This window comes from Paenibacillus sp. FSL M8-0142, assembly GCF_038597315.1.
GTDB classification, from domain to species: domain Bacteria; phylum Bacillota; class Bacilli; order Paenibacillales; family Paenibacillaceae; genus Paenibacillus_AQ; species Paenibacillus_AQ lactis.
In genome coordinates this window covers 864,673-922,343 of the sequence record NZ_CP152008.1, presented here as the reverse complement: position 1 = coordinate 922,343, position 57,671 = coordinate 864,673, and the positions used below count along the sequence as shown (strand labels likewise).

50 protein-coding genes, 1 pseudogene and 1 riboswitch (2 of these 52 only partly in view) are annotated in these 57,671 nt (G+C 53.6%); of the genes and pseudogenes, 11 read left to right on the top strand and 40 right to left on the bottom strand.

Annotated features, from left to right (window positions below; translation table 11 throughout):
• The 7 genes from NSQ46_RS04045 to NSQ46_RS04015 all read right to left on the bottom strand — a co-directional run.
• Positions 1 to 1,134, bottom strand: the 5' portion of a protein-coding gene (locus tag NSQ46_RS04045; protein WP_007131675.1) for a response regulator. Its footprint begins 549 nt before the window's first position; the window shows 1,134 of its 1,683 coding nt (coding positions 1–1,134); the start codon lies at positions 1,132 to 1,134; its stop codon lies beyond the left edge, outside the window.
• A gap of 21 nt (positions 1,135 to 1,155) precedes the next feature.
• Positions 1,156 to 2,022 carry a protein-glutamate O-methyltransferase CheR gene (locus NSQ46_RS04040; protein WP_028405770.1) on the bottom strand — a complete coding sequence of 289 codons (867 nt, stop codon included), beginning with the start codon at positions 2,020 to 2,022 and terminating at the stop codon, positions 1,156 to 1,158.
• 111 nt (positions 2,023 to 2,133) lie between these two features.
• Complete coding sequence (locus tag NSQ46_RS04035) at positions 2,134 to 5,793, bottom strand: response regulator (RefSeq protein WP_007131677.1); 3,660 nt, start codon at positions 5,791 to 5,793, stop codon at positions 2,134 to 2,136.
• The gene (locus NSQ46_RS04030; protein WP_007131678.1) at positions 5,790 to 6,965 is read right to left on the bottom strand and encodes a SpoIIE family protein phosphatase; all 1,176 of its coding nucleotides are present in this window, start codon (positions 6,963 to 6,965) and stop codon (positions 5,790 to 5,792) included. The genes NSQ46_RS04035 and NSQ46_RS04030 overlap by 4 nt, the downstream gene beginning before the upstream one ends.
• 259 nt (positions 6,966 to 7,224) lie before the next feature.
• Positions 7,225 to 7,569 carry a general stress protein gene (locus tag NSQ46_RS04025; RefSeq protein WP_007131679.1) on the bottom strand — a complete coding sequence of 115 codons (345 nt, stop codon included), beginning with the start codon at positions 7,567 to 7,569 and terminating at the stop codon, positions 7,225 to 7,227.
• A 91-nt stretch (positions 7,570 to 7,660) separates the two neighbouring features.
• The gene (locus NSQ46_RS04020) at positions 7,661 to 8,182 is read right to left on the bottom strand and encodes a hypothetical protein (RefSeq protein ID WP_144870059.1); all 522 of its coding nucleotides are present in this window, start codon (positions 8,180 to 8,182) and stop codon (positions 7,661 to 7,663) included.
• A gap of 65 nt (positions 8,183 to 8,247) precedes the next feature.
• Positions 8,248 to 8,775: a DUF948 domain-containing protein gene (locus NSQ46_RS04015; protein ID WP_342576358.1), complete on the bottom strand. Its 528-nt coding sequence runs from the start codon at positions 8,773 to 8,775 to the stop codon at positions 8,248 to 8,250.
• Between the two features lie 299 nt (positions 8,776 to 9,074).
• Between NSQ46_RS04015 and NSQ46_RS04010 the strand changes: the two genes are divergently transcribed.
• Positions 9,075 to 9,239 (top strand): DUF1328 domain-containing protein, encoded by a 165-nt coding sequence (locus NSQ46_RS04010; RefSeq protein ID WP_007131682.1) that lies wholly within the window; start codon positions 9,075 to 9,077, stop codon positions 9,237 to 9,239.
• Between the two features lie 144 nt (positions 9,240 to 9,383).
• Here NSQ46_RS04010 and NSQ46_RS04005 read toward each other — a convergent pair whose 3' ends face one another.
• The 3 genes from NSQ46_RS04005 to NSQ46_RS03995 form a co-directional block, all read right to left on the bottom strand.
• A complete protein-coding gene (locus tag NSQ46_RS04005; protein WP_144870100.1) occupies positions 9,384 to 10,886 on the bottom strand; it encodes a DHA2 family efflux MFS transporter permease subunit in 1,503 nt (500 codons plus the stop codon).
• A 49-nt stretch (positions 10,887 to 10,935) separates the two neighbouring features.
• Positions 10,936 to 11,385: a MarR family transcriptional regulator gene (locus NSQ46_RS04000; RefSeq protein ID WP_007131684.1), complete on the bottom strand. Its 450-nt coding sequence runs from the start codon at positions 11,383 to 11,385 to the stop codon at positions 10,936 to 10,938.
• 249 nt (positions 11,386 to 11,634) lie between these two features.
• Complete coding sequence (locus NSQ46_RS03995; RefSeq protein WP_144870055.1) at positions 11,635 to 12,213, bottom strand: hypothetical protein; 579 nt, start codon at positions 12,211 to 12,213, stop codon at positions 11,635 to 11,637.
• 190 nt (positions 12,214 to 12,403) lie between these two features.
• Here NSQ46_RS03995 and NSQ46_RS03990 point away from each other — a divergent pair, with 190 nt between their 5' ends.
• Positions 12,404 to 12,739, top strand: coding sequence for a hypothetical protein (locus NSQ46_RS03990; protein ID WP_028405767.1), 336 nt, complete (start codon positions 12,404 to 12,406; stop codon positions 12,737 to 12,739).
• 186 nt (positions 12,740 to 12,925) lie between these two features.
• Here the strand turns inward: NSQ46_RS03990 and NSQ46_RS03985 are convergent, their stop codons facing one another.
• Entirely contained in the window at positions 12,926 to 13,801 is an 876-nt protein-coding gene (locus tag NSQ46_RS03985; RefSeq protein ID WP_040739873.1) for a cation diffusion facilitator family transporter, read from the bottom strand.
• A gap of 241 nt (positions 13,802 to 14,042) precedes the next feature.
• Here NSQ46_RS03985 and NSQ46_RS03980 point away from each other — a divergent pair, with 241 nt between their 5' ends.
• Positions 14,043 to 14,231, top strand: coding sequence for a hypothetical protein (locus tag NSQ46_RS03980; protein WP_007131688.1), 189 nt, complete (start codon positions 14,043 to 14,045; stop codon positions 14,229 to 14,231).
• 124 nt (positions 14,232 to 14,355) lie between these two features.
• Here the strand turns inward: NSQ46_RS03980 and NSQ46_RS03975 are convergent, their stop codons facing one another.
• The 4 genes from NSQ46_RS03975 to NSQ46_RS03960 all read right to left on the bottom strand — a co-directional run bounded on the left by NSQ46_RS03975 (position 14,356) and on the right by NSQ46_RS03960 (position 19,831).
• On the bottom strand, positions 14,356 to 15,987 hold the full coding sequence (locus tag NSQ46_RS03975; RefSeq protein ID WP_007131689.1) for an ATP-binding cassette domain-containing protein: 1,632 nt from the start codon (positions 15,985 to 15,987) through the stop codon (positions 14,356 to 14,358).
• Between the two features lie 185 nt (positions 15,988 to 16,172).
• Positions 16,173 to 17,201: an MBL fold metallo-hydrolase gene (locus NSQ46_RS03970; protein WP_007131690.1), complete on the bottom strand. Its 1,029-nt coding sequence runs from the start codon at positions 17,199 to 17,201 to the stop codon at positions 16,173 to 16,175.
• A gap of 243 nt (positions 17,202 to 17,444) precedes the next feature.
• On the bottom strand, positions 17,445 to 18,482 hold the full coding sequence (locus NSQ46_RS03965) for a cytochrome d ubiquinol oxidase subunit II (protein ID WP_007131692.1): 1,038 nt from the start codon (positions 18,480 to 18,482) through the stop codon (positions 17,445 to 17,447).
• Positions 18,479 to 19,831 (bottom strand): cytochrome ubiquinol oxidase subunit I, encoded by a 1,353-nt coding sequence (locus tag NSQ46_RS03960; RefSeq protein ID WP_341034921.1) that lies wholly within the window; start codon positions 19,829 to 19,831, stop codon positions 18,479 to 18,481. Before NSQ46_RS03960 ends, NSQ46_RS03965 begins: the two co-directional genes overlap by 4 nt.
• A 486-nt stretch (positions 19,832 to 20,317) precedes the next feature.
• On the opposite strand from NSQ46_RS03960, the gene NSQ46_RS03955 reads away from it, so the two are divergent.
• Positions 20,318 to 21,448 (top strand): virulence factor, encoded by a 1,131-nt coding sequence (locus NSQ46_RS03955; protein WP_028405763.1) that lies wholly within the window; start codon positions 20,318 to 20,320, stop codon positions 21,446 to 21,448.
• Positions 21,449 to 21,607: 159 nt separating this feature from the next.
• Positions 21,608 to 21,800, top strand: a riboswitch (Lysine riboswitch).
• Between the two features lie 175 nt (positions 21,801 to 21,975).
• Positions 21,976 to 23,367 carry an amino acid permease gene (locus NSQ46_RS03950; protein ID WP_232239355.1) on the top strand — a complete coding sequence of 464 codons (1,392 nt, stop codon included), beginning with the start codon at positions 21,976 to 21,978 and terminating at the stop codon, positions 23,365 to 23,367.
• Between the two features lie 199 nt (positions 23,368 to 23,566).
• On the opposite strand, the gene NSQ46_RS03945 is transcribed toward NSQ46_RS03950, so the two are convergent.
• The 5 genes from NSQ46_RS03945 to xylA all read right to left on the bottom strand — a co-directional run bounded on the left by NSQ46_RS03945 (position 23,567) and on the right by xylA (position 31,279).
• Positions 23,567 to 24,709 (bottom strand): transglutaminase domain-containing protein, encoded by a 1,143-nt coding sequence (locus NSQ46_RS03945; protein ID WP_007131697.1) that lies wholly within the window; start codon positions 24,707 to 24,709, stop codon positions 23,567 to 23,569.
• A gap of 106 nt (positions 24,710 to 24,815) precedes the next feature.
• On the bottom strand, positions 24,816 to 27,158 hold the full coding sequence (locus NSQ46_RS03940; RefSeq protein ID WP_341034920.1) for a YcdB/YcdC domain-containing protein: 2,343 nt from the start codon (positions 27,156 to 27,158) through the stop codon (positions 24,816 to 24,818).
• Between the two features lie 339 nt (positions 27,159 to 27,497).
• Positions 27,498 to 28,127, bottom strand: coding sequence for a bifunctional 4-hydroxy-2-oxoglutarate aldolase/2-dehydro-3-deoxy-phosphogluconate aldolase (locus NSQ46_RS03935; protein WP_007131699.1), 630 nt, complete (start codon positions 28,125 to 28,127; stop codon positions 27,498 to 27,500).
• Positions 28,128 to 28,296: 169 nt separating this feature from the next.
• Entirely contained in the window at positions 28,297 to 29,793 is a 1,497-nt protein-coding gene (gene xylB, locus NSQ46_RS03930) for a xylulokinase (RefSeq protein ID WP_251537541.1), read from the bottom strand.
• Positions 29,794 to 29,962: 169 nt separating this feature from the next.
• Positions 29,963 to 31,279, bottom strand: a complete 1,317-nt coding sequence (xylA, locus tag NSQ46_RS03925; protein WP_007131701.1) for a xylose isomerase — start codon at positions 31,277 to 31,279, stop codon at positions 29,963 to 29,965.
• A 287-nt stretch (positions 31,280 to 31,566) separates the two neighbouring features.
• On the opposite strand from xylA, the gene NSQ46_RS03920 reads away from it, so the two are divergent.
• Together NSQ46_RS03920 and NSQ46_RS03915 are read left to right on the top strand one after the other, a co-directional pair.
• Entirely contained in the window at positions 31,567 to 32,739 is a 1,173-nt protein-coding gene (locus NSQ46_RS03920; RefSeq protein ID WP_144878976.1) for an ROK family protein, read from the top strand.
• 148 nt (positions 32,740 to 32,887) lie between these two features.
• Positions 32,888 to 33,091, top strand: coding sequence for a hypothetical protein (locus tag NSQ46_RS03915; RefSeq protein WP_007131703.1), 204 nt, complete (start codon positions 32,888 to 32,890; stop codon positions 33,089 to 33,091).
• A gap of 117 nt (positions 33,092 to 33,208) precedes the next feature.
• Here NSQ46_RS03915 and NSQ46_RS03910 read toward each other — a convergent pair whose 3' ends face one another.
• From NSQ46_RS03910 to NSQ46_RS03885, 6 genes are all read right to left on the bottom strand, one after another.
• Positions 33,209 to 33,445, bottom strand: coding sequence for a glutaredoxin family protein (locus NSQ46_RS03910; RefSeq protein WP_007131704.1), 237 nt, complete (start codon positions 33,443 to 33,445; stop codon positions 33,209 to 33,211).
• A 54-nt stretch (positions 33,446 to 33,499) separates the two neighbouring features.
• Positions 33,500 to 34,441 carry a thioredoxin-disulfide reductase gene (trxB, locus tag NSQ46_RS03905; protein ID WP_028405756.1) on the bottom strand — a complete coding sequence of 314 codons (942 nt, stop codon included), beginning with the start codon at positions 34,439 to 34,441 and terminating at the stop codon, positions 33,500 to 33,502.
• 133 nt (positions 34,442 to 34,574) lie between these two features.
• Entirely contained in the window at positions 34,575 to 35,549 is a 975-nt protein-coding gene (locus NSQ46_RS03900) for a leucine-rich repeat domain-containing protein (RefSeq protein ID WP_232239353.1), read from the bottom strand.
• A gap of 9 nt (positions 35,550 to 35,558) precedes the next feature.
• Entirely contained in the window at positions 35,559 to 35,681 is a 123-nt protein-coding gene (locus NSQ46_RS03895) for a hypothetical protein (RefSeq protein ID WP_260842869.1), read from the bottom strand.
• A gap of 145 nt (positions 35,682 to 35,826) precedes the next feature.
• Positions 35,827 to 37,866 carry a heavy metal translocating P-type ATPase gene (locus tag NSQ46_RS03890; RefSeq protein ID WP_342576357.1) on the bottom strand — a complete coding sequence of 680 codons (2,040 nt, stop codon included), beginning with the start codon at positions 37,864 to 37,866 and terminating at the stop codon, positions 35,827 to 35,829.
• A gap of 362 nt (positions 37,867 to 38,228) precedes the next feature.
• Positions 38,229 to 39,365 carry a PEP-utilizing enzyme, TIM barrel domain protein gene (locus NSQ46_RS03885; RefSeq protein ID WP_342576356.1) on the bottom strand — a complete coding sequence of 379 codons (1,137 nt, stop codon included), beginning with the start codon at positions 39,363 to 39,365 and terminating at the stop codon, positions 38,229 to 38,231.
• A 279-nt stretch (positions 39,366 to 39,644) separates the two neighbouring features.
• On the opposite strand from NSQ46_RS03885, the gene NSQ46_RS03880 reads away from it, so the two are divergent.
• Positions 39,645 to 40,259 carry a hypothetical protein gene (locus tag NSQ46_RS03880; protein ID WP_144873178.1) on the top strand — a complete coding sequence of 205 codons (615 nt, stop codon included), beginning with the start codon at positions 39,645 to 39,647 and terminating at the stop codon, positions 40,257 to 40,259.
• A gap of 85 nt (positions 40,260 to 40,344) precedes the next feature.
• Here NSQ46_RS03880 and NSQ46_RS03875 read toward each other — a convergent pair whose 3' ends face one another.
• Together NSQ46_RS03875 and NSQ46_RS03870 are read right to left on the bottom strand one after the other, a co-directional pair.
• Entirely contained in the window at positions 40,345 to 41,637 is a 1,293-nt protein-coding gene (locus NSQ46_RS03875) for a homocysteine synthase (protein WP_007131710.1), read from the bottom strand.
• A 135-nt stretch (positions 41,638 to 41,772) separates the two neighbouring features.
• The gene (locus tag NSQ46_RS03870; RefSeq protein WP_144878266.1) at positions 41,773 to 42,609 is read right to left on the bottom strand and encodes an SDR family oxidoreductase; all 837 of its coding nucleotides are present in this window, start codon (positions 42,607 to 42,609) and stop codon (positions 41,773 to 41,775) included.
• Between the two features lie 180 nt (positions 42,610 to 42,789).
• Here NSQ46_RS03870 and NSQ46_RS03865 point away from each other — a divergent pair, with 180 nt between their 5' ends.
• Positions 42,790 to 43,044, top strand: coding sequence for a DUF3949 domain-containing protein (locus NSQ46_RS03865; RefSeq protein WP_144878267.1), 255 nt, complete (start codon positions 42,790 to 42,792; stop codon positions 43,042 to 43,044).
• 131 nt (positions 43,045 to 43,175) lie between these two features.
• Here NSQ46_RS03865 and NSQ46_RS03860 read toward each other — a convergent pair whose 3' ends face one another.
• From NSQ46_RS03860 to NSQ46_RS03830, 7 genes are all read right to left on the bottom strand, one after another.
• Complete coding sequence (locus NSQ46_RS03860; RefSeq protein ID WP_007131713.1) at positions 43,176 to 44,033, bottom strand: ABC transporter ATP-binding protein; 858 nt, start codon at positions 44,031 to 44,033, stop codon at positions 43,176 to 43,178.
• Entirely contained in the window at positions 44,030 to 44,872 is an 843-nt protein-coding gene (locus tag NSQ46_RS03855; protein WP_342576355.1) for a hypothetical protein, read from the bottom strand. Before NSQ46_RS03855 ends, NSQ46_RS03860 begins: the two co-directional genes overlap by 4 nt.
• Positions 44,850 to 45,548 (bottom strand): RNA polymerase sigma factor, encoded by a 699-nt coding sequence (locus NSQ46_RS03850; RefSeq protein ID WP_144872281.1) that lies wholly within the window; start codon positions 45,546 to 45,548, stop codon positions 44,850 to 44,852. The genes NSQ46_RS03855 and NSQ46_RS03850 overlap by 23 nt, the downstream gene beginning before the upstream one ends.
• 113 nt (positions 45,549 to 45,661) lie before the next feature.
• Positions 45,662 to 47,845 carry an ABC transporter permease gene (locus NSQ46_RS03845; protein ID WP_144881268.1) on the bottom strand — a complete coding sequence of 728 codons (2,184 nt, stop codon included), beginning with the start codon at positions 47,843 to 47,845 and terminating at the stop codon, positions 45,662 to 45,664.
• The gene (locus NSQ46_RS03840; RefSeq protein WP_144878269.1) at positions 47,838 to 48,704 is read right to left on the bottom strand and encodes an ABC transporter ATP-binding protein; all 867 of its coding nucleotides are present in this window, start codon (positions 48,702 to 48,704) and stop codon (positions 47,838 to 47,840) included. The genes NSQ46_RS03845 and NSQ46_RS03840 overlap by 8 nt, the downstream gene beginning before the upstream one ends.
• Positions 48,705 to 49,124: 420 nt before the next feature.
• Positions 49,125 to 50,030, bottom strand: a complete 906-nt coding sequence (locus NSQ46_RS03835; RefSeq protein WP_144878270.1) for an aldo/keto reductase — start codon at positions 50,028 to 50,030, stop codon at positions 49,125 to 49,127.
• Between the two features lie 51 nt (positions 50,031 to 50,081).
• Positions 50,082 to 50,876 (bottom strand): sulfite exporter TauE/SafE family protein, encoded by a 795-nt coding sequence (locus tag NSQ46_RS03830; protein ID WP_144872289.1) that lies wholly within the window; start codon positions 50,874 to 50,876, stop codon positions 50,082 to 50,084.
• Positions 50,877 to 51,067: 191 nt separating this feature from the next.
• On the opposite strand from NSQ46_RS03830, the gene NSQ46_RS03825 reads away from it, so the two are divergent.
• Positions 51,068 to 51,259, top strand: coding sequence for a hypothetical protein (locus NSQ46_RS03825; RefSeq protein ID WP_007131720.1), 192 nt, complete (start codon positions 51,068 to 51,070; stop codon positions 51,257 to 51,259).
• 11 nt (positions 51,260 to 51,270) lie between these two features.
• Here NSQ46_RS03825 and NSQ46_RS03820 read toward each other — a convergent pair whose 3' ends face one another.
• Both NSQ46_RS03820 and NSQ46_RS03815 read right to left on the bottom strand, forming a co-directional pair.
• Positions 51,271 to 51,843 (bottom strand): hypothetical protein, encoded by a 573-nt coding sequence (locus NSQ46_RS03820; RefSeq protein ID WP_007131721.1) that lies wholly within the window; start codon positions 51,841 to 51,843, stop codon positions 51,271 to 51,273.
• Complete coding sequence (locus tag NSQ46_RS03815; RefSeq protein WP_007131722.1) at positions 51,840 to 52,745, bottom strand: hypothetical protein; 906 nt, start codon at positions 52,743 to 52,745, stop codon at positions 51,840 to 51,842. Before NSQ46_RS03815 ends, NSQ46_RS03820 begins: the two co-directional genes overlap by 4 nt.
• Before the next feature lie 140 nt (positions 52,746 to 52,885).
• Here NSQ46_RS03815 and NSQ46_RS03810 point away from each other — a divergent pair, with 140 nt between their 5' ends.
• Positions 52,886 to 53,296 carry a hypothetical protein gene (locus tag NSQ46_RS03810; RefSeq protein WP_244152765.1) on the top strand — a complete coding sequence of 137 codons (411 nt, stop codon included), beginning with the start codon at positions 52,886 to 52,888 and terminating at the stop codon, positions 53,294 to 53,296.
• A gap of 190 nt (positions 53,297 to 53,486) precedes the next feature.
• Here the strand turns inward: NSQ46_RS03810 and NSQ46_RS03805 are convergent, their stop codons facing one another.
• The 3 genes and pseudogenes from NSQ46_RS03805 to NSQ46_RS03795 all read right to left on the bottom strand — a co-directional run.
• Positions 53,487 to 55,676: an alpha-galactosidase gene (locus NSQ46_RS03805; RefSeq protein ID WP_007131724.1), complete on the bottom strand. Its 2,190-nt coding sequence runs from the start codon at positions 55,674 to 55,676 to the stop codon at positions 53,487 to 53,489.
• A gap of 43 nt (positions 55,677 to 55,719) precedes the next feature.
• Positions 55,720 to 55,872, bottom strand: a complete 153-nt coding sequence (locus tag NSQ46_RS03800) for a Beta-galactosidase C-terminal domain (protein WP_342576971.1) — start codon at positions 55,870 to 55,872, stop codon at positions 55,720 to 55,722.
• Between the two features lie 135 nt (positions 55,873 to 56,007).
• Positions 56,008 to 57,671, bottom strand: a pseudogene (locus NSQ46_RS03795) (beta-galactosidase) (its annotated part continues 6 nt past the right edge of the window); the annotation flags it as partial.

Sequence of the window (57,671 nt, the reverse complement as noted above, 5' to 3'; positions counted from 1 at the left end):
CACGACGATTTGGCCGCCCATCATTTGAACCAGCGATTTGCAGATGGCCAGACCCAATCCGGTGCCGCCGTATCTGCGGGTCATCGAGGAATCCAGCTGGGAGAACGGTTGGAATAAGCGGTCCATCTTCTCGGCGGAAATTCCGATTCCCGTATCCTTCAAAGTAAACTGAAGCGTCAACTGGTCCCCCTCAGCCTGGGTGAGCGACACGACCAGATAGACGCCGCCTTCATTCGTAAATTTCACGGCATTGGAGACGAGATTGATCAGGACCTGACGCAGACGTCCCATATCGCCGAAAACCATCGATGGAATGGAATCTTCAATGTAATAGGAAAGCTCCAGACTTTTCTTGGCCGCTTCACCGGAGAACAGGCCGAACACTTCCTGTACGCAGGAATGAAGATCAAACGGATATTCCTCCAGCTCCATCTTGCCGGATTCCATTTTGGAGAAGTCGAGAATATCGTTAATGATGGCAACCAGCGAGTCCGCGCTTTTCCGGATAATCGTTGCATACTCCCGCTGCTCCTCCTCCAGATCGGTATCCATCAGCAAATCGATCATGCCAATGACGCCGTTCATCGGCGTGCGGATCTCATGGCTCATCATGGCCAGAAATTCCGTCTTGGCTTTGGCGGCGATCTCGGCCTCTTCTTTGGCCTTGATCAGCTCTTGATTGATTTTTTCAAGCTCCTGCGTCTTCTGATGCAGCTGCATCGACTGAATCTTCAGCCGCTTATTCGTCTGATACATATCGACAAAGCCCTCGATCTTCGATTTCAAGATTTGAGGGATAAACGGCTTCACCATATAATCGATGGCGCCGGCGGAATAACCGGCAAACAAATGCTCCGCTTCCTTGCTGTTAGCGGAAATGAATATGATCGGGATATCCTTCGTCTTGTCTCTCGCCTTAATCAGTCTTGCGGTTTCGATCCCGTCCATGCCCGGCATTTGGACATCGAGTACAATAACGGCAAAATCATACTTCAACAAGTACCTCAAAGCCTCTTCCCCCGAGGTTGCTTTAACCAGCGTATACTGTTCGCTGTCCAGAACAGCCTCAAGGGCAAGCAGGTTTTCAGGACGATCATCAACCAGCAATATATGAATCGGTTCGTGAAACCCCATGGAATCCTCCTAGAAAGCTTTCTAATTAATCTTCCGGTAAATTTTTTCGACTCGATCCAGCGCCTCGTACGAATCGCTATAATCCGTGAAATGAATGGACTCCTTCGCTCCGAGAACCAGAATCCCGAAGTGGCTCAGGCTTTCATGGAAGAGTCCGTGTACATGATTCCGAAGCTCGTCGTTGAAGTAGATCATGACATTGCGGCAAAAGATCACATTGAATTCATTAAAGGAGCGATCCGTTGCCAGGTTATGTTCTGCAAAAATCATGTTCTTCTTCAGGAAAGGTTGAAAAATAACCGAATTGTATTTCGCTGTATAGTATTCGGAGAACGAACGGGTACCGCCCGCCTCCATATAATTCTTCGTATACTGCTTCATCCGTCTAATGTCGAACACGCCTTCTTTGGCCTGCTGAAGGGAACGGGAATTCATGTCCGTCGCATAGATCCGGGACTTCTCGAACAGCCCTTCTTCGTGAAGAAGAATCGCCATCGAATAAACTTCCTCGCCCGTCGAGCAGCCCGCATGCCATATCCGAATGTACGGATACGTGCGAAGCAGCGGGACGACCTTTTGCCTGAACGTCAGGAACAAATTCGGGTCCCGGAACATCTCCGTTACCGGGATCGACAGATTATATACCAACCGCTGGAAGCATTCGCGGTCATGAAGCACTTTATTCTGGAGCGCCGATATGGTCTGTACGCCCTCCGCATGGACATGATGCCAAATTCTCCGGCGGAGGGAGGGGATGGCATAGTTGCGGAAGTCATAGCCGTAAAAGCGATGGATGCCTTCCAGCAGCAGCTCGATCTCGATCTGCTCCAGCTCCTTGCCGTTATCTTCTCTCCATATTTCTGATTCAGTATGGTCCTTAGATGACATTACCCTCTGCACCGCTTTCCAAATGTTTATAGAGGTTGTTCAAAGTGCTGAAAAAACCGGCTCTTTGAACGCAGACTTCTATGCTATTTGTTCATTACCCATAAAAGCCGTTTACGAATACAGCCAAACCCGCATCAACGACAGAAGCTGCTCGGTTTGAATCGGCTTCTTCATATAATCGGACGCTCCCGCCTCAATGCATTTCGCCCGATCCTCCTTCATCGCCTTAGCTGTCAGGGCAATAATCGGGAGCTTCTCGAACTCAGGCATTTCCCGCAGACGGCGCATCGCTTCGTAGCCATCCATCTCCGGCATCATCATATCCATCAAGACCAGATCGTAATCCGGATTCTCCTGAAGCAGCTCGATCGCTTCGCGGCCGTTCTCGGCAAACGTCACATCCATGTTGTATCCTTCAAGCACGCTGGAGAGGGCAAAAACATTCCGGATATCATCATCTACGAGCAAAATCTTCTTGCCTTCAAACAGCTCTTCCTTATTATGAAGCTTCTGCAATATTTTCCGTTTGTCCTCCGGCAGATCAGCCTCTACCCGGTGCAGGAACAGCGTTGTTTCGTCCAGAAGCCGTTCAGGCGACTTCACATCCTTGATAATAATCGATTCTGCGTATTTCCGGAGCTGCAATTCTTCCTTCGAATCCAGATCCTTACCGGTGTATATAATGATCGGGAGATCCGTCAGATCCTCGTCGTCACGAATTTGATCCAGCAGTTCAAAGCCCGTCATATCCGTCAGCATCAAATCCAGCACCATGCAATCATATCGCTTCTTCCGCAGCTCGCTGAGCGCCTCGGCCCCTGTGGATACAGCCGTTATGGACACGTCATCGTGGCCGATCAGCTCGATGATCGAATTGCGCTGAACGTCGTTATCCTCGACGATGAGCAGATGCTTCATCGATTTCTCCGTATACGATTCGATATGCGTAAATGCGTTCTCGAGCGCTTCACGGGACGATGGCTTCTTCAGATAAGCGATGGCGCCCATCATAAGCCCCTGCTTGACTTCATCCACGACAGAAATGACATGCACCGGGATATGGCGGGTCTCAGCCGAGCTCTTCAGTTCGCCAAGGACAGACCACCCGTCGATGACCGGAAGCTGGATATCTAGGATGATGGCATCCGGCTTATACGACTTGGCCATCTGCAGGCCGATGTCGCCCTGTAAGGCAACCAAGCCTTTGAAGCCGCGGCCTCTGGCCATATCCAGCAAAATATTCGCAAACTTGATATCATCCTCAATAATAAGGAGCACCTTGTCGGTCGGTCCTAAATTCGTTCGGTCGTCGTCAACCTGGACTGCTGGCCTAACCTCTTTGGCTACAAGCTTCGCTTTCGGCATTACCAATTCGGTCGTTGGCGCCTCGATCGATGCCGCTGCCTCCCCCTTACTCCGAGAGATTGCTTCAGGCAGGCGGGTCGGCAGGAACAGCGTAAAGCAGCTTCCTTGTCCCTCAGCCGATTCCAACACAATGCCGCCTCCAAGAAGCCGTGAGAGCTCCCGGCTAATCGACAGCCCCAGGCCGGTACCGCCATATTTGCGGCTTGTCGTGCCATCGACCTGCTGGAACGCTTCGAAGATCAAGTCCTGCTTGTCGGCCGGGATGCCGATTCCGGTGTCCTGCACGGAGAAAGCAATATAGTCGGCATCCGCAATCAGATTTGGCGGCAGCTGGTCTTTCTCCGCCAGCTCCACCTTCAACTCCACGGAACCGCTCGTCGTAAACTTAAATGCATTCGACAACAGATTGCGTAGAATCTGCTTCAGCCTGTGTCCGTCGGTTACGATGGATTCCGGGATTCGTTCCCCGAAGCGTACACGAAGATCGATTTGCTTACGGGCCGCAACCGCTGCAAAGTTCTGCTCCACGAAGGTTTCGATCTCCGGCAGCTGAACCTCCTCGTAATTGATCTCCATCTTGCCGGCGTCGACTTTGGACAGGTCCAAAATTTCATCGATCATCTTAAGCAGATCGGAACCGGACATATAGATCGTCTGGGCATATTCGATCTGTTTCTCGCTTAAATTTCCTTCCTTATTCTCGGTCAGAAGCTGAGAGAGAATCAGCAAGCTGTTCAGCGGCGTTCGAAGCTCATGGGACATATTCGCCATGAACTCGGATTTGTATTTCGTTGTCGTTGCGAGCTGCTGCGCCTGTTTCTCCAGCTGCTCGCGCGCCTTCTCGATTTCGTAGTTCTTCTCTTCGACCTGCTGCACTTGCTCTTCAAGCGCACGCGTCTTCGCTACAAGCTCGGTATTGTAGTGCTCCAGCTCTTCCTGCTGACGCTGCAGCAAATCCTCCGAGCGCTTAAGGGCCTGCGTCTGCTCCTCCAGATTTTCGTTGGTGCGGCGAAGCTCTTCCTGCTGGGTCTGAAGCTCCTCGGATTGCACCTGCAGCTCCTCCGTCATCGCCTGGGATTCCCGAAGCAGCTGTTCAACCCGCAGACGCCCCATAATATTATTCAGAATGATGCCGAGGGACTCGCTAAGCTGGGACATCAGCTGCTCCTGCAGCACCGTTCTCTCTTCAAAGGATGCCAGCTCCACAACCCCCAGCACCTCACCCTCGAACAGCAGCGGGTAAATCATAATGGAGCTTGGTTTAGCGGCGCCCCAGGCCGATTGAATATTTATATAGCTTTCAGGCGGGCTATTCAGCAAAATCGGCTTCTTATCCAGCGCCGCCTGCCCGACAAGCCCTTCTCCAACCATGAAGGCATCCTTGGGCTCCCCATCTCCCTCGTACGCGTAGGATCCTTTCATTTCCAACCGGTTGGGATGCTTGTCCTCCTGGCGGATATAAATCGCGCCGTAATGCGCGCCAAGCACCGGCGTAAATTCACTAATGAAACGCTGCCCGACTTCTTCGAGCGAATGGATGCCCTGCAGCAGCTCCGTCATTTTGGCCATGTTCGAGTTAATCCAGGATTGATCCTGCTGGGCCTGCAAATAGGATTGCTCAATTTGCTGTTTCTCCAAAATGTCATCGGACAGTTCCTTGAATACGCGCGCCACATCGCCAAACTCATCCTTCGACGTTACCTTGATGCGGCGGATCGCCTTCAGGCGGCCTTCCCCAAAGCTCTTCAGCATCATGGATACCACATTAATGCCTCGGGTAATGCTTGGGAGGATCCAGGCTATAACCAGAAGCCCGATCAGCAGCCCGCCTGCCATAATATAGATGAAGATTTGGACCGAACGGTTATAGGCAGCCCGGGCGGCGGCAATATCGTCGGAGATTTTCATATTTTGATAGGCACTCAGCTCATTCAGGCTCGACAGAGCCTCCTCCTGGACGGTCTGCCCCGTGGTGTTGCGGAGTGTGTTCGCCTCCGCCGAGCTGCCTTTCGAGAGCAGATCCAGCGTTTTATTCTGATACACGATATAGTCATTGAGCGCCTTATCAATCCGGGTAAGGAGCTGCTGCTCCTCGGCGGTATTGACGGTTCCACTAATTGACTTGAAATATTCGAATGCTTCCTCCGTCATCGTCTCAATCTGCTGCCTTGATACGGAGAAGGTGCCTTGATCATTGCTTATGACCGCATTTGTAAGTAAACGCGCCATGTCATTGACTTCACCTCGAAGAGCGCTTGAAGTCCGAACCTTGTCATAGCGCTCATCATATATCGTATCCATCTGGCTTTTCATATAACTGACCCGGTCGTATCCGATCAATGTAAGAACGAGCATAAGGGCAAGCAAGGTCGAAAAACCGATAATTAACTTGCTTCTAAGTTTCATGAATCTGTTCTCTCCCTCTCTCTAAGCGTGATCCAGACCAAACATTTATCATCCTCACGTTCCTGGGACGGATCGTCGACGAAATAGCGCTCCATGACTTCGTTCTCTCTCCAGTGATGAGGGCCGCTCAAATGCTGCTTCAGATCTTCCAGCTTCTCGTCATGCCCCCCCGGAACCTGTTCCAATATCCCGTCCGTGTACAACACCAAATGGCCGTCGCCCTCGTAATGAAGGCTTCTTGGCTCCATCTCGTCAATCCGGTCGAACAGACCGACCGGGCAGCAGCCTTGATCCAGAGTCTGGACGCTTCCATCTTCCCCAAAGAAAAGTGCGGGCGGATGACCGGCGTTTACATAGTCCACCCGCTTCAGGCGGGTATCCACCACCAGATAGATGGCCGTGAAGTAGTACTGGATCAATTGATCCTCGATATGCAGCTGGTTGAACCTGCGGTTTAATTCCTGAATGACCTTCTCCGGCTCAACATAGGTGGTCACCGTGTCCTTGAGGACCGAAGCGATGAACATGCAAAAGAGGGACGAAGTGATCCCATGCCCCATCATATCCAGCAGGATGACGCCATAGCGTCCATCTCCCAGCGGATACCACGCGTATAAATCACCGGCGAGCTCTGCCGAAGGCTGGTATAGCGCGTGAATTTCAAGCAATTCATCTTCAATCGGAGAGCTTAACACCGCGTTCTGCACCTTTGCCGCCAGCCTCAGTTCCTCCTGGACCCGCTGCTCTCTCTCAATATGCCAATCCTTCTCATGCTTCAGCCGAAGCGCGAGGCGAATACGCGCCATGAGCTCTACCTTATTGATCGGCTTGGTCACGTAATCCACGGCCCCGGCATCCAATGCCTCTGCAAGCTTCTTCGAATCGCCGACGGCGGTGACCATAATAATGGGTATATCTTTCAAATGATCGTATTGCTGGACAATACGGCAAGCTTCGATTCCGTCCATCTCCGGCATCATCATGTCTAACAGAATCAGGTCAATCCCGGCTCTTCGGGGACACTTCGCCCTTCCGTGATCTTCCAGGCCAAGATGCTCGAACATTTCAAGCGCTGAAGATGCAGATAGCGTGTCCCGATACTTCTCTTTCTTCAAGATCTCTCGAATAATAATGACGTTAGTCGGATTGTCGTCCACGATTAATATTCTCATTGTCCTCTCCTTCAACGCTCTCTGATACGAAAGAAATCTATTTTTCCTACTAGTATACTATACGAATAATCCTAATCTCTCATCTAAGAAAAAGGCTCTTCTCCATGATATTTCCATCGTCTAGCGGATGGCCATAACGTATTCTTGCAAAACACAGATAAGGAATGAGACCTCTCAAAGTCCCATTCCTTATCTATGCTTTGACCCGCTATACTTGTGCCTTCCCTCAATATCAACACAGACACCGCTTCTGCTTAGGTCAATCGTCTCTTTTGGCAACAACAAGCACTTTGCCAAGATCCAGTTGCTTCTCATAGAAAGCCGCCTCCGCCTCCGTAAATCCTAGGGATACGATTTTGGCACGCAGTTCATCGCCGCGCGAGCGGAAGAAATTCGCCACCGCATCGATTACCCCTTCCTCCTTCAAACCTACCGTGCTGGCATCCGATACGTCAGCAATCCGGTCCGTATGATTCGCATCATGAGCCAGTACATATATGCGGTCGTTATCATAACCGGACTGCCTCAGATTTTGAACCTCCTGAACGGCCAGCGTCCCGTTCTCCACCACTTTCGCATAAGACTTCGTATTTGTTGATGCCATAACGAAAACCTCCCCTATTTGATGATTTACTCGATATAATAGGTTATAGTCCAATGGTTATTAACCATAACGCTCTGCTTTGAAACACCTTTTACTCCAGGTAATCGAAAAATAAATCAACGCCGGTTATTTGTCCGGTTTCACGATTCTTAAATACCTTCAGCGCACGGCCGTTGTTCAAATATACATCGCCGTCCTCCGCTTTAAAGTACGGCTTGCCCAGCGCCGTCCGGATCTGTGCCGAAGTCATTCCAACCGACCGGTCCTCAACCCGGAAGCTTTTGGCCGATGGCTTCACATGAACATACTCGGTCAAGCCACGTCGAATCCCGACTTCCATATCTTTATAATGAAACTCTGTCACTCCGCTTATAGCATCACGCTTGACCTGGTCTGGCATTCCCAGCTTGCGTATAACGTCCTGCTTGCGATCCGTCAAGGTTATGCCGTTTAACGATCCGTAGCTCTGCGGAGAGTTGTCGCTGCTGTGTGCTTGCCCGGCTTCTGCGGCATGAACGATCCCCGGGGACATGCCTGCCGTGTTCGCAGGATTCCCCGCTTCACCCCCCAAGTACATCAAAAGTCCCGCTGCTAAGACGATGACCTTCCACATGCGACCTCCTCCTTTCTTCCGCTTAACTGCTTACGTAAAAATGGCATCCTGACATCAGCGTCAGCTTATCTTGCTTTTTGGCGGCGGAAGCTGTTCCACAGCCCGATCGCAGTATCTACGTAAGCGAGCCAATTCCGGCTCTTTGACGGCTTGCTTTGCTCCTGCTGATGGTATACCGCGTCATAGGATTGCAACGTACATTCTTCGGCCGTCAGAGGCAGATGTTTCGGCTGCTCGGCTTCCACCGGCTGCTTCTTCTCAAGCCGGGCCTGCTTGAAACGGCTGACCATGCCGGCGGATATCTGTTTAACCGCATAGGTTACCTCGCTCAGCGCTTCTCCCAGATTACGAACGGTGTCCATGACCGGGTCGATCTGCTTCATTTTGTGCTGAACATCGACCGTTATATCATTGGTGTTGCGGATCGTCTGTTTAACTTCATAGCTCAATTCGTCAATCGTGGTTCGAACCTCCTGAAGGGTTTGGGTTACTTTTTCGAGCGATTGGGTCGCTGCCTTCAACGTCTTGATCAGATAAACGACCAGGACCGCGAAAGCAACAGCAATGATCGCAACACTGATTTGGGTTAGCATGATGTACGACCTCTCCTTCCCGTATGTTGGTTTTGGTTACGCAATAGTTACCCTATCCCTCAGCCCGCGAAACAAGCTCCGGCCAGCTGCACCTTTATTCACGGGATACGGCCAAGCAGCCTTGTTTCAGCTCGGATCGCCGCGGTTAAAGAACACTACGAAGGCGGGGTGCCGCATAGAGACGATCCACGTCAGATTCCAGCCGGTCCGGATATTCGGCTTGCCGGCACCCTAAAGGAACCATATCCGACTGCTTCAAACTGTTCCAAAAATCAATTCAGAAAGCAGGGTGAATCCTTATGTTGAAATGGTCCGTAATCTTTCTGATTATTGCGCTGATCGCAGGAATCTTCGGCTTCTTCGGCATCGTAGAAGCTGCCGCCAGCATCGCGAAGGTGCTGTTCTTCATCTTCGTCGTCCTGTTTATCATTACTCTATTTACCGGACGCAGACGAAGCATGTAGTGATATCAGAAGCTCTTTGCTTACAGCTTAGACATAAAGAGGAACGGCAACCTCCTCCTCTGCACAAAAAGAAACGGGTGTCCCCCCTGCGGCCATGCTGCAGGGGGGACACCCGTTTTTAGTTCGTTATCTGGTAATGTTCCATTACACCGTCGTTGCCGCTTCCTTGGTTCCCGAAGGGGCAGGCTCTTTCGCCGGCTTCGTCTTCTTAATGAAGAAGGCCAGAATAAGCGAGGCGACAGCGATCCAAGTCGCAATGACGAAGGCGTAGTTAATGCCATATATCGTAGACTCATGGCTCAGGCGAAGAAGATCCGCCTGGTTATTCGGATCGAACGTACCGGTCTTCATCAAAGCCTCGCCATGGCTTTGAGCTTGCGTAGACATGACCGTTACGAGAATGGCTGTACCGATCGAGCCGGAAATCATACGGAGCGTGTTGGACATGGCCGTTCCGTGCGCGTTCAGGCTGCGTGGCAGCTGGTTCAGTCCGGCGGTCTGGATTGGCATCATCAGCATCGACATGCCGAACATACGGGCCGTATAGATGATCATGATCATACCGTAGGACATCGTTTCGCTTAGATTGCTGAACTCCCAAGTCGTTATGACCGTGATGGCAAGGCCGATTACGGCAAGCCACTTCGCTCCGACCCGGTCGAAGATCGCGCCGGTAATCGGGGACATAATGCCCATCAGGATCGCTCCCGGAAGCATGAGCAATCCGGATTCAACCGGAGTGAAGCCGCGGATTTGCTGCAAATAAATCGGCAGCAGAATCATACCGGCGTACATGGCCATCGTAACAATGACGTTAATGAGAGTGGTCAGCGTGAACATATTGTATCTGAAGATTCGGAACTCGAGCATCGGATCCTTGACCTTAAGCTCGCGCCACACGAACAGGATTAGCGCAACCGTACCGACGGCAAGCGTCGAAATGACCGGCGTGCTTGACCATCCGTCATTGCCAGCATCACTGAAGCCGTACAACAGGCCGCCGAACCCGAGCGTCGACAGAATGACGGCAAGCATATCCAGCTTTGGCCGGCTGACTTCCGTGACATTTTTCAGGAAGAAAATACCGATCAGCGTAGCGATCACCGAGAACGGAAGGATCATATAGAACAGAACGCGCCAATCGTAATGCTCCACGATGTAGCCGGAGAGCGTCGGACCGATTGCAGGCGCAAAGATCATCGCGATACCCATCATGCCCATCGCTTTGCCCCGGTTCTCCACCGGGAAGATGTTCAGGAACACAACTGTCATCAGCGGCATAAGAATGCCTGCACCTGCAGCCTGGACAAGACGTCCGGTCAACAGGGATGCGAAATTCGGACTGATAGCACAGACCAATGTCCCAATCGTAAACAGAAGCATCGCGCTTATAAATAATTGCCTCGTCGAAAAACGCGCGATCAAATAAGCCGTTACAGGAATAAGAACGCCGTTTACGAGCATAAAGCCGGTTGTCAGCCACTGGGCAACCGTCGGCTTAATGGCCAGATTCTCCATGATGCTGGGCAGAGCAACGTTCATCAGGGTCTGATTCAGGATGGCGACGAAAGCGCCGATCATCAGGGCTGCTATAATTGGCCCTTTCTTAACAGGTTCGCCGGGGCGAACCGCAGTATGGGTACTCATCATCGCTTCACTCTCTTTCTTAAGTAAGTTTGCACAACTACGGATTTTTCTATGTGGACAGCTTACCTTGGATATGCTCAATGTTCGCTGTTATCTTTCGGTACAAGCAGCCGAGCTGCTTAATTTCTTCATCCGTCAAAAAACCGTACAACATCTCGCTCAATTCATTCCGCTTCTTGGATAGCTGGGTAATCAGCTCACTGCCCTGCTCGGTAATTTCAAGATGCACGACTCTGCGATCCACCTGATCCCGAACACGGCGGGCAAATCCGCCATCAATCAATTTGTCCGAGATACCGGTCACGGCCCCGCAAGTAACATGAATCGAATCGGCCAAATCCGACAACCGAAGGGGGCCCTGCTCATGAAGTTTTTCCAAAGCCGTATATTGCGTCCTGCCTAGTTTAGGGAAGCCTTCCTTCTGCCATTCATTCTGAATCGTCCGAAGCATCTTCTTGAATAACATCTCCAACTCCAGGATTTCATTCCGAATCGGCATCGTCCCGCCCGCTCCTTTACCATCCAGCACCGATTGATTTAGAGCCCGGGGTCTCTCGAAACACGGCTCTCTAAATACTTTAGTACTAAAAGATTTTTTGTTAAACAATTAATGATTATAGTAGGCGAAAATACTCGTGTCAATCTTTACATATTAAATTTTCTTGGTTTTTCTGAAAAATTCCTGACATCAAAAAAGACCCAGAAGAATCGAATATGGATTCGATTTCTGGGTCTTTCGCCTATCCGCTTACTTAAACAGCGACGGTATGGACATCCAATCGAGCGAAAAATTCAGCTCCAGTCCGTCAGATAAAAACTTAACATCCTTAACGGTTACCAAATCCGGCAGATAATCCTTGATCGAGATTTCAATCGGTTCCAGCATGAACACCTTTTGAGGCACCTCGACGCCCCGGATTGTCGTGGATTGGTGATTCAGGATGAGATGGCTTCCTCTTGCCGACATTTGAAATTTCAAAACAGCACCAAAGGGCAGCACGCCATACCGGCCGTTCATTTGTGCTGTCATCACGGTGCCGTTCATTTGAAAATCGGCCCCTGTAATTTCAACGCCCAAGTCATGGGTATTCATATATTTGACCAAATTCTTTTTGCTAAGCTGCGATACTTCCTCAATACTCAGCTTCATGCGGGTGTCCCGGTCCGAAACCATCGTCATCAGCTTTTCCTTGAAATCTACGGTGCGGTACTTTAAATCAAGAGTCTGGGTAGGATATACAAACCAGACGGCAGCACCGGCTACGACAAGCAAAAGGATCAGGATGACCAGGAAAAATCGACCGGCTCTTTTTTTTCGGCGCGCCATCGCAGTCCCCCCTTTACGAAGTAAAAATATCGCTGTATAATAGGCTTCTTTCGTCTCAAAGTATATATGAAGAAGACAGGCTTGTCACTTTTTGAGCGAAAAGATCCACAATTTAGTGATTCAAGTTATCCAGATTGTGGTATTACGTTTTTGTCAAATCATTCTACGGTCCCAAGGAGGAAGTTTATTGATGAAAAAAACTTTAGGCATTACCGCAGCACTTGCTCTGGCCCTGTCCCTTACAGCCGTTGCCAGCGCAGATCCGATCACCGGAACGGTTACAAACGCAACGTACAACAATACGGAAGAGCCGATCATTAAGCCTGACGAAGTGGTCCTGAACCCAACGCCAATGCATGAGCTGACCAAGGTTACCTACTTCTATAACGCGCCTAACGGCAAAAAAGTCGGCGCTTTGGCACCGCAAAAAGTCGATACAACCGGCAATCGCTTTGAAGACGCTCGCGGTGGAGAATGGGTTGAAATTTATACCTGGCTCGGTACCGCTTGGATTTACGTCGATTAATCTAAAGCCGCTGAGCTGCTCTATTAAACACATAATTTTTAGTAAGTCTGTTTTTGCTTGCTAAGCAATAAAGTATTAAGCGCATAAAAGAAACCGTTCATTCGTCAATGGCTGGGTCCTTTACCCGCATTACATAACAGAACGGTTTCTTTGCGTTTTATGCTTATGATTCGCTTCAGGACACGGTCATCCAGTTCCCTTGGGCTCCACATGGATGTGCACGCTCATGATGTCATGGACTTTCTCCATTCTTTCCTCGATCCGGTCGCTGATCCGATGCCCCTCGAGAACGCTGATATGAGGATCTACCTCAATAACGATATCCACCAGGACCCGGTTGCCATGGATTCTCGCCTTCATATCCTTGATCCCTTCCACGCCGGGGGTGCTAGCAATCGTAGCCCGCAGATCGGACAGGCGGCTTTCGTCGAAGCCATCGGTCAAATTGTGGGTCGACTCTTTAAATATCCCCCAGGCTGTCCGGCATATGAGCAAACCTACCGCAATTGCAGCGGCCGTGTCAAGCCAAGGGAGACCGAACTGTGAGCCGATGATGCCTACCGCCGCCCCCACGCTGACCAATGCATCCGATAAATTATCCTTGGCCGCAGCCATTAAGGCCTGATTGTTTATGCGCCGGGCGAGATTCCGGTTATACCGGTACACACCCAGCATCACGATCGCGGAAATGCAAGCCACGCCCGCAGACCATACATTCGGGATTTGCTTGACCCCTTCAAAAAAAGACCGCCCCGCCTCAACCAGCACCTGAATTCCGACAAACGCCATGATAAATGATGCGATCAGTGCAGCGACCGTTTCGGCTCTTAAATGCCCGTAAGCATGGTCGGAATCGGGCGGCTTTCGGGAGATGCGCAGGCCGATTAATACGGCTGCCGAAGCTACAATGTCCGTCATATTGTTAAAGCCGTCGGCAAGCAAAGCGCTGGAGGCAAATACGCTGCCGCCTACAACTTTAAATGCCGAGAGCGCCAGGTATGCCCCGATGCTGACCCATGCCCCGCGCTCCCCCTTTTTTATATTCTCATAGACATCCACGATGCGCGTCTCTCCTTTAACTCAGCTTAACAAGGCAGCATGAAGCGAACCTCTTGATCCTATCCATATTCACACCGGCTATGGCTATTCTTGTCGCGTCGATGTTAATAAGCGCCTTCACCGGATGTACCGCATCGAGCCCGGGTCATTCGTAAAAAACAGTATTAATTATTGTTACCCTTGCGGGGGGTTTTAAAAACGAATAAAATGAGAACAGCTAAACCACGAAGGAGAGGGTGATCCCATGCCCGAGAATCAGGAATCGCGAAAAATCAATTTGGCGGATGCCATCCGTCAAAAGCTGGAGCAGAAGAAGCAGCAGAACTCGGCTGCCGGCAAACCGGGGCAGTTCCAGCCTGGCCAAACCCCTAAACTGAAAAGCCAAAATAACAAAAAACCAAACAATCAGCGTCGCCGCACCGGCGGCTCCTAAAAGAGCCTGCCATCGCTGCTATCCGAAAACGCGAAAAAAAATGCTGCGTCTCTTTCATGAAGAGATGCAGCATTTTTTAATCGTACCTCACGTTCCCTTGCCGGGAGGACCCGGCGCGGCGTTATTACGAGGTAGCTTCTACAGCATACATGCGTTCACGAAGAGCTTTGATCTCTTCGCTCTCCAGATACTCGTCATAGCTCATGACGCGGTCGATGATGCCGCTTGGCGTAATCTCGATAATCCGGTTCGCAATCGTCTGAATGAACTGATGGTCATGCGAAGTGAACAGAATCGTTCCGTCGAAATCAATCAGCCCGTTGTTGAGGGCCGTGATCGATTCCAAATCCAAGTGGTTCGTCGGCTCATCGAACACAAGCACGTTCGCGCCGTTCAGCATCATCTTGGCAAGCATGCAGCGGACCTTCTCGCCCCCGGACAATACGCTGGCCTTCTTCAAAGCCTCTTCGCCGGAGAAGAGCATGCGTCCGAGGAATCCGCGCAGGAATGTCTCGTCCTGGTCTTTGGAATACTGGCGCAGCCACTCGACCAAGTTCAGATCCACGCCGTCGAAATACGCCGAGTTGTCCTTCGGGAAATAGGCTTGGGTTGTCGTAACCCCCCAGCTGTATTCGCCGGATTCGGCTTCAGTCTCGCCCATGATGACCTGGAACAGCGTCGTCTTAGGCAAGCTGTTCGGCCCGACAAATGCGATTTTATCCCCTTTGTTCACCACGAAGCTGACATTATCCAGCACCTTCTCGCCTTCGACGCTCTTGGTGATTCCGTCAACGGTCAGCAGCTGCTTGCCTGCTTCGCGCTCCGGCTTGAAGTTAAGGAACGGATATTTCCGGTTGGAAGGACGGATATCCTCCAGCGTGATTTTTTCCAGCTGCTTCTTCCGCGACGTCGCCTGCTTCGATTTCGAAGCGTTGGCGGAGAACCGCTGGATAAAGGCTTGAAGCTCCTTGATCTTCTCTTCCTTCTTCTTGTTGGATTCACGCTGCAGCTGGAGCGCCAGCTGGCTGGACTCGTACCAGAAGTCGTAGTTGCCGACATAGAGCTGGATTTTGCCGAAATCGATATCCGCAATATGCGTACATACCTTATTCAGGAAGTGACGGTCATGGGATACGACGATAACGGTGCCTTCGTAATCCATCAGGAAGTTCTCCAGCCATTGAATCGACTCGAGGTCCAAGTGGTTGGTAGGCTCGTCAAGCAGCAGGTTGTGCGGACGTCCGAACAACGCCTGGGCGAGGAGAACCCGCACCTTCTCGTTACCGGAAAGCTCTGCCATCTTCTTGTCATGCAGCTCGCGCGGAATGCCGAGACCGATCAGGAGTGCAGCCGCATCCGGCTCGGCGTCCCAGCCGTTCAATTCGGCGAATTCGCCTTCCAGCTCACCTGCGCGCATACCGTCTTCTTCCGAAAAATCGGCCTTCGCATACAGCGCATCCTTCTCCTTCATGATCTGGTACAGACGCGCATGTCCCATAATGACGGTCTCCAGAACCGGATATTGGTCATATTCATAATGGTTCTGCTTCAGAACGGCCAAGCGTTCGTTCGGGGTCATATGAACCTCGCCTTGGTTCGGTTCGATCTCGCCGGACAAAATTTTCAGAAATGTCGATTTGCCCGCCCCGTTGGCGCCGATCAGGCCATAACAGTTGCCTGCCGTGAATTTTATATTTACATCTTCAAATAGTGCTCGTTTGCCATAGCGGAGCGTTACGCCGCTTGTACTGATCATTATCGCATTACCATCCTTTTTCACTGTGGTTACAGCACATTATAGCATAAGTCCGGCAGTTATCGAAGCGTATCGGCGGATTAAAAACAGTTTAAACAAAAAACTCCCACCACCCGCTCTGACAATCAGCGAATAGTGAGAGGTCCAATTCAATTCACGCGTCCCCCCGCATCATCGACAGGGAACTATGACTCTGCATTCCGGCATTCCGGCTGGATCTTGAACGTCTCTCCGTATTTCAATACCCGGATGCGTTCCTTTGCGATCCCAAGGCGCTGGCGTTCCGCCTCCATGCGGTCGAGCGCCTCCTTGGCCGTATCATCGGCCAGCTTGAAGGTTCCGTAGTGCATCGGGATCATCGTCTCGGCCTTTACGTCCTGGAACGCCTGCAGCGCTTCCTCCGGATTGACATGCTGGGAGGTCATGAACCATTCCGGCTCATACGCTCCGATCGGCATTAAGGCGATATGGATGTTGAACCGTTCGCCAATGAGTTTAAAGCCCTGAAAATAGCCGCTGTCCCCGGCAAAATACAGATTCGGCGGGAGCAGGCGTGCTCCTTCCCCGCCCTGTGCCACGTCGCAGCTGTCCTGGTCCGCGCCGTCGTCTTGCGTCCGCCCTTCCTGCTGCGCCGGCTCCAGCACATAGCCTCCCCAATGCGACGTATTGGTGTCGAACGGCGTGCGCCGCGTCCAGTGCTGGGTCGGGACAAACGATATTTTCACGCTGCCGATCGTGGCCGATTCCCACCATTGCAGCTCGATCACGCGGCGAAAGCCCTTTCTGACCATCTTGCGCCGCAGTCCGACCGGGACGATAATCGTTGTCTCGGACCGGTACAATTTCCGAATGGACGCAAAATGCATATGATCGTAATGCGAATGCGAGATCAGAATGACGTCGACCGGCGGAATGTCTTGAATCGGAATTCCGGGCTCACCGAGCCTTTTTGTAAATCCCATTCTCCGCGCCCATACCGGATCGGTAACGATATTCATACCTTCATATTGAATGAAAAAGGTCGCATGCCCGACCCATGTAACGGAGGTTTCGTGCCGGTTGCTGTGCAAATACGGCAAATCCGGCGTCAGGTTCGGAATGACATACGAATAGTCCTTCTTCTTCTGACGGCGCTCGTCACGCCACTGCTTAAACTGCTTTAACGTTTTGTCCGTGCTGACATTATCGATATTGTTATAGCGGACTTTTGGCATGCAGCCTCCTCCTTCCATATCCAGTATTGTACCCTGTACCGGCCTATCCGCTCAACTTTTGCGCTTTGTTGTTTCTTATAACGCAAATGAAATGCAGCGAATCAGCAAATCGACGGCACGAATAATACTCCCCCTGATTAATCTGAAGGGTCCTTATATTTGACGACATAGACGGCCAGGAACACCACGGCTGCCGCTACGGTCAGAAACGGGGCGACAAAGATACCGAAATCCTCCATCGTCTCACCCTCTCTTCGCGGATTTGCCGCGAATGTAATTCGCATCGAACAGGAACAGGCGCATCAGCAGGATCAGCGATGGGATCAGCACGCACAGCCCCAGCACAAATGCGGTGATGAGCGCGACTGCCATCGTATCGTTGGTGATGCTCTCATGGACGTGAATATAATCGTATAGAATGTACGGCAAATGCGACCTGCCGTATCCATACCAGGCAAACGCAAATTGAAGCATCACCATGACAAAGGCCAGGCCCAGCTTGATTTTTTTCCAAACGAGATAAACGGCGATGCAGAAGCATAAGAAGGAAGCAATAAACATCCAGGCCATATGCAGCATGTTCTGAAAATGCACCGGATTCTGATGGTTGATCTGGAAGAAGGCGAATAAGGATGCGAGAATCGTCGGCCCGCTCCATGCCAGCGCATACCCCCGAACGATCCCGAAGGCAACCTCATCCCCTGCCCGCTGGGCATAGTAGGTCAGAAACATCGCCGAGATATACAGCACGCTCACCAGCGCCAAAATAATGACGGACCAGGTGTACGGATTCGTAAAGAAGCTGTACCAATGAAGCACAACCTTCCCGTTATCCTTATCAATGATTCCCCCCTCGGAGATCGCGAGGATCGTGGACAGCGCAGCCGGAATGAGGAGTCCTGTCGCCCCGTACAGGGCCATATAGACTTTATTGGTCCGGGTCTCGGTCTGGCTCCCGTACGTATGGTACGCGTAATACGCTCCGCGGATGGCAAGCAGGACAAGCGCCAAACTGCCGGGCACGAGCAGCGCCGTTCCGTAATAGAAGGCCGCGTCCGGGAAGAAGCCGACCAGCCCGACGACGAAGAAGATCAGAAAGACGTTGGTCACTTCCCATACGGGGGACAAATACCGCTGAATAATGTTGTGGATCTTGTTCCGATGTCCGGTGAGCACGCTGTAAAAGCTGAAGAAGCCCGCGCCGAAATCAATCGAAGCAACGACCAAATAACCGAACAGAAATGTCCATAATATCGTAATGGCTACCATTGCATAGCTCATGCGCGGTCCTCTCCTTCGATTTCAAGTCCCAGCGCCCGGATTTCCTCTTCGGCGCTCTTGTTCCGGAACAGCTGGCTGAGCACGCGAATCGCAGACACCGACAGCACAAGATACAATACGATAAACAGGAGCAGCATCCAGCCGACGCTGGTGGAGGTTGTCGCCGCGTCCGCCACCTTCATGTAGCCGCGCACGATCCACGGCTGCCTTCCGATCTCCGCCAAAAACCACCCCAGCCAAATCGCCGACATCGCTAAAGGCCCTAATGCCACTATACTGAGCAGCAGCCATTTTGGATAAGGCTTTTTGCCCGGAAGCTTGCGGCGAAACAAATATAACAGCGGAATCAGCACGAGAAGCGCCCCGATCGTCACCTTGAGATCAAAGTAATAATGGACCGAGAGCGGCGGCCGTTCATCCTCGGGGAACTCGTTCAGCCCGATGACCTTCGTTGCGGGGTTGTTGCCTGCCAAAATGCTGAGCGCGTACGGTATTTTCAAAGCGTATTTGACCTCATGATTCTCATCGAGGATGCCGCCGTAAATGAGCGGCGCCCTCGTCATCGTCTCGAAATGCCACTCCGCCGCCGCCAGCTTCTCCGGCTGGTATTTGGCCAAAAATTTGCCCGAGAAGTCCCCGATGGCCACCGTGGCAACTGCAAATACGAAGGCGGAGACGACGGTCAGCTTCAGCGCCTTTTTAAAATATACATGCGTGCTTCCCTTAAGAAGGCTAAAAGCCGCAATGCTTGCCAGCACGCCTGCGCTCGTCGTAAACGCGGAGGCCAGCACATGGCTCACCTTCGTCGGCGTTGCCGGATTGAACATCGCGACAAACGGATTCACGTTCGTGAACACGCCGTCAACCAGCTCAAACCCTTGCGGCTGATTCATGAAGGCGTTCATGCTGGTAATGAAGAAAGCCGAAGCGGATGAGCCGATGGCTACGGGAATGAGCAGCAGCAAATGCGTCGATTTATTTTTGAACCGGTCCCAGGTGTACAAATAAATGCCCAGAAAGATCGCCTCCACGAAAAAAGCGAAGGTCTCCATAAACAACGGCAGTGCAATCGCCTTGCCGGCTACGCGCATAAAGGTCGGCCACAGCAGGCTCAGCTGCAGTCCGATCGCCGTCCCTGTCACGACCCCTACCGCAACCGTGATGACATATCCCCGCGCCCACCGCCTCGCCAGCAGCGTATAATGGTCATCTCCCGTCTGGATCCCCCTCCATTCGGCCAGTGCCAGCATAATCGGGATGCCCACCCCGATCGTCGCCAACACGATATGAACAAACAGGGTCAAACCGGTCAATATCCGGCTCATTAATACCGGATCCAGTGAAGACATTAAGGCTCACTCCTTCATATTAATAGCTGCTCGGGTTGCTCAGGCGTCTCGGAGTTATCCGGGATCGCTCCGGTTTAGCAACCGCCTAACACGCATCCTCTCCTTCGCATCAGCCGAAAAAATGGATGAAACGCAGATACCCTTTCACGGCACCGTACAGCATAATCGCGGCAACGATCCAGCACACCAGGGCCAGCGTTCTCTCCTGCTTACGGTACATGCCCGGTCTTCTCCCTCCACTTTGGAATCGCTCTTCTAAATCTTCTATATAAGCTTCTATGTAAGTCCTCCGTAAGAAGCACAGAATTAGGTATCCTGTCAGGCTAGTCGCCTTCAGGTCAATCAGTCCTGCTCAAGGATAGTTTGACAAACCTTTCCTCTTTTTATCCAAAAATTCGCTCTTGCCGGTGGCCAGGCCGGGATGCGATGTTTTTTCCCGCGGGGAACTGAGGTACAATAGGAGCATAAGGAGGCGATACTTGAACTATGAAGATTACATTCATCGAACCGACCCCAAGCCCGAACTCCATGAAGCTTCACTTGGACGAAACGCTGGAGCCGGGCATACGCAAAACATATACGGTTGAAAACGAAAGATCTGCTCCATCCTGGATCCGCCAGCTGCTGCACATTCCTGGTGTGAAAAGCGTGTTCCATACAGCGGACTTCATCGCGCTCGATCGCAAAGGCAATGCGGACTGGCCTTCCATCCTGGGCGCCGTTCAGGAGATATTCGGCCAGGAGGGTCTGGCAGCAGGACTGAATGAAGGCGAACAAGAGGCCGCCTTCGGCGAAGCCCAGGTGTTCGTGCAGTATTTCCGCGGCATTCCGATGCAGATCCGCGTAAAGAGCGGCGCCAAGGAGGAGAGAATCGCCTTGTCCGACCGGTTCACCAAAGCGGTGACCGAGGTTGCGACCGCTACCCTCATTAAAGAGCGCAAGCTGAAGGAATACGGCGTCCGCTACGGCGAGCTTGCCGATATCGCGCGCGAGGTCGAGCAGGAGCTGGAAGCGGCGTTTCCGCAGGAGCGTCTGGATCGCGTCGTGGCGCAGGCGATTGCCCACGGCGCCAACGACGAGGAATTCGTGGAGCAGCGGCGCAAGCTGAGCGATGAAGAAATCGAGACCGCCCTTTCGGATGATGACTGGCGCGTCCGCTATGCCGCACTCGAGGTGCTGGAGCCGAGCGAGAAGCATATCCCTCTGCTCCGCAAAGCGCTGCAGGATCCGAAGATGCAAATCCGGCGGCTTGTCGTCGTTTATCTCGGCGACATTCGCACGCCTGATGCGATGGAGCTGCTGTACGAGGCGATGCGTGACGACGCACCGGCCGTACGCCGGACAGCCGGCGATACGCTGTCCGATATCGGCGATGCTGCCGCTACGCCGGTTATGATCGAATCGCTGAAGGATACCAGCAAGATCGTACGCTGGCGCGCCGCCCGCTTCCTCTATGAGGTCGGAACCGAAGAAGCGCGCTCGGCGCTCGAAGAGGCGGCGAACGACCCTGAATTCGAGGTCAGCCTGCAGGCTCGCATGGCTCTGGAGCGGATCGAATCCGGCGAGGAAGCGGCCGGCACGGTGTGGCAGCAAATGGCCAAGCGTACCCGCTCGTAAGCGGGCGTCATGCCGTCCATGCCCCCTAAAGCGGATGGCCGGGACGAAATCGGGTCAACACTCCAGGCGACAAAATTAACCATTGATTCTCACACGCGATGTGATTTATACTAGGAATCTCTTGTTAGAACTGAATAGAAGGATAGCCTCATCAATCCAAGATGAGGTAGAGGTTGCAGACATGATCAGTAATCGCGTCGAGGCGAAGAGGAGCCGGGGAAGCGCAGATGAAAGGCATGGCTGCCGAAGTGCAGGATATACTCTTGTATTCTGTGCTGGGGTCGTTGCCGAAAGGGACGGAACTGTCACGGGAATTGCATGACGCAATCGCCCGTGTTGCGCTATCTTCATGGAGGGTTTGATGCGGATTACACATAGACCGCAGGTACAGGACCTGGGGTCTATTCTTTTTATTCGGGGTAAAATGACTTGTAGTCGTATCTCTTACTATATAGAAGGAGTGTTTGATCTTGAGTTCTAGAAAAGCACCAGCAGCCTCCCTGAAGCCAAGCTTCAAGGCCCGTCATATGACGATGATCGCCTTGGGCGGATCCATCGGCACCGGCCTGTTTCTGGCAAGCGGAACGGCTATATCCTCCGCCGGCCCTGGCGGGGCACTCATTGCTTATGCCGCCGTCGGCCTGATGGTATACTTCCTGATGACCAGCTTGGGCGAGCTGGCCACGTATTTGCCGGATGCCGGCTCGTTTAGCACGTACGCCTCCCGGTTCGTCAGTCCCGCCTTCGGCTTTGCCGTCGGCTGGAACTTCTGGTACAACTGGGCGGTTACCATTGCCGCTGAACTTGCGGCGGCTACCGTGATTATCAAATTCTGGTTCCCGGACAGCCCGTCCTTCCTGTGGAGCCTTCTGTTTCTGGCCATCATGTTCGGCCTGAACTATCTGTCGAGCAAAGGGTACGGCGAATCGGAATATTGGTTTGCCATCATTAAGGTTGCGACCGTCATCATCTTCCTGATTATCGGCATCCTGATGATCGCCGGCATCCTTGGCGGAAAAGCCGTCGGCTTCTCGAATTTTACGATGGACGGCGGTCCTGTGCACGGCGGCTTCTTCGCCTTGGTAGGCGTATTTATGGCAGCCGGCTTCTCCTTCCAGGGAACCGAGCTGATCGGGGTTGCCGCCGGCGAAAGCGAAAATCCGAGAAAGCATGTGCCGAAGGCCATCCGCCAAGTGTTTTGGCGCATTCTGATCTTCTACATTTTCGCGATTTTCGTTATCGGCATGCTGATTCCGTATACGCATCCGAGTCTGCTTCAATCCGGCGTCGATAACATCGGGGTCAGTCCATTCACGCTCGTGTTCGAACGCGCCGGACTTGCCTTCTCCGCTTCCGTCATGAATGCCGTCATTCTCAGCTCCGTCCTGTCGGCCGGCAACTCGGGCATGTACGCCTCCACCCGAGTTCTCTATTCCATGGCGAAGCAGGGCATGGCACCGAAGTGGCTCAGCCGGCTGAACAGCCGCGGCGTTCCCGTGGCGGCCCTGATCGTGACGACCGCAGTCGGAATGCTCGCTTTCCTGGCCTCCTTCTTCGGGGATGGCGTTGTGTATGTGTGGCTTCTGAACGCCTCGGGAATGTGCGGCTTCATTAACTGGCTCGCGATTGCCGTCAGCCATTACCGGTTCCGCAAGGCGTATATCGCGCAAGGACATGATCTGAAGGAGCTGCCGTTCCGGGCACGCTGGTTCCCGTTCGGACCGCTCTTCGCCTTCCTGCTCTGTCTTGTTGCCATTATCGGCCAAGGGAATTTCAGCGGAGATATCGACTGGCTGACCATCATTGCCACCTATGTAAGCATCCCGCTCTTCCTGGCCATCTGGTTTGGCTACAAGCTCTTTAAGAAGAGCCGTATCGTGCCGCTGCAGGAATGCGACTTAAGCACCGATTCCAAATAAGGCAGTGCGAAGAAGTATATACCTTTTGCGATTTTGAATCTGTCATTGTTCTGCCCATAAGGGAAAAGAGCATATCTAATGTCACGACGGCATACAAAGGGGCGGTCCCCCGTAGAATAACATCTACGGGGGACCGCCCTTTCTTCATTATTGGCTTACATTTGGTTTGACTCGCTTGTATTGAGCACCCACTTCCATGCTACCAGGCGATCTGCACTCTCAAATCATCCGTATCCTCGAATGCGCTGTGATAATATTTGATAGAGCCCAGATTGTTCTTCAGCTGTAATTGCTGGAGCGTCTGAACAAGCTCGTTTTCGCTGCCGTCATATCGGAACACCAGCTTACGGCTCTTCGCAGCCTGGGCGTCCTTCACGAGAGGCTGCAGCTGTTTATAGGATCTGACGATCGCACTTGCATCATAAAGATGATATTCCAGATCCTGCTTGATCGCTTTATAAACGGCCGCTTTCGCCCGGTCCTTGCGGGTCAGCGACGACAGGGTGTCCCGGTAGAGAGTGTCCGCCTTCGGGTAGGACTTCACCCAAGTATGATCCCGGCCCATCTGCTTATCTGTCCGAAGATAATACGTGTACGACACCTCATTTGGGCGGTCCGGGACCGGATCGTCCCATGTCGTGTCCATATGGTACCACTTGCCGTCCAGCAGCACGAGATTCCACGCATGGAGCTGACCTTTCGGATTATCCGGGGAATACGCCGTACCTTCCACAATCTTATTCTCAATACCGGCTTCTTTAAGCAGCTTATGGGTCAGCAAGGAGTAACCCTGGCATACCGTACTGCCCGTGTATAATCCATCGTAGGCGGTATATTTCGTCAGGGTCGTGTCATATTTCAAATTCAGGACCACCCAATCATGGATGGCCTTCACCTTCTCATGATCATTCATCCCTGCCTTGATGATGCTTTTCAATATCGCGGCAGACCGCATATCGACATATCGGGTCTGCTCCGCAGTCTCGCGATAGCTTAACTGGACCGTCACATTTGCCGCGCTAGCTGTTCCATGATAGTCATAGCTGTAGCTTGCAATGGTGTAGTGGATATACGGGTCGCTGGCCATCGCCTGGTCAAGCGCATCCTTCAGCTGGGACTTCAGCGACTTGGTTTCCCCTTGATAAGCAAACCGCACGGTGGACTGTCTGTCGTTCATAGCCGCCAGCAGCTCCTCCTGGATAGCACCGACCGACTTGATGACCGGTTTGTTCGAAGTAGCATACACATCTATAAGATTAGCCGGCTCGGGGACAGCGGCCACGGTTACGGCTAAACTCCCTGCGAGCAATAATTTGGCTATCGTTGATCGGCCTCGTTTCATCGGTATACCGCCCTTCATCTACCTAATCCCTAAACACCTCCATTGTACCATATTTTCTCAGTGTTTAAGGATTATATTTATGTCGATCAAGCACGAATACCGAAGCTTACCAATAATACGTGGACATGAAGGAATCGCTGCGGCCCGAGAGCTTCGAGAGCGCAACCAGCACTTCAGCCGCTTCTGCCCGGGTCACCTCGCGCTGAGGCAGGAACTTGCCGTCAACAGCCGGCAGCAGACCCAGCTTCATGGAGATCAGGGCCGCTCCTTTATTGGTGATCGCCTGCGCGTCCGATACGCCCAGCACATCGGTAGGAAGGCTGAATACTTTTGACAGCTTCTCGTAGTTAAGAATGCGGGTCAGCGAGCCTGCGAGCTCATCCCGGGTCAGCTTGCGATCCAGCGGCAGCGTGCCTTCAGGATCGTAGGACAACCAGTTTTGCCCTACCATGACTTGAATGGCCGGATAATACGGATGGTCCGGCTGCAGCCCGGCATAAGGGTCGACGGTGCTATTGTACATATCCTTATACGACGGGTTGACGGAAGCCGCGACCAGCTGGTACCATTCCCCGAGCGTTATCTGGCGATCCGGATATACTTTGCCGTCCTTGTCCGGCTCCAGCACCCGGAACTTCACCAGCTCTTGCAGCGCCTGTTCCGACGCATGGCCTTCAATGTCCGTCACGGCCGGAACGTCCTTTGTTCCGATTTCCGTTACAAAATTCCGCCAATTTCCGGTTGCTGCATCCAACGGCAGATGGATCCCGCCGTAATATTCCTTCTGCTGCTTATGCGATGGATAATAGACCAGCTTGATGGTCGGCTCTTCCATTTCACCGGCAATCGTCCGGTAGCCGCCGTAATAGGCATACTTCAGGTTAAGCTCGATTTCGCCCAAATACTTCGCTTTGGCCTGCTCCGGCGTCACGGCCGGCTTGGCATCCGCCTTCAGCTCGGACAGGTTGGCAGCCGCATTCAGACTAAAGTTCTGTATTTGGCCGTTCAGATCAATGGCGAGGCTGATCGAATCGCCCATAATCCGAATATCGCCGACATAACGCTGGAAGTTGAATTGATAAGAGCCTCTCTTGCTCCCTTTGGACGGCCCCTCCGCCATGGTCAGCCTCCACTCTTCAGACGCGTTCGGCACCAGCTTCGATACCACCTCATATGCCTGGTTCAATGCGGCCTGCTGCGAGATCGGCTGCTTCACTTCCGCTGCTTCAAAGACATCATAGCGGTATCTCATGTAGGAATATAATTGCCCGGTCTTGGCATCAACCTCGGCCGAAACCATTTCCCCCGCTCCGTAAGGAGCACCCTTCTCTTCCATCCATCGGATATTCCATGTACGCACCTCGGGGTTATTCCACCGGTTGCCCAGCGACTTCGCCTCCAGCTTCATGCCGGACGGAACCGGGATGAGGGACTTCACCCACTCAGCGGCATCATTTCCTCCGGAGAATGTGCCCTGACGCGGCTTGAAGGTCTCCTTCGCCGCCGGGATGCGTCCATCCTCTACCGGGATAATTTCGGTTTCAATCCCCATGTAGCCGATCGGCTTGCCCGAATCCGCATCCAGGTACGATCCCGCCTGCTCGTTCGGTATGTACCCCAGAAAATATTTGCTCTTCCCATTGCTATTATCCCTATTTTCCGGCACGTAGGCCAAGTCGACCGAGAACTGCTTCTCGTAGAGCTTGCGGATCGCGTTCGCGTCTAGCTTAGGCATCGCCGAAGGATATTTCTGATTGCTGTAGCTGCGGTTATAGCTGGTGACATTGCCCTGTCCGTCCAAGGAAATATTGATGCTGTTCAGGTCGGATTCGATGCCGTTCACGGTCGATTGGAAATAAAAAGCGAATACCGGCGGCGTGAACAAGGCAGCTTGCATTCCCAAATAGCCGTTATTTTCCTTCAGGTCCTCCACTTTGACGTCGGAGGTGTGCGTTTTGATCCACTGCAGCGCCTTCTCCTTGGCGGCTTCTCGTGTCAATACGGGCTTGTCGGTGTCGTCTCTCAACCCGTTCGGAATATGCACATTCATGATCTCCCCGGTAACGGCATTGACCTGTGCACTGAATCCAATACTCGAGTACCCTCTCGTAATCGATAATTGCAAGTCCCACGAAAGCGTGTTGCCTCCAAAATTATCCGTTTCCGAAAATTGAGCGTTTGTGACTTTGACATTCTTAAGGATCGGAAACGCATTCCGGATAATTTCTTCCGCTTTCTTGGACGAAATTTTGGCGCCTTTCGGAATTTCGTTGTCGGTCACGCTGATGCTGCCGTCACTGCTGTTTACCGTAACGGATTCAGCAGTAGGCGCGCTGCTGTTTGTAGCCGATGCCGCCCAGGCCGGCTGAGCCATGCATAACATTGCCGTGACAGCCGCCACGGTCTTTTTAACGTGTGCCTTCCTCTTTCCGGTTGAATTCGATTTCACTTTATTCGCTCCTCCCCATGTCTTGGAATTTACCATCGCTTCTCAGCATCGGCTGCAGGTTCTATGTAGGATAAGCACTCCGCTGAAACGCCATATTACCAAGCTATCTAAATAATACCATAACTTGTCTATATATTCCTTATGTAGGAAGCTACAAAAAGATGCCAGAACTGTTACCTATAAAATGAGGAATGCCATCATCCTGAAATTTAACGCTCCTCATCATATATCAGATGCATAGATATCAGGCTCGCGTTCGCTTGTCCTATGGATCGAGGGAAGCCTCAGGGAAAACGATAAGCACATTGTAATCTGCCCATCTCTCGAACTCCTCTTCCACTAGACCTGCTTCAGCCTGTCAACAAAGGCTTGTGCCCGCTCCGCCACGGTCTCGACATTCTGGGTCAGCAGCGCATCCTTCGGAATCAGAGCGCTTCCGAGACCTACCGCTGCCGCCCCAGCCGCAAAATAGTCCTCAAGATTATCCAACGTGACCCCTCCGGTTGCAAGCAGCGGAATATGGCTCAGCGGCCCCTGCAGCTCCTTCAGATAAGCAAGCCCGAGGCTGGCCATCGGAAACAGCTTGATGATTTCCGCACCCGCCGAATAGGCGGCCACGATTTCCGTCGGCGTCATCGCCCCCGGCCATATATCAATGCCCCGCTCCAGCGCATACTCGATCACCGCCAGATCCGTATTCGGCGAAATGAGAAACTGCGCTCCGGCAGAGACGGCCTCCTTCGCCATGTCCACATCCAGCACTGTACCGGCGCCGACATACGCGGTACCGTCGTAACGGCTGCGCCAATCGGAGATCATATCCAAGGCCCCCTCCGTGTTCATGGTCACTTCCATGAGCCGAACGCCGCCCCGGGTCAGCCCTTCACCGATGGTTCGCGCCTGCTCCTTCGTAATTCCCCTTACAATTGCCACCAGTTTGTCACGCTTCAATATATCAGTAAGCTGCATCGTTTATGCCTCCCCTTTCTTATATACACCTCTCGGGCCATCATAAACCCCGTTAGGCAGCAATGCAAATGCAACGAATGGTTCACATTTGACGGGACCGAATGCCTCAAATATAAAAAACAGGCCAAGGGATCCTTCCCCCGACCTGTTTCCTTACAATTCGTTCAATTTACCCGCGAAACTCGGCCAATCCTTTGCCCAGCTCCCGAGTAGCGCCATATACCGTCTGATACAGCCCAAACAGCTTCTCATACTGCTGCGCGGTGTCCGGATTCGGCTTATAAGTGCGCGCCTCGCGCAAAAACTCCTCCGCACATGCCTGCAGGCTCGGGAACCAGCCGGCGCCGTATGCCGCTAGCATGGCCGCGCCCATTGCAGGCCCCTGCTCGCTCTCCAGCTTCACGATTTCGGCATTGAACACATCGGCCTGCATTTGCAGCCAGTCCTCGTTCTTCGCTCCGCCGCCGATGGAAATGACGCGGTCGATCCGCTTCCCCGATGCCCGCAAAATATCGATCGATTCACGAAGCGAGAACGTGATCCCTTCCAGCACCGAACGCGCAAAATGCGGAAGCTTATGCCCTGCATCCATGCCGATGAAGCTGCCGCGGATATCCGCATCCGGATGCGGCGTGCGCTCGCCGACGATGTACGGCGTGAACAGCAGGCCGCCGCTGCCGGCCGGAATGTCGCCGATTCCGCTTAACAGCTCGTCGAAGGAGACGTCCGGCGCAAACGTATCTTTGAACCAGGTCAGGCTGTATCCTGCAGCCAGGGTGACCCCCATAATGTAGTACGCGTCTCTCTCGCCGTGATTGAAAAAGTGGACCTTGCCTTCGAAATCCACCTCTCTTCGCTCCTCGTAGGAGAGGACCACGCCGGACGTGCCGATGCTGCACATCGTCTGTCCTTCGGCCAGAATGCCGGCTCCGATCGCGCCGCAGGCGTTGTCGGCGCCGCCTGCGAATACCTTCGTCTCCGGCAGCAGGCCGGACTCCCGCGCAATCTCCGGCAGAAGCGTCCCGCACAGATCAAACGACTCGACGAGCGGAGGACAAATGGAATGAGGAAGCTCGAAGGCATCGAGAATGTCGGTGCTCCACGATTTTGCGGCTACATCCAGCAGCAGCGTTCCCGCCGCATCGGAATAATCCATCGCGTACTCCCCGGTCAACCGGTATCGCACATAATCCTTCGGCAGCAGGAACAGGGCCGCTTGCTTCAGCAGCTCGGGTTCGTTCTCCTGCACCCATAATATCTTCGGCAGCGTAAACCCTTCCAACGCACGGTTGCGGGCGATGCCGAGCAGCTTCTCCTGAAGCGTATCTTCAATGCGGCGGCACTGTGCCGTCGTACGGGTATCGTTCCACAGGATGGCCGGACGCAGCACGGCCCCCTTGCCGTCTACCAGCACCAGTCCGTGCATCTGCCCGGAAAAGCTAAGTCCCTCCACGTCCGAAGCGGATATCTTCGATTCTTCAAGCAAGAGACGCAGGGACAGCAGGGTCTTGTCTACCCAATCCTCGGGACGCTGCTCGCTGTAGCCGGGCTTCGGCTGGCTCAGCGGATACGACTCCGAATGCTCGGCGACAACATTGCCGCTGCGGTCTACCAGCACCGTCTTCACCGCACTGGTGCCCAAATCAACTCCGATCACGTAACTCATCTGCATCCTCCTAACGGTTCATTTTTGAACATCAATTCTGTGATACTGATATCTCGGAATGGAATGGCTCCAAACGTTCCTAGTTTGTGAAATAAGTACACCGGCTTCCTTGGGGGGAGCCGGTGAAGGTTTGAATTTCATGGTACAGCAATATCAGCTGTTCGATGAATTAGTTCGCAAGAATGTACTGGTTCAGGATCGCTTTAAGCATTTCTTGGCGTCCGGATTCATTTTTACGAGGGGAATCATTGTTCAGGGCGTATTCGGCCAAGGAAGCCAATGTCGCCTTGCCTGCCACAACGTCTGCCCCGATGCCTTCCTTAAAGCTGCTGTAGCGCTTCTCGATGAAGTCCTCGAATACGCGGTCTTCGATCAGCTTCGCTGCCACTTTCAGGCCTTTGGCATAGGTGTCCATACCAGCGATATGGGCCAGGAACAGATCTTCCGGCTCGAAGGACGGACGGCGAACCTTCGCGTCGAAGTTCACGCCGCCGCGGCCAAGGCCGCCGTTCATCAGCACTTCGTACAAGGTCAGGGTAGCATCGTAGATGTTTACCGGGAATTCATCCGTATCCCATCCGATCAGCATATCGCCCTGGTTCGCATCGAGGGAGCCGAGCATGCCGTTGATGCGCGCTACCCGAAGCTCATGCTCGAACGTGTGTCCAGCCAGTGTAGCGTGGTTAGCTTCAAGATTCAGCTTGAAGTGCTTATCGAGGCCGTATTTCTGCAGGAACGCAATGGTCGTTGCAGCATCGAAGTCGTATTGATGCTTCGTCGGCTCCTTCGGCTTCGGCTCGATCAGGAACTGGGCGTCAAAGCCGATTTCCTTCGCATAATCGACAGCCATGTGGAACAGGCGGGCCAGATTATCCAGCTCAAGCGCCATGTCGGTATTCAGCAGGGTTTCGTAGCCTTCGCGGCCGCCCCAGAACACGTAGTTCTCAGCGCCGAGACGCTTGCCCACTTCAAGGCCCTTCTTGATCTGTGCGGCGGCATGGGCATATACGTCCGCATTGCAGGTCGTGCCTGCGCCATGCATGAAGCGCGGGTTCGTGAACATGTTCGCCGTGTTCCACAGCAGCTTCTTGCCGGTAGATTTCATGTGCTCTTCAATAGAATCGACAATCGTGTCGATGTTGCTGTAGAACTCGCGCAGGCTGCTGCCTTCAGGAGCGATGTCCACGTCGTGGAAGCAGAAGTACGGCAGATTCAATTTCTCCATGAACTCGAAGCCGGCTTCTACGCGGGCTTTCGCAAGGTCCATGCCGGAGTAGTGTCCCCAAGGGCGAACGGCGGTGTCTGCACCGAACGGATCGGAGCCTCCAGCGGTTAATGTATGCCAGTAAGCCATGGCGAAACGCAAATGCTCTTCCATCGTTTTGCCGGCTACCACTTCGGTCGGATTATAAAATTTAAAAGCATAAGGATTGGTCGATTTGCTTCCTTCATACTCTACTTTGCCGATGTTATTAAAATAAGCCATTGATTGAGTCCTCCTATACCTTGATAAGGTGTGGTTAACGCTTACAGGGATATCCTAACACAGTCGGGCGGACTTTGTCTATTGGTTAAACAAAGTAATTTGCAACCGGTCTGCCCGCGTTGGCACACTTGTCCTTCTCGCCATGTGGCTGCCCTTCCAAGGCACATCCGTTCAACAAGGCCCTTGGTCCCCCTGCTCCTCCTCGACCTGTTGCATTTTCCTGCCTTTAAGCCTAGACTATGAGCATATCTAGTCTCAGTCAGCAAGCTAAAAGGATGAATATATCTATGACCAAAATTACCGGTGACCAGGCTCTGGTCAAGAAAATAAACCGCTCGATCATTCTCGAAACGATACGCCGGCATGCTCCCGTGTCCCGTGCCAAGGTTTCCGAGCTGACGGGGCTGAATAAAGCCACCGTCTCTAACCTCGTTCAGGAGCTGGCGACCCATCATCTGCTTCAGGAAATCGGCCCCGGAGAATCCAGCGGCGGCCGAAAGCCGCAGCTGCTCCTCTTTAACGGCCAAGCCGGCTACGCGGTCGGCGTTGAGCTGCGCGTCAACCAAATGACGGGCGTGCTGACGGACCTTGAAGGCAACATCGCCGCCGAGGCAGACGACTCGCTTGCGGAGCATGATGTTGAATCTGTTACGCAGCGCATGATTGCAATGATTAAGGAGCTCATGCAGCAGGCTCCTCCATCGCCGTACGGCATCATCGGGATCGGTGTCGGCGTGCCGGGCATGGTGGACGGCAACGGCACCGTCCTCTTTGCCCCCAACCTGGGTTGGGATATGGTGCCCTTGCAGCAGCGGCTGGAGGAGGAGCTCGGTCTTCCCGTGACCATTGACAATGAGGCCAATGCGGGCGCCCAAGGCGAGCTGAGGTTCGGGGCGGGACAGGATGCCCGCCACCTTCTGTATATCAGCGCCGGGAGCGGGATCGGCTCGGGCATCATCATTAACGGCGAGCTGTACAAGGGTGCCCGCGGGTATGCCGGGGAGAGCGGGCATATGTCGATCGAGGCCGATGGCAAAGCGTGCTCATGCGGCAACCGGGGCTGCTGGGAGCTGTATGCTTCGGAGAAATCATATGACGATAAGGGCGATCGGCTTCCGGCAAGGCGAACCTCGGCATTGATCCGCCATGCCGAGGAAGGCCATGCGGAGACCATCCGCCATTTTCAAGAGCTGGGGCGCTATTTGGGGATCGGCATCACGAATCTGGTGAACGGGTTCAATCCGCAGTCGGTCATCATCGGGGGACCGCTGTCGGATGCAAGGGCCTGGATCGGGGACACGCTGAAGCAGGTCGTTGCCGAGCGTACGCTGCCATATCACAAAGAGCTGATGGAAATCCACTTTGCGGAGCTCGGCAGCCGCTCAACGATGATCGGCGCTGCTTATTCCGCCATTTCGCAATTCCTCGGACCGGTCAGAGTTTCGGTTCCAGCTACGTAAATGACTAGATTTTGCCATATTTCCCTTGTGGCGGATTAAGGCAAAATCTTTCGTTTTCCGCTATAATTAATCTTGTTCTGTCATGTTCAACCACCGTTCCGGTATGAAACGCGTGTGATGTTATAGCAAAGGGAGAGGAAACGCTCTAATGACCTATGTAAGCACCGAGGATATTTCCCCGCAAATGTTTATTACCGTGCTGCTGTTTCTCCTTGTGATTGCCCCGCTGTTCAGCCTTGGCATTATGAGGCTGTTTCAGGGCAAGAAAAAAGCCGGCTTCACCCTCATGGGCTCCGGCGTAGGCGTGTACATTGTGTTTCAATTGATCATGAGTCTGTTCTTCGACAAATGATGGGCAGGATTTCTCAGACCGGCGCGTCCGGTCATCCAACATGAAAAAGGCTCTTCCCCATTTCGCGGGAAAGAGCCTTTCTTCGTATAGACGATCACAGGTTCATGCAGCTTAAGCTTAGCCTTCCGGGTTCAAAGCTTTGTTGAACTGAAGCTTGTTCATGCCGAGAATGCGGTGCTCGCCGATAATGGTCAATGGTACGGCGCGTACCCCCATATCCCATACTTGCTGGGCATATTCTTCGTTCTGCTCGATATTGCGCTCTTCGAATTCGATGCCCTGCTCGGACAAGAAGCCTTTGACCTGCTTGCAGTGCGGGCAGTTATTCGATGTGTAGACAATGACGTTTTCCATGGTTCATCCAGCTCCTCTATGCTATGATTTTCGTTGCTTCTTCTATCTATCAGTTTACAATACGACCGCGTTATGTTCCAAGCTCTCGATGTACTTCTCGGCATCCATTGCCGCCATGCAGCCGCTGCCTGCAGCCGTAATCGCTTGTCTGTAACGGGTGTCCTGCACGTCGCCGCATGCGAAGACGCCTGGAATATTCGTCTCGGACGTACCCGGCGTCGTCACGATGTAGCCGTTCGGATCCGTCGTAATGCTTCCGCCGAGGAAGCCTGTATTCGGATGATGCCCGATGGCCACGAATACGCCGCTTGCTTCGATCATCTCTTCCTCGCCCGTTTCGTTGTTCACCACTTTAATGCCTTTCACACCTTGTTCGTCCGCAATGATTTCTTGCGGCGTGCGGTTCAGCGCCCATTCGATCTTCTCGTTTGCACGTGCGCGGTCCTGCATGATTTTGGACGCACGCAGCTCATCGCGGCGGTGCACCAGCGTTACCTTGGAAGCAAAGCGTGTCAGGAAGTTCGCTTCCTCCAATGCGGAGTCGCCGCCGCCAACCACGACGATTTCCTTGCCGCGGAAAAAGAAGCCGTCGCATGTTGCGCAGGTGCTTACGCCACGGCCTACATTGTCCTGCTCGCCCGGAATGCCAAGATACTTGGCCGTTGCGCCCGTGGAGATGATCAGCGTCTCCGTTACGACTTCGCCCAAGCCTTCAACGTTCAGCTTGAACGGACGCTCGCCGAACTCTACGCTGTTGACCCAGCCCGTACGAAATTCAGCGCCAAAGCGTTCAGCCTGCTGGCGCATATTGTCCATCAGCTCGGGACCCATAATCCCTTGAGGGAAGCCCGGGAAGTTCTCGACTTCAGTCGTTGTCGTGAGCTGGCCGCCAGGCTGTGGCCCCTCGATCACGAGCGGGCTCAGATTCGCGCGAGCCAAATAGATTGCAGCAGTCAGGCCAGCGGGGCCGGTACCTATAATAACGGATTTATACATGTCGTTTCCCTCCTGTATATGTAACGCTTAATTATAATCATTATAAATTAATATTTATTATGATTCTATATTGACCGCATGTCAATAGACCATGCTGCAACCAGGATGAAATTATTGTGAAACCTTTGAAAAATTACAGCGATGAGTTCCAATCCATCGACCGTGGATTGTACAGATTATCGTCGAGGTCGACATACTCCAATTGCGGTAGTTCACCAATAACAGCCGGGGCACTCGCCAAACGGTTTCGGCCCAGGCTCAGCCACCGCAGCTTCTTAAGCTCTCGCAGCTCAACAGGCACGTCCGTGATCGCCGTATAATTAATACAAAGGTTCTCCAGCCGTGACAGCTGCCCGATCTCGGGAGGAATGCGGTTTAACGATACATCCTGCCTAGGCAAAATAACGTCGACCGAGTCATGGTAGCTTCCACATGCGATGGTCAAATGTCGAAGTGAACTCAGCTTGCCGATCCCCGCCGGGATTTCCAGCAAATTCGCTGTATATACGGTTAACGATTCCAGTCTCCTTAGCTCGAACATTCCCTCGGGCAGGCGGGTCACATAGCTTTCGTGAACCATCAACTCCCGCAGGTCCGTCAGCTGACGAATGGACCCAGGTATTTCCGTAATGCCAAATCCGAATATCTCCAATCTGCGCGGCTGGTGAAACAGAACTGCTTCCCAAAACGCTTCAAACTCCCGATGCTCCGGCAGGCACAAAAACAAGCCGGGTACCTCTTGCGCAAGCCTTCTGGCTTCATCTTCCTCAACCTGAAGACCACCCATACGTTCATGAGCAACTTGATACAAGAGCTCCCGGCCCTCATGGTCCACAAACGTCAAATCCTCTGGCAACCGGGGATGCTGCCAATCATATAATGCCGTTGCAGCCTCCTTCAACACAGCCGCAGATTCTTTGCAGCACCGGTACATATAAAATGACCCTGGGCTATATTCGATTCCCCTCCCCGGCGTTATATCCCTCTCAAACCTTAGTTCATGCTCCTCGCTCGTTATCGTGTACTCCTCAACGAGATAAGGCTCAAGCAGTGCAAAAATCCGCCCTGCCCCTTCCATCCATTCCGGATTGCCCTCACCAGCCAGCATGAATCGATCTTAGCCGTCAATGCATTGAAGGTAGCCCCTCCTTGCCACCATGAACATATCCGCCCGCTCCGTCGCGTAATCGATCAGCCACTCATAAGCTTCGCCCCTGGGCGAATCGTAGAATGCCGTCATTCTCCTCCGCCTTTCCTTATCGAGATTCGCTACAAACGTCTGCTCTCTGCTTCATTATATGAAAAATCCCCTTCCTTCTCGAATATCGAAAAGAAAGGGGATCCGTTATGCTGGCATCATCATTTGAATCTCTTTCCCTAAGCGGTCAGTTTCCCGAGCGAAGAAGCCTTAATCCGTTCAGGATGACGAGAATCGTACTGCCTTCGTGTCCGATTACGCCGAGCGGGAGCGCCACGCCTTCCAGGAAATTCGCCGTAATCAAGGTAAGGATGACCGCAATCGCAAACACCATATTTTGCTTCACGATCCGCTGAACCCGGCGGGCTACCTTCACGGTACCTGCGATTTCATCGATATTATCGTTCATCAATACCGCATCCGCGACTTCCAGCGCCGTTCCGCTTCCCGAAACGCCCATGCCGATGCCGACCGTGGCCGTTGCCAGCGCAGGCGCATCGTTAACGCCATCGCCGACCATGACAACATGCCCATGGCGCTCACGCAGCTCTTTGATATGGTTGACCTTATCTTCCGGCAGCAGGTCGGAGAAAACCATATCGACGCCGGTTTGCTCGGCGATAACCTGTGCAGTAGCCTTCCGGTCTCCGGTCAGCATCGCCACGCGAATCCCCATCGACTGCAGCCGCTTAACGGCAAGAGCAGCCTCCGGTCTCACCGCATCCTGTAAAGCGATCATGCCGACAATTTCGTCATTTCTCATAATAACGGACACGGTCTTGCCCTCGGATTCCAGGCGTTGACGCTGCGCAATCCATCCGGCCTTCCCGTTCGGGCGTTCGGTCTGTGACGGATGGCCGTTCTGATCTTTAATAGCTTGATGAGATAAGGAAAGCTCTGCTTCATCGGTTACGGCATCCAGCACATCGCTCTTGCCGATTTTCCAGATGTCGCCCTCCAGTTCGCCCTGCATGCCCCATCCCGTTAAAGATTGGCTGTTCTCTACCTGCTTCAGAGGCACTCCGGATTCCTCCGCAGCTCTTACAACCGCTATGGCGAGCGGATGCTTCGACATCTTTTCAACCGATGCGCTGATAGCAAGCAGTTCACGATCGTCCCAGCCTTCACCCGCAATGAAATCCGTTACCTTCGGCGTTCCAAGCGTCAGCGTTCCTGTCTTGTCAAAAGCAACGACCGCTGTACGCGCCATATTCTCAATATGCGCACCGCCCTTAAACAGCACGCCTTTGCGGGCCCGGTTGGAAATCGCCGACAGCATCGCCGGCATAATCGAGGATACCAGGGCGCAAGGGGAAGCAACGACAAGAAACACCATCGCTTTATAAAAGGCTGTGCTGAAATCCCAGCCGAACAGCGGTGAAGATAAAGCAATCAGAGCGATCGTCACGACGACGACGACCCGGGCGTAAATCGCCTCGAACCGCTTGATGAACCGCTGTGATGCCGGCACTTCGCTTTCCGCTTCCTCAACCAGGCGGATGATTTTGGCGAACAGCGTCGCGTCCGCCGACTTTGTAACCTCGATGTATAAGACGCCTTCTCCGTTAAGCGTTCCTGCAAATACTTCGTCTCCTACGGCTTTATCGACCGGAACCGATTCGCCGGTGATGGACGACTGATTCACGGACGAGCCTCCGCGATACACATTCCCGTCCGCCGGAATCAGTTCTCCCGGCTTAACCAGAATCAAATCGCCGATCTCAAGCTTGGCGATCGATACCGAGACCATGTTCCCGTTCTCGATACGCAGCGCCGTTTCCGGCTGCAGCTCCATTAAGGAAGAGATGTCCTTGCGGCTTCTTTCGGTCGTGTAGCTTTCCAGCGCTCCGCTTAACGCGAAAATAAAAATCAGCATCGCCCCTTCGTTCCAGTAACCGATCGAGGCGGCACCCATGGCGGCGGCAATCATGAGCAGATTCACATCCAGATCGCGCTCCTTAAGCAGCGTCTGCACGCCTTCCTTCGCCTTGACCCAGCCACCAATGGCGTATGAGATCACATACAGCGCAACGGACAACGGTTCCGACCATTGGCCGGCCATCCAAGCCGCCAGCATGAGAACCCCGCTGCCCAATGCAGCCAGCACCTCCGGATTGGAGAGCAGGCTCCGGATATCCCATTTTCCAGGCTGACGCGGCTCGCGCGGATCAGCTCCATGTTCGATTGAAGATATGCTTGCAGCTGTTTGACTTTGCATCAGTTCCATTACAATCACCTTCCTAGTTGAGAATGAGACCCATTATTAATGCCCTAAAAATGGCACATGCTGCCCCGGCTAAGCCGAAGCAGCATGCTAAATGAGAATGAAAATCATTTTTGATCTTATACAATTTATTTTCCCTAAACCAACTTTATACCTATATCATACTCACGAATGTCCCGTTTGTAAACCAGTTTTTGCCGGATGATCATAAAAAATTAAACAGGCAAAATTCAATAAAAAAAGCCTTCTGCGGGAATGTCCCTTGCAAAAGGCTTACTCGTTATCGTTCAATCCGTAAATAAGTCCGATCCTCGCTGTCGGTTACATCTAATGTTAGTCTAAGTGTGAAGCGCTCTCATTCCGGTTTATCCTTGAGAAGCTTGAGTTGCTTGGTTGGTTTGGGCGGTTTGGGATGAGGAGCATCTTCTGCGCAGCTCCAGCCGTGCCCCCAAAATCCGCACGGCGGCAAGATCCGTAGAGCTGCAGCTCACCTCATGGATTCCATGGCGGTAAACCATCTTCAGGTCGCCGGTTCCCGCCCCGTTCATCCTTAACGTTAACTGCGGCTTGATGCGCCGAGTCCGCTCGATGATATCGGCAAAGCCCCTCGCCGCATCCTCGGTCAATCCCGGATCTCCCCCACTTTCGGTGCCCTCCATATCCAGGACGATCACATCCGCCATCCGCGCGATTTCCGCTGCCGCAGCCGGATTCGTTCGCTCGTCCAGCAGGGCTCCGTACCGGATGCGTACGAACCGCTTTTGGTCCATTAGCGTCTGCTCCGCAACCTCCTCGATAAAATGATGGATGTCCATAAATTCATCGGCGTGCTCAGGCTGAACGGCCAGAAGCTCCAGCTGGCACTCCATGTCCTGTTCCCCGCATTGCTCCAACGCCCGGAACATCGACTCCAGTTGGGCGTCCTGCGCTTCCCGCTCCTCCATCGCATGGGACAGCGCCGGGTCTTCCAGCAGGCTTACCGCACATCGAGACCCCTTCGCTGCCTGGAATACCGAGACCCAGTACGCCGTCCACAGCATAATCAGCCTCCGTCTCAGCATGGAAGACTTCTCTCCCCGCGACTTCAGCCAGGCCGTATACACTTCCTGCAGCAGTCCATGCTGGAGAGCTTCCTCGCCCCGGATCAGTCCGATGCCCTGGGCTCCTTGGCGAATATCGCGCTCTATCCTCTCAGGGACGGCGGTGCGGCTCATGACTTTAAGCCTCCGGTTCCTGTCACTCCATCCGAGCAGCCGATGCAAGGAGGGGCTGATGGTTCCGCTGTGCCGAATTCCCGAAACCCGAAGCGCTTCGTCGATGTCCTCCGGGGCCGCCAACAGCAACAATACCTCCTCATGCGTTATACCGCCCGCCATCGCAAAATGCTTCAGCAGATCCGTCTCGGGAGAGGAATCGCCGGCCGCAAAGTCCACGGCATTCACGGCTTCCCCATTTAAACGCTCTCCCCATTCGCTGCCGGTTCCCCATTGCCTTTCCGTCATGGTTATCGTTCTACTCCCTTTCGCCATGTATTGGATGTTGCCGCCTACCTTACAGCGTATTATGAAACATTTGGAAATATACAGTACACGGGATAAAAGCCGCGGAAAAATCTCGGTACATAATACGAGCGGGGCGCACGCCCGCCTTTGGCAAGAAACCATATTCCAAGGCACGGTGCTTTATGGGCCACATCTGCTCATCATCCATTTGACGAGACGTATAGAACATTTAAAATGGAGGAATGGATTCATGCCGGAAAACGAAAAGGAGAGATCGACATGAGAACCGATTACGATCATTGGAGACCCATTAGCATACCGGATGCCGTCAGGATTTTTGCCGATATCCCTGTGCATTGGTATGTCGCAGGCGGTTGGGCTTTGGATTTGCATTTGGGGGAGCAGACCCGAGAACATGACGATATCGATATCCTGATTCTTCGTGAAGAGCAGGCCGTCGTTTACGCCGCATTAGCCCAAGACTGGACGCTGTACAAAGCTGATCAAGGAACCTTGTCGTTATGGGAGGAAGGCGAATATTTGTATTCTGTCGGGGATGTGTGGGTCAGCAAGGATCATAAAGCCCCATTTTCATTTCAAATCATGTTGGTGGAAACCGAAGGGGACCATTGGATTTATCGCAGGGAACCATCGATCCGAAGGCCGCTCCGAGATATAGCCTTGAAGACAGAACAGGGAGTCCCCTACCTGAAGCCGGAGATACAGCTCTTGTACAAAGGGGGCAGCAAGAATATCCGCGAAAAAGATGAGCAGGATTTCATGAAGGTCCTTCCCTGCCTCAACGACACGGCTAGAGTATGGCTTGCCCATGCGCTTCGGACGCAATTTCCAGAAGGCCATCCCTGGCTCGACTCTCTCAATACAATGGCTTAGCTGCCATTTAGCATCAAAAAAAGGGCACCATTCCCCAAATGAGGAAAGTGCCCTGACATCTTATTTGAAAATAGTTCGATTGGCCTTACTTCTGGCTGGCCGCAATCGCCTGCTCCAAATCATACAGGATGTCGTCGATGGATTCCGTACCGATCGATAGCCGCAGCAGCTCGGGATTCACGCCGGCACTGACTTGTTCTTCCTCGCTCAGCTGCTGGTGCGTCGTGCTGGCCGGATGAATGATCAGCGATTTGGAATCGCCGACGTTGGCCAGATGGGAGAACAGCTTCACGTTCTCAATGACCTTCTGCCCGGCTTTGGCGCCGCCCTTAATGCCAAACGTCAAAATAGCACCTTGGCCCTTCGGCAAATACTTCTGCGCCAGCTCATACGAAGGATGGCTTGGCAGCCCCGCATAGCTGACCCACTCGACGGCCTCATGCTTCTCCAGATACTCGGCAACCTTCAGCGCGTTCTCACTATGGCGCTGCACGCGGAGATGAAGCGTCTCCAATCCTTGCAGCAGCAGCCAGGCGTTAAATGGAGACAGCGAAGCCCCGATATCCCGCAGAAGCTGTACGCGCGCCTTGATGATATATGCAATTGGACCGACGGCCTCGGTATACACGACGCCATGATAACTTGGATCCGGTTCTGTCAATCCAGGGAATTTGCCGCTTGCGCTCCAATCGAACTTGCCGCTGTCGACGATAACGCCGCCGATCGATGTTCCGTGACCGCCGATAAATTTGGTTGCCGAATGAACGACGATATCGGCTCCATACTCGATCGGGCGCAGCAAATACGGGCTCGGGAACGTGTTGTCTACGATGAGCGGAATGCCATGCTCATGGGCGATTGCCGCAACCGCTTCCACGTCTAGCACGTTTCCTTGCGGGTTGCCGATCGTCTCAGCGAACAGCGCTTTCGTCTTGTCGTTAATGGCAGCCCGGAAGTTCTCCGGATTCGAGGAATCGACGAAGTGCACCTTGATTCCGAGCTTTGCCAGCGTGGTGGAGAATAGATTATACGTGCCGCCGTACAAGCTGGAGGAGGAAACGATCTCATCACCAGCACCGGCAATGTTCAGGATCGAGAACGTAATAGCGGCTTGTCCGGAAGCTGTCGCCAGTGCGCCTGCTCCTCCCTCCAGCGCCGCGATCCGCTTCTCGAATACATCGGTCGTCGGGTTCATGATCCGCGTATAAATATTGCCGAATTCCTTCAAGGCAAACAAGTTTGCCGCATGCTCGCTGTCCTTGAAGCCGTAGGATGTCGTCTGATAGAGCGGAACGGCTCGGGATAGGGTTGTCGGGTCGAGCTCCTGGCCGGCATGAACCGCTAACGTTTCAATCGATAGTTGACGTTCTTCTGACATGGATGTTTCCTCCCTTTTCTTCATATGGAAAATAGTATGATTGCTGATTTCCATCATTCTCTCATACTTTCCACAGTTTGAAAAGAGTCATTACCAACTATTTTCATCGGAATTAGAAGTTTTTTTCTGCGGCTTTTATTTATCTTTATCCTCACCGTGCGGATTTACCTTGCCCCAGCCGTATCCCGCTTCCGGCGACGTATCCTCCGGCATCCCCGGAAGGATGAGCCCCCCGTCGATGCGCAAGTTGATGCCTGTAATATAGGATGCTGCATCCGAGCATAGCCAAGCGATCGCTTCACCAATATCGGAAGGGGTTCCGAGCCTCCCCAGCGGAATTTTATCTCCAAGCGGCTCCTTCTCGGCGGATTGCTCCAATTTGTGAACCGTAGCCCCCGGCGCGACGCAGTTTACCCGGATTCCATGCGGCGCCCATTCCAGCGCCAGCGACTGGGCCGCACGAATCAAAGCTGCCTTCATGCCGCCATAAATGCTGTCCTTCGGGTAAGCTCTTTCGCCGCGCGAGGAGGTGATAAAGATGATATTGCCAGGGATCTCGCGGGCAATCATTTCCCTGGCTGCATATTTGCTAAGCAGCAACGGAGCCCTGAAATCGAGGTTGATGGTCGTATCCAGCTCCTCTTCCTCCATTTCGGTGAGCTCCTTATGAAAGCCGATCCCGGCATTGTTGACCAGCAGATCTATGCGTTCAAGCTGCTCCACCGTCTTGCGGATCGTGTTCTCCGCTTCGCTCCGAATCGTGAGATCGCTCTGGATGATCAGAGGCTCCTTGCCATAGATATGGCCGATATCCTCGGCAACGGATAATATCCCCTCTTTGCTCGAGTTGTAGGTGAGCGCGAGCCGATATCCTTTTTCCGCCAAAATCTTCGCAATGCCTCTGCCGATTCCTGCTCCTGCTCCGGTCACCAGCGCTACCTTCTCGACTCCTTGTTGTCCTGCGGTTCCCATAATACGTCTCCTCTCGCATCGATGATTTCATGCGTACATCCGTGAAGATGCACACACCTACTAACTATTTTTACCCGGATCCCCAAAGATTGATTTGCCCTGAAGATAATTGTTGAAACCGCATCCAATATATGACGTATATAAAAGCATAGGTCTGACGATACGAAGGAGCGTGAACTTATGGGTTCGATGTTGTGGGTGATCGCCGGCGTTCTGTTCGCAGCATTTCTGATCATGATCCCTGTCCAGTATCGCTATATCAAGGAACTGAATGAGGACCCTCGAAGAAAAGGCATCAGTCAGGAAGAGTATTATAAAAAGATGTCCTTTCAGGAAGAGCAGCTTCACTACAACGCGCAGAGTTCATTCTGGCCATCGGCCATGGTTGCAGCTTGGATCTATCGCTGGAGACACAGAAAGAAGGGAAAGGGTTAAACCCATCCTTAACGGAGATTTAATCCAATTCGAATGTCATGGTCCGCGGAAAAGAAAAAAATCATCGTCCAAACGGATGATGATTTTTTCATATATTAGGTTTATTTACAAGAGCGAAAAGAGAAGAACATTTAGCCGCGTCTCGCCAATGCATCCATATGGAGGAAAAAGGCATCCTCCAGTGTCGGCTCCTTCTCCAAAAATTCGGGGCCCGGCTGCTTTTTGGCCATCAGGCGGACCTTCATGCGTTCATCGGTCATTTGAAAATGAATGAGCCTCTCTTGCGGAATTCGTTCAAAGTCGCTGAGGTCCACCTCCCCCTCCCATACGCTTGAGGCTACGCTCAGCTTCCATTGCTGCGGCGATCCGTTGTACCGAAGGCGCCCCCGGTGAATCCAGATGACATTATCCGTCGCCTCTTCCCATTCGTTCAGCTCGTGGGCGGCGACAATGACCATCCTCCCCTTGGCGTATTGGGTAAGGTAGGTGATCAGAAATTTGCGTTCCTCGGCGTCCATCCCGTTCAGCGGCTCATCCAGAAACAGAAAGGACGGCGAGGCCAAAAGGGCTTGCACGACCGCGATGCGCCGCTGCACCCCCTGCGATAAATGCTTGACCTTGCTTTTGCGGAACGGCTCCAGCCTGAAGTCCCCGATCAGCTTGTCGATCGCTTCCGGCTGATAGACTCCCTTCAATTCAGCCATATACTTCAGCAGCTTGCCTGCCTTCATATCCCCGTACAGCTCGATATCGGCCGGAACATACCCGATCTGGCTCCGGATGAGCGGGAGATGGTCTGCAGCCTTCCTACCGCTGTACAAAATGTCGCCCGCGTCCGGTGTTTGAAGCGTGGTCAGCAGCTCGATCAGCGTGGTCTTCCCGGCTCCGTTCGCGCCAACGACCAGGTTGAGGCCGGAGGAAATGACCGCCCGCTCGATCTCCAGCCGATACGTGCCGGCCTGCCGCTCCAGTCCTTCGATCCGAATCATGTGGAAGCTCTCCAGGACGCAGCATTCCATTTGAGGCTGCGGCCATAAGAGGATACGAGCAGTGAAACGCCGATGATCAGGAGCACGATATCCGTTGCCATTTTGCCGCTCATGGAAACCCCGTGATCCATGATTTGTCCTTGGAGGATGATCCAGAGTCCATACACAAGGACGGCCGAGACGAGCGAGGCGATCATTCCTTTCCGAAACAGCATATACATGGCGGCTCCGCCGGTGACCAGAAGTATGCCCATCCATTCGAGAACGAATGGCCCGAACAGGAACGTTGAATTTTCGGCTTGCATCGATTTGAAGCCAATAACGATCGTGCTGAGCAGTGCCATTCCGGTCACGATGCCTGTGACGAGCAGCAGCCGAGTATACAAGACTAGCGCCGGCGGATACGGCGTCAGCGTCTCCACAGCCCGCATCCCTTTATCCCATGTACGGCTGCTGAATAGCATGGACACGATGAGCAGAAGCGGGGTAATCAGCGGAAATATGCCGCCGGGAAGCCCACCGAAGTGATCCAGCGGATAGGCTGGATCGATCAGCAGCACCAGCATCAGAAATACCGCGCTGCTGGCGAGCAGAATGGATCGCTGATTCAGCCTGAGCTGGCTGCGGAGGATCTGCTTCAGCGACGGCGGATCCACCTGGGGATTGAAATCAAGCTTCGGTGATTCCGGCTCAACCTTAAGCAGATCGAACTCCCCTTGGAGCGAAGCAATGAGCCGTGAGGTTTCCTCCGGTGTCGGCGGAGGGAGAATCGCGCGCCGAAGCGGTCCCCGCAGCTCGTCCTCAAGTTTTCCCAATTCACGATCGAATGGATGATCCATGGATACACACCTCACTTTCTGTAGCCTTGCGCCGGTCATCCGGCTCTTCTTCCGTGCTTGAGCGGCTCAGGACCTTTCTCTTGGAACGGCCTCCCCGTTCCGATCTTCCGGCCGGGGGCATCGGAACCAATTCTCCTTGCTCTTGGACCAGCGTTTTCTTTAGCTTTCTTAATCCGTTATATAGATGCGTCTTTACCGTGCTAAGGGGGAGGTCCACCAGATCCGCGATTTCCTGAAGCTTAAGGTCATGGAAAAATCTTAGCGTAATGATCTCTTGCTGAACGTCCGGCAAAGTACCGAGCGACACCGCAATTTCATGGGACGTCTCCTGCCTCTCTATCAATTCCTGCGCCCCGGGTGCGGGATCATGGGCATCCGGCAGCTCTTCACCGGCAAGCCCCTCGGACCTGTAGGCTGCGCTTTTCCAGTAATCCTTACACATGTTCAGGGCTACGCGGTACAGCCAGGATCTGACATGTTCCAGCGTCCCATGGGTCCTCAGATGCCGGATCAGGCGGATAAACGTTTCCTGGACGATATCCTGCGCCTTTTGCCTGTCGGTCAGCTGCCTTGTCGTATAGCTTAACAGCGGACCATGGTACCGGGTGACCAGCAGCTCGAACGCCTCCTGATCACCCGCCGCCATCCGTTCGGACAGCTGCTGATCGGAAATCATGCCCCTCCCCCCTTTCTGGATCGATATATCCGTAATTTACCCATTCCGTGCCTCATCCATCAATCGATGCCTTCCCGATTGAATCTCGGCACTGTTATCGCATGCAGAAGCCGTTATTCCCCAACCGTCTGCTTCCATCGCTTCACCCATTCCTCATAAGTGACCGGAGCCTCCGGCTTCATCGCAGGATACCGTTCCGTATCCGGAAACTGAAGGCCGTGCCCATAATAATGGGCGAGCACTTTCTTGACCTGTTCTGCCTTTCCTTCCTTCATCGCCCGCCGGACTTGTCTTGCCATTCCGATCCCGATCTTATTCTGCGGATCGGTCCCGTCCCCGTTCTTGAACAGGAGCTCCTGGACTGATCTTAAGTGTCCGTAAGCACTGCGCAGCTGTTTATCGCTCAGCCCTTTTTCCTCTATATAATACACGTACCAGAACAGGCTGCCGATTTTATTCCGGACATCCTGCTCCGGATGCTCATAATTGCCATAATAAGCAGGCTGATCGCCAAACAGCATGTAGTTCACCCACTCACCCGGCAGATTGCTGCTGAAGTAGGTATACTCCCTTGAGGACAGGATGAGGGAATGCTCCGCGTGAGGCCACTCGATCCCCTGTCCCAAACACAGAATGGTGTCGATGTCCGTGGACATTCCCGGAATCCATGCTGCAAAATAATCATACTTCCCTTTCAGTTCCGTCAATAGTCCCTCAGCCCACTTTTCCAGGTATGGGGTTGTCACAATACGCACCTTGAAATCCGGCCGATGCACTTCGGTCCAGAAGCTTCCCCCGTACAGGGAAACATTCTGCCCGATCCCCTTCGACTCGAAGATCTGGTATCCGGGCCCTCGCTCGACTTCCTTCAAACTGCTGTATAGCGGCTTTGAATATCCCTCTACCTTCAGTTTCATATCACCTACAGAATACCGCTGAATCCCGTAACGCCGGGCCAAGGTAATGTAAGGCGAAGACGTCTCGACCTGCTTGAGGTAAACATGCTGGTGGCCGGGAAGCGGATACCAGGCCATATGGCCCTCGAGCTTCACCTCGTCTCCAAGACTGAAGGCCGCAAAATCATTACGCGAATAATCGGTGCGGTAATCCATTACGCTTCCGAAATAAACCAGCTCGGCCTCGATTTCCTGCCGCGAATTCGCCGGAAGACTGATTGTCAGCATCTCCCCCCGCCTCCGGTAAGGAGCGTCGTTGCCTTGAATTCGAACACGCTCCAACGTGAAGAAACGGTTCAACGTCAGCGGAAGCTCCGACTTCCCTGCCAGCTCCCCAGCGGGGATTCGAAGCCGGGCTGTGACTCGCAGATTATCGTTAGGGAGCCGTTTCAGCTCGAGATCATAGGAGGATACCGTAAATATCGTTGCCGGCACCGGATCATCGGTAAGCCCGATGGATGGGTCCGATAGCTTGCTGCCCAGCTGCTCATACCGCTCTGCCCATAAGCTGCCGTATGGCATGAAGATGGCTCCAGCCAACACGAGGGCTGCCACCGCCGCCGCCCAAATCCTTTTTACATGCATCGTCGGGCGCTTCCGGTTCAGTAGCAGCAGACTTACCGCGAGCAACAACCCCGTAAAGGCCAGCACGAACCAGCGCGAACGGGAGATATCCGCAGATATGAGGGCATAGCTCCAATTTTCATATTGTAATGCTTCGGACTGAATGAAGAACTGATTCAAATGAAAGACTTCGGCCGGATACCATCCGAGCTGAGTAATAATAAAAATATCCATGAAAAAGGTGCCGAACATCCATGCGCAAAAGCCGATCAAATAGACAATCCGATTCGGAATGCTGGCCCCCAGCACCATGGCCAGCGCAAGGGTGACCATATACGAGATCTCGTACTGCATGGCGAATTGCATCGTATAATGCATAGCGATTCCGCCCGCAATCCCCTGGCTGATCGAGATCGTGTAGAAGATAAACGCTGTCGGAAGCGTGAACAAGGACAAATACAGCATGCTTACGGCATATTTGGACGATAACAGCGTCAGGAACGATACTGGCAAGCTGTGATTCCACTCGAACGAGCGCCGTAAAACATCCCTTCGCATGGATAAGATGCCGATCAGCATCGCGGGACCGAGCGTCATCGTGTGCCCGAGCATATGAAACTTGTAAGCCATCGTATACAGGTTCTGCTCGGTGCCGCCTCCGCTATTCAACATGTTCATGGCGAACAAAATCGCATAGATGACCGGCAAGGATGCAAACACCGGATTGCCGAACAGCAGCCGGCATTCCAGCACGGCATGTCTCCACCATTTACACATCCCGATCCCTCCGCAGCAGGGCCAGATAGCCGTCCTCCAGGGACGGTTCAGCCGGGTGCGCACCCGCAAACGGCCTCTTTCCTACAAAACGGCACAAAATGCCTTCCGGTACAGCTTTCGTGGATACAACCTGCATCGGATCTACGCGGGAGAACGCATCGGCTGACAGCACCGCTTCCCACACTTGTCCGTTGCCGCAGGCCTGCAGCTCGCCGAGCGTTCCGGACATGACCAGTCTCCCCATGTTCATGACGGCGATCCGGCGGCAGTTGCTCTCAATGTCAGCGACGATGTGCGTGGACAGCAGCACGGTCCGGTCAATGCTAAAGCGGGTAAGGACGTTGCGGAACCGGACCCGTTCCTGCGGATCCAGGCCGGAGGTCGGCTCATCCACGATAAGGATATCGGGGGATCCGAGAAGGGCCTGAGCAATGCCCAGGCGCTGCTTCATACCGCCCGAATAAGTACGAACCTTCTTGTCGGCTTTATCCTGGAGATTCACCGTCTCCAAGAGTCTGGCGACCTCCTTTCTCCTCGCCTCCCGATCCTTTATGCCCTTCATTACGGCTGCGTAGTCGAGATAATCTCTGCCCGTCAGCTGCGGATAAATATGAAAATGCTGGGGCAAGTAACCGATCATCGGGCGAATCTCCTCCGGCCTTGTGATCGAAATGCCATTTACCCTCACCTGTCCGGATGTCGGGGCCAGCAGTGTCGCCAATATGCGCATCAGCGTCGTTTTGCCCGCCCCGTTAGGCCCGAGCAATCCGGTCATGCCTTTATCCAATTGGAGCGACACGTCAAGGAGCGCCCATGCCCCTTTCCGGTACGTCTTCGATAAATGCTCGATGGTAATCATGCAATAACCCTTTCAGCTATTTCTTATGGACCTGATTCGTTAAGCCGCGCGGCTTCTGTATTGAAAACGAACAGGGCGGAAAAAAAGTTTAACCAATGCATCTAAATGAACAAAAAAATGCGTATAACGTAGCGCAGCTTGTAACGCGGCCAAATCATTGTAGGCCAAACGGAAGGCCATCTCAAGATCAGGTCAAAAAGGCTTGGAGTGCTAAATCATATAGCCATGCCTTTCGGAACAGCCTTGCCTTTTGGAAATACCATGTCTTTCGGAATTAATTACCTTGCCCTTTAGGACGCGGCACCAAATCCAGACTGCCACTATAAAAAGCCCGTTATCCCTAACGGATAGCGGGCAGTGCCTGCTGGCAATTCATCCGCTCAATCATTTACGGACTGAATCATTGACCGCATGAATGGTTCAGCGATGCTGCTCATACCGGTTGGCCCGGGTGATCGCCTGAACCCGCTGAACAACCTGCGGAGACAGCGGCTCCATCTCGCCGGCGGCTAGATTATGAAGCAGCTGATCCAGCGAGCTTGCTCCCGGGATCGTACAGGCCACAGCAGCATGGGATAATGCATATCGAATGGCGAGATGGGACACATCCATGCCGTCTGCATGCTCTTCCAGCTGCTTCAGCAGGCTCAAAAGCTCGTCCTTGCTGTAATCCAGATAGCCCTTCTCCGCCTTGGCTTCGCCGCTTCCCGACAAGATGCCTCGCGCAACCGGCCCCCGGGCGATAAGGGAGATGCCTTGCTCCTTCAGCAGATCCAGCACTTCTTCCTCAGGCCTCCGATCCAGAATGCTGTACTGGCTCATGACGCTCACGATATTCGAGCGTTTCGCATACTCCCGAATCACATTGGGGCGAATCGACGATATCCCGTAATAGCGGATAAGTCCTTCCTGCTTCAGCTCCTCGAACGCCTCGATCGTCTCATCGATCGGATCGTCGATCGTCCCTCCATGCAGCTGGTACAGGTCGATATAATCGGTTCCCAGCCTGTGCAGACTGTCCTTCACGGCCGACTTGATGTACGCCTTCGAGGGATCCCATACCCAGCCTTCCTGGCCGGGCACGCGCCGGTTCCCGACTTTGGTCGCGATGATGACATCGCTGCGCCGTCCGCGCACGGCCTTGCCGACCAATTCCTCATTTCGTCCTTCATCGTACAGATCGGCCGTATCGAGGAAGTTCACGCCCTGGTCCAGCGCCTCATGGATCAACTTAACAGCCTTTCCTTCCTCCGTACCCAGCGACATGCAGCCAAGACCAATTTCGCTTACCAGCAGCTCCGAAGAACCTAACCGATTGAATAACATGCTCCATTCCTCCTCATCATATATCCATCATGCTCTATTCTCATCCATTACTTACCCGATAATATCGCTCCAGATTTTAACGGCGGTGAGTGCAATCAAACCAGCCAGTGCATACCGGAGCAGTCGGACATTCAGTCTTCGGCTCACCATCGCGCCGATCGGTGCCCCGAGCAGGCTTCCCGCAACCGCGAACAGGGACGGCCACAGCGGAATGTCTCCCGAAGCCAATTTGCCGATCACCCCGCCGACGGCAGACAAAAACACGATGGCAAGCGAAGAGGCAATCGTGATCCTTGTCGGAATTTTCAGGACGGTCAGCATAATGGGAATCAAAATAAATGCCCCGCCCGCACCAACGATGCCTGCAATCCCTCCGACGAGAAATGCCGATCCCGAGGCGATCCACGGATTGAAGGTAACCTCCTGCACCGTTCGGCTCTCCATCGTCGCCCGCGTAGGAACGATCATGAGCAGAACCGCGATAACCGCCAGGAAACCATAAATCACATTGATGGCCGCGCTGCTCATGACCATGGAGGACAGGCTTCCGATTAAGCTTCCGACCAGCGTGCTGACACCCATCTGCAATACCAACGGCCGATGGATATAGGCCTCTCCTTTACGGGAGCTTACCCGGTTCGCCAGCATCCCTGACAAGGAAGCAAAGAAAACCTGCAGCATGCTGATCGCCGCCACTTCCTTGGAGGTAAACACTTCAAGGCCAAACCATTCAGGCATGTACAATAAAAGGGGGAAATTGATAATCGCCCCGCCGATCCCGAGAAGTCCCGAGAAGAAGGAGCCGATAAGGCCGATTAAGACCATAATGACGAGCTGCATGATCATGATGATCGATCTCCGTTCTATTAGATTGATTGACCACCTTCATATAGATGCCACGCCCCGCTCCGCCGTGGAGCCTATGCACGCGGTACGAAAATGAACAAATCTGGGCGCAGGTGGCTATTGAAAGTGCCCGGATCCTGATCTATAATTAAAACCAAGTATTTATATCGGAAATGTGGAGGTGTACAGGTGTGTTCAGTAAACTGAAAAATCTTTTTCAGGACCGCTGTCCGGATTGCGAACAGAGACTCGTTTCGCGCTATGACGACATGGCGCTGATTAAGCACTGCCCGGATCACCATTACACCGAAGAAATATATAATCAACTGGGCGTTACCATCGTGTACCACCCCAGTAAAGATAAATCGAGCCGGGGCGACTAAGGATCAGGGCGTTATTTCCCTTCCTCCATCTCCCGCCATGATCTTCCGGCCGCCCTCAGCATCAACAGCACCGCAGCTTGGGAAATCAGAACGGCTATAGCCAAGATGAACAGCCAAATGGCCATCATATCCTGGTCAATGTTCAAAGTGAACGGATAAGATGCAAGCCATAGCCCTTGTACGGTCATAAACCACCCAAGACAAACCCGAGCTCTACCGGCTATATTCAGCGAAGACTCACCCGAGAAACTCGACATGATCCCCTTACAGATCCCGTAAATAAGGAGCGTACTAAGCAGCATGTCCAATAATCGAAGGGATAGCTCTAAGATCGTAGGCGGCAGGCCGTTTAAGAAGCCTGTCCCCGGCTCCCCAACAATCATCCGGGCAATGGACCCGATCAGAAGCAGCAGGGCTGCTGCTCCTCCTGCCTGAAAGAAACGGCTCCTCTCGGAGAGCGTCCATAAGCCGGATGCAGCCAGCAGATAGCCGAGCGGGTCCGGCAGGAGGTCCAATCCCCCCACTCTCACATTGATCAATACTAGGAGGAGTCCCCAGGCGATACGGTAACAGGCGCTGCTCATAACGCTCCCCTTCTTTCCCGGACGTATTCCGTAATTTCCCGCTCCGTCGGTGAAGGGTAATAGGCAAAATGATGGACACTTTGCCAGGGTGCCCGATCGCCCTCGGCATACTCAAGCCGAAGGCGCAGCTGGTAAACCTGCATCCGCTTCGCAGGCGAGGACAGGTTAAACTTGTAAGCGACCTTGACGGAATCCCCTTGATTGAGCCGGACCGGCAGCGGAAGGTCAAGAATCGGGACACCCGATAGCTTGATTTCGGCTTCCGAGGGTGCTTCCGAACGGTGACTGACGCCCGGTGTCCGTTTTACGATGTCCGCATGCACCAGCAAATCCCCTTCCTCAACCATGCTCATATAAACTGAGGATAGACCGGTCAGATTGACCGGACGCCGGACTGCCAACCGATCATATCCGGAATGGTCCGAGGATCCTGCACCTGATGTCCATTGTATGGGATCATGGTCTCGATTTACATGATCCCTGGGCACAAGATGGATTTCTCCGATGTGCACCTTTTCCGATGATCCGTCACTATATAAGGCGGTTACTTGTCTAATGACTGCTGGCTCTTTTATTTCCGGAGGCTCTTGCCCCGAATCTGCGCTGTCGAAGCTCACGATCATTTTCCCTAATGACTGTTTTCGATATTCTGCATAATTAGGATAAGGACTCACCTGCAGCCCGGGATAGCCTTCAATATAAATGTCGATCAGCTTCCTTTCCAGCCGCTTGTCCTCCAAATAGTACAAGTCGAAGTAGTCGCCTGCTTCGGGGATGACCTCGATGTAATGCTCCAAGAATACGGTTCGCTCCAAGCGATTCGCTTGGTCATACCAAATGTTCCCGACCCAGCTTCCGGCAATCAACAGCATCGCCAGGAAATAATACCCCTTTCCCCGCATAGCTCTAAAATCTCCTTAACGTTCAGGTATGTATCCTTACCTATATTATCATGTAAATGTGAGAAGAAGGTTTGATCCATATAAAAATTTCATAAGGCTGGGCCGACCGCTCCCCCTCACCCAAATAAGAGAACCTCCAAATGGACAAACTATGGAAAACCTCATCCAAGGAAGGTGCATCCATGAACCCATCGCTGCAAGACGTAACGAATTGGTTTAACGGCAAGAGCAATCACACCCTGATGATTGAAAAGGAAGAGGAGCGGGATCGCGACCGGGTGCAGCTGCGTCTTGAGCGTTTTGACGTCAGCGAACACCATAACCAGTCGATCGACGGATACGGAGACAGCCGCTGCCTGCTCCTGCACGGACCGGGCGTCGTCATCACCGCCGGCCACGAAGCGCCGCTTCCGGGCGATAGCTTTGTCATCGGCCTTGACGATCTCACCGGAACGGAAGTCAGGGAGGATCAGGTCGTGCTGTTGACGGAGCGGGGCAAATACTCGATCACGACCGGGGCATCCCCGGATGTCCCGGGTACCCCGCAGTAGGCTGGTTCAGCCAACCTGACCACAAAAAAAACAGCCGGACCGGCAGATCCCCATGATCTGCCGGTTCTTCGGCTGCTTTTTGCTTTTGATGTTTAGTCGATGCAGTTTTCTTCAAGCCCATTCTTACTGCTGCCCGTACGATGTTCATCCTAAAGGCTCGAACGACGCGTCCTGTCTGGATAGGGTTAGGTTATACCCGCTTAAATCTCCACAAAAAGCTCTGGAAATCGCCATGCATCGGCGGTATGGCCAATCCGGCATGCATGAGGCGGTCGCCCCCGTAGACGGCGCCATCCTCAAGGCAGCGGTACTCCGCATCCGGATCCAGACCTCGCGTCCGCAAATAGCGGATCGGCTCATTCGCCTCGCTCAAAATCCGGAAATAGTACAGCACCGCTTCAGAGCGGTCTTCGGACACCACCGTCCATGCCGCTTCGTTTCCCTCGAACGGATTCCGCAGCCGGTAGAAATCGCCGAATTGAACCAAGTGGCGGATCTCCTTATACAGCTTCACCTGCTCCCGCACCTCGTTCTTTTCGTCCTCCGTAAAGGCCGTCAAATCCAGCTCATACCCGAAGTTGCCCGACATGGCAGCATGCCCCCGGGTCCGCAGGGAAGTATGCCGGTGTACCTGGTGATTCGGAACCGCGGACACATGCGCGCCCATCGAGCTCAGCGGATAAACCAGGCTTGTCCCGTACTGGATTTTCAGACGGCTGACCGCGTCGGAGTTATCGCTTGTCCACGTTTGCGGCATATAGTACAGCATCCCCGGGTCGAATCTTCCCCCGCCGCCCGAGCAGCTCTCGAACAGGATGTGCGGGAATTCCGATGTCAATTGCTCCAGCACGCGGTACAGCCCCAGCATGTACCGGTGGGCCGTTTCCCGCTGCCGCTCAGGCGGAAGCGCTGCAGAACCGATCTCCGTCATGTTCCGGTTCATGTCCCATTTCACGTACGTTATCGGGGCGCTCTTCAAAATGTCGCGCACCATGCCCGCAACGGCATCGCATACCTCTTCTCTGGAGAAATCGAGGATAAGCTGCCGTCTTCCTTCCGTTCTCCGGCGATCCGGCACATGCAGGCACCAATCCGGATGAAGGCGGTACAAGTCGCTGTCGGGCGACACCATTTCCGGCTCAAACCATAAGCCGAACTGCAGGTTCAGGTCGGTGACGCGCTGAACGAGATCCTCGAGACCGTCGGGCAGCTTGTTCCGATCCACCACCCAGTCGCCGAGCGAGGTGGTGTCGTCGTTGCGCTTGCCGAACCAGCCGTCGTCAAGCACAAACAGCTCAATCCCGAGGTTCCGGCCTTCCTTGGCGATTTGCTCGATTTTCTCGGCATTGAAGTTAAAGTACGTCGCTTCCCAGTTGTTCACCAGCACCGGACGGACGGCGTCACGGAAAGCGCCGCGGCACAGCCGGGTCCGGTACAGCTTGTGATATCGCCTGGACATCCCGCCAAGCCCCTCGGCCGAGAATACCATGACCGCCTCCGGCGTCTGGAAGGCCTGTCCCGGCTCCAGCAGCCAGGAGAAGTCGAAGGGGTTGAGGCCCATAACGACGCGGGTCGTCTCATATTGATCCACTTCAACCTGCGCCGCAAAGCTGCCGCTGTACACGAGGCTGAATCCGTAGACCTCTCCGTGCTCCTCGCCGGCATCGTCGGCGAGCAGCGCCAGAAACGGATTATGGTTATGGCTGCTCGCGCCCCGCCGGCTCTCGACCCCCTGCATTCCCGGCGACAGCCTTCTCCGCTCTACGTGCCGTTCTCTGGCCCATGCGCCGTGCAGGTGGAGCAGGTCGAATCGGTTGTGGCTGAAATCCACGCTCGCGCTCATCGCCCGCAGCAGCGTCATTGGCATGGCCCCTTCATTGCGGAATAATACGGAGCGGGCAATCGCATCGTAGCTTTTGATTACGGAGTAGGACACCGTAACGGACAAGCCGCTCACGCGGTCGACCAGCCGGAGCTCCAGCGTATCGGCTTCATCGTCCTGCTCGGTGTAAACCGCAGGCAGACCTTCAAGCTTCGGCTTGCCGCCGTATATCCGATGGCTTTCGTATTCGACCTCGGCCACCGTCGTTCCGTTGGGCAGCTGCACCTGATAGGCCGGCTGACGGAAATCGCCGCTCCCGTATCCCGGATATTCCTGAGGCAGGCTGTCAAACGAGAAGGAAGCGTCGTCCCGAAACGGCGACGGCGAGAAGGAAGCTCTCTCCCTCCGCGTAAGAAGCCCTTCCACCTGCGAATCGCGAAGCTTCGGTCCCCAATATACATGGGCGGGATATAAGCCGCGAACGAGCTGAATCACATAGCTCGAATGATCACTTTGGAGATGAAATACACCTTGCTCTTCATGAAAAAAGATACTCACTGCTTCTGCCTCCTTGCCAACGTCCGATTGTAATCTCCTGATCCTACAATTCGGATCCGTCCGCTGCTGGCCGCTCGAGTATCATGACGCCCCTTGCCGGGATCGTAACATGCCCCGTAACCGGCCGCTCGGTGAGGAGATCCGTTTGGTTGGCGGATCCTGCATCAAATGCCATCGCTTCGGCGTTGTGGTTCATGATGAACAACAAGGAAGTCCCCTCCTTCACCCGCTCCACAACCTCGATCCCTGCCGGTGTATCGAGCAGCGGTTTGATCCCCTGCTCTTCGCATACATTGCTCATAAAGCCCCGAAGGAACGCCGCATCCGGGCTGCTGGCAACGTAATAGGCCTGCCCCTTGCCGAACCGGTTTCTCGTTAGCACCGGGGTGCCCTGATAAAATCGGTTCCGTACTCGGCCAGAACCTCCGCCGTTTCCGCATGGATGACATCGCACAAAATGCCGCAGGAATAACTTCCACGCAGCGGGCCCCAATCCTGCTTCATCACCATATGATTTTGCTGTTCCGGGAGCAGCGCGTCGGTCTCCTCCGCCCATATGCCCGTCACTTGGCGGAGCTTGCCGGGATAGCCGCCCAGCGTTACGAGGTCATGCTCATCGACGATCCCGCTAAAGAAGGTTGTGATAAAGGTTCCGCCGCTTGCCACGAAGCGCTCCACGCGCTCGGCGACACCCGGCTTCACCATATACAGAACAGGCGCTATCACGACATCGTACTTATCCAGGTCCTCCTCCACACCGATCACGTCCGTCTGGATATTCTGCTCGTACAAGGCGGCATAGTACTTATGGATTTCATCGACATAATTCAATTGCTTGGTCGGTCCGCTCGACAGCTCGATCGCCCAGCGGTTCTCCCAATCGTACAGGATCGCCACTCTGGCTCTGGAGCGCGCGTCGAGGATCCGGTCTCCAAGCTGCTGCAGCTCGCTTCCGAGCTCCGCGCATTCGCGGAACACCCGGGTATGCTCATGCCCCGCATGCTCGATCAGCGCGCCGTGAAATTTCTCGCACGCCCCGATGGAACGGCGCAGCTGAAAGAACATCACCGTATCGGCTCCATGCGCGACGGCCTGGTAGCTCCACAGCCGCATGACGCCCGGCCGTTTCGCCGAATTGTAAGGCGACCAGTTCTGAACGCTCGGCGTCTGCTCCATCAGCATGAACGGCTGCCCGCCTTTAAGGCCGCGCATCAGGTTATGGGACATCGCCGTGAAGCTGACCGGCGTATCGATGGCAGGGTAGTTGTCCCAGGAGACCACGTCCATGTGCTTCGCCCATTCGAAATAATCCAGCTCCGGATAAAATCCCATCAAGTTCGTCGTCACCGGAATCTCCGGTGTCACCAACTTGATCTCGTCCCGCTCCAGCCGGTAGCATTCCAGCAGGCTGTCCGATTGGAAGCGGCGGTAATCGAGCGAGATGCCCTGGAAGAACGTCCGGTTGCCGTCGAACTCCTCGCTGAGCACATTCGGCACGACGATCTCGTCCCAATCGTAGAAGGTATGGCCCCAAAAGCCGGTGTTCCATACCGCATTCAGCTTCTCCAGCGTCTCATAGCGTTTCTGCAGCCAGACGCGGAACTGCCGCTCGCAATTGTCGCAGTAGCAGTAGCCGCCGTATTCGTTCGATATATGCCAGATAACCAGTGCCGGATGATCCTTGTACCGCTCGGCCAGCTTGCGGGCCATGAGCGGAGCGTATTTGCGGTATGTCGGGCTGTTCGGGCACGAATTGTGCCGCCCACCGAATTTGCGCTTGCGGCCCTGGTAGTCGACGCGAAGCACATCCGGATATTTCTTGGCCATCCACGCCGGATGGGCTCCCGTGCTGGTTGCCAGACAGACCTTGATGCCTTCCGCCGCTAACCGGTCCATAATCTCGTCGAGCCAAGCAAAATCATAGCTTTCTTCATCACGCTGGCTTCGAGCCCAGGAAAACACATTGATGGTGGCGACATCGATTCCCGCCAGCGG

Coding starts and splice junctions, on each gene's coding strand:
- NSQ46_RS04040 (WP_028405770.1), bottom strand. CDS start 2,022: ATGTCATCTAAGGACCATACTGAATCAGAAATATGGAGAGAAGATAAC.
- NSQ46_RS04035 (WP_007131677.1), bottom strand. CDS start 5,793: ATGAAACTTAGAAGCAAGTTAATTATCGGTTTTTCGACCTTGCTTGCC.
- NSQ46_RS04030 (WP_007131678.1), bottom strand. CDS start 6,965: ATGAGAATATTAATCGTGGACGACAATCCGACTAACGTCATTATTATT.
- NSQ46_RS04025 (WP_007131679.1), bottom strand. CDS start 7,569: ATGGCATCAACAAATACGAAGTCTTATGCGAAAGTGGTGGAGAACGGG.
- NSQ46_RS04020 (WP_144870059.1), bottom strand. CDS start 8,182: ATGTGGAAGGTCATCGTCTTAGCAGCGGGACTTTTGATGTACTTGGGG.
- NSQ46_RS04015 (WP_342576358.1), bottom strand. CDS start 8,775: ATGCTAACCCAAATCAGTGTTGCGATCATTGCTGTTGCTTTCGCGGTC.
- NSQ46_RS04010 (WP_007131682.1), top strand. CDS start 9,075: ATGTTGAAATGGTCCGTAATCTTTCTGATTATTGCGCTGATCGCAGGA.
- NSQ46_RS04005 (WP_144870100.1), bottom strand. CDS start 10,886: ATGAGTACCCATACTGCGGTTCGCCCCGGCGAACCTGTTAAGAAAGGG.
- NSQ46_RS04000 (WP_007131684.1), bottom strand. CDS start 11,385: ATGCCGATTCGGAATGAAATCCTGGAGTTGGAGATGTTATTCAAGAAG.
- NSQ46_RS03995 (WP_144870055.1), bottom strand. CDS start 12,213: ATGGCGCGCCGAAAAAAAAGAGCCGGTCGATTTTTCCTGGTCATCCTG.
- NSQ46_RS03990 (WP_028405767.1), top strand. CDS start 12,404: ATGAAAAAAACTTTAGGCATTACCGCAGCACTTGCTCTGGCCCTGTCC.
- NSQ46_RS03980 (WP_007131688.1), top strand. CDS start 14,043: ATGCCCGAGAATCAGGAATCGCGAAAAATCAATTTGGCGGATGCCATC.
- NSQ46_RS03975 (WP_007131689.1), bottom strand. CDS start 15,987: ATGATCAGTACAAGCGGCGTAACGCTCCGCTATGGCAAACGAGCACTA.
- NSQ46_RS03970 (WP_007131690.1), bottom strand. CDS start 17,201: ATGCCAAAAGTCCGCTATAACAATATCGATAATGTCAGCACGGACAAA.
- NSQ46_RS03965 (WP_007131692.1), bottom strand. CDS start 18,482: ATGAGCTATGCAATGGTAGCCATTACGATATTATGGACATTTCTGTTC.
- NSQ46_RS03960 (WP_341034921.1), bottom strand. CDS start 19,831: ATGTCTTCACTGGATCCGGTATTAATGAGCCGGATATTGACCGGTTTG.
- NSQ46_RS03955 (WP_028405763.1), top strand. CDS start 20,318: ATGAAGATTACATTCATCGAACCGACCCCAAGCCCGAACTCCATGAAG.
- NSQ46_RS03950 (WP_232239355.1), top strand. CDS start 21,976: ATGACGATGATCGCCTTGGGCGGATCCATCGGCACCGGCCTGTTTCTG.
- NSQ46_RS03945 (WP_007131697.1), bottom strand. CDS start 24,709: ATGAAACGAGGCCGATCAACGATAGCCAAATTATTGCTCGCAGGGAGT.
- NSQ46_RS03935 (WP_007131699.1), bottom strand. CDS start 28,127: ATGCAGCTTACTGATATATTGAAGCGTGACAAACTGGTGGCAATTGTA.
- xylB (WP_251537541.1), bottom strand. CDS start 29,793: ATGAGTTACGTGATCGGAGTTGATTTGGGCACCAGTGCGGTGAAGACG.
- xylA (WP_007131701.1), bottom strand. CDS start 31,279: ATGGCTTATTTTAATAACATCGGCAAAGTAGAGTATGAAGGAAGCAAA.
- NSQ46_RS03920 (WP_144878976.1), top strand. CDS start 31,567: ATGACCAAAATTACCGGTGACCAGGCTCTGGTCAAGAAAATAAACCGC.
- NSQ46_RS03915 (WP_007131703.1), top strand. CDS start 32,888: ATGACCTATGTAAGCACCGAGGATATTTCCCCGCAAATGTTTATTACC.
- NSQ46_RS03910 (WP_007131704.1), bottom strand. CDS start 33,445: ATGGAAAACGTCATTGTCTACACATCGAATAACTGCCCGCACTGCAAG.
- trxB (WP_028405756.1), bottom strand. CDS start 34,441: ATGTATAAATCCGTTATTATAGGTACCGGCCCCGCTGGCCTGACTGCT.
- NSQ46_RS03900 (WP_232239353.1), bottom strand. CDS start 35,549: ATGCTGGCTGGTGAGGGCAATCCGGAATGGATGGAAGGGGCAGGGCGG.
- NSQ46_RS03895 (WP_260842869.1), bottom strand. CDS start 35,681: ATGACGGCATTCTACGATTCGCCCAGGGGCGAAGCTTATGAGTGGCTG.
- NSQ46_RS03890 (WP_342576357.1), bottom strand. CDS start 37,866: ATGGAACTGATGCAAAGTCAAACAGCTGCAAGCATATCTTCAATCGAA.
- NSQ46_RS03885 (WP_342576356.1), bottom strand. CDS start 39,365: ATGACGGAAAGGCAATGGGGAACCGGCAGCGAATGGGGAGAGCGTTTA.
- NSQ46_RS03880 (WP_144873178.1), top strand. CDS start 39,645: ATGAGAACCGATTACGATCATTGGAGACCCATTAGCATACCGGATGCC.
- NSQ46_RS03875 (WP_007131710.1), bottom strand. CDS start 41,637: ATGTCAGAAGAACGTCAACTATCGATTGAAACGTTAGCGGTTCATGCC.
- NSQ46_RS03870 (WP_144878266.1), bottom strand. CDS start 42,609: ATGGGAACCGCAGGACAACAAGGAGTCGAGAAGGTAGCGCTGGTGACC.
- NSQ46_RS03865 (WP_144878267.1), top strand. CDS start 42,790: ATGGGTTCGATGTTGTGGGTGATCGCCGGCGTTCTGTTCGCAGCATTT.
- NSQ46_RS03860 (WP_007131713.1), bottom strand. CDS start 44,033: ATGATTCGGATCGAAGGACTGGAGCGGCAGGCCGGCACGTATCGGCTG.
- NSQ46_RS03855 (WP_342576355.1), bottom strand. CDS start 44,872: ATGGATCATCCATTCGATCGTGAATTGGGAAAACTTGAGGACGAGCTG.
- NSQ46_RS03850 (WP_144872281.1), bottom strand. CDS start 45,548: ATGATTTCCGATCAGCAGCTGTCCGAACGGATGGCGGCGGGTGATCAG.
- NSQ46_RS03845 (WP_144881268.1), bottom strand. CDS start 47,845: ATGTGTAAATGGTGGAGACATGCCGTGCTGGAATGCCGGCTGCTGTTC.
- NSQ46_RS03840 (WP_144878269.1), bottom strand. CDS start 48,704: ATGATTACCATCGAGCATTTATCGAAGACGTACCGGAAAGGGGCATGG.
- NSQ46_RS03835 (WP_144878270.1), bottom strand. CDS start 50,030: ATGTTATTCAATCGGTTAGGTTCTTCGGAGCTGCTGGTAAGCGAAATT.
- NSQ46_RS03830 (WP_144872289.1), bottom strand. CDS start 50,876: ATGATCATGCAGCTCGTCATTATGGTCTTAATCGGCCTTATCGGCTCC.
- NSQ46_RS03820 (WP_007131721.1), bottom strand. CDS start 51,843: ATGAGCAGCGCCTGTTACCGTATCGCCTGGGGACTCCTCCTAGTATTG.
- NSQ46_RS03815 (WP_007131722.1), bottom strand. CDS start 52,745: ATGCGGGGAAAGGGGTATTATTTCCTGGCGATGCTGTTGATTGCCGGA.
- NSQ46_RS03810 (WP_244152765.1), top strand. CDS start 52,886: ATGGACAAACTATGGAAAACCTCATCCAAGGAAGGTGCATCCATGAAC.
- NSQ46_RS03800 (WP_342576971.1), bottom strand. CDS start 55,872: ATGAACCACAACGCCGAAGCGATGGCATTTGATGCAGGATCCGCCAAC.